This window comes from Mesorhizobium sp. M7A.F.Ca.MR.176.00.0.0 (assembly GCF_004023165.1).
GTDB lineage: Bacteria > Pseudomonadota > Alphaproteobacteria > Rhizobiales > Rhizobiaceae > Mesorhizobium.
On record NZ_RZTC01000025.1, the window covers coordinates 8,675 to 65,450 of the forward strand.

The 56,776-nt window shown below is 63.3% G+C and carries 49 protein-coding genes, 1 tRNA gene and 1 pseudogene; 22 read left to right on the top strand and 29 right to left on the bottom strand.

Annotated features, from left to right (window positions below; genetic code table 11):
* The 4 genes from EOB59_RS36175 to EOB59_RS11025 all read right to left on the bottom strand — a co-directional run.
* Positions 1 to 587 (bottom strand): VWA domain-containing protein (locus EOB59_RS36175; RefSeq protein WP_245486597.1); only part of this gene is annotated, 587 nt, incomplete at its 3' end.
* A gap of 376 nt (positions 588 to 963) precedes the next feature.
* A complete protein-coding gene (locus EOB59_RS11015; protein ID WP_164748958.1) occupies positions 964 to 1,962 on the bottom strand; it encodes a GlxA family transcriptional regulator in 999 nt (332 codons plus the stop codon).
* 20 nt (positions 1,963 to 1,982) lie between these two features.
* Entirely contained in the window at positions 1,983 to 2,882 is a 900-nt protein-coding gene (folD, locus tag EOB59_RS11020; RefSeq protein ID WP_128288359.1) for a bifunctional methylenetetrahydrofolate dehydrogenase/methenyltetrahydrofolate cyclohydrolase FolD, read from the bottom strand.
* Between the two features lie 180 nt (positions 2,883 to 3,062).
* On the bottom strand, positions 3,063 to 5,612 hold the full coding sequence (locus tag EOB59_RS11025; RefSeq protein WP_128288360.1) for a GumC family protein: 2,550 nt from the start codon (positions 5,610 to 5,612) through the stop codon (positions 3,063 to 3,065).
* A gap of 198 nt (positions 5,613 to 5,810) precedes the next feature.
* Between EOB59_RS11025 and EOB59_RS11030 the strand changes: the two genes are divergently transcribed.
* Positions 5,811 to 7,106, top strand: coding sequence for a lipopolysaccharide biosynthesis protein (locus EOB59_RS11030; protein WP_128288361.1), 1,296 nt, complete (start codon positions 5,811 to 5,813; stop codon positions 7,104 to 7,106).
* On the opposite strand, the gene EOB59_RS11035 is transcribed toward EOB59_RS11030, so the two are convergent.
* From EOB59_RS11035 to EOB59_RS11045, 3 genes are read right to left on the bottom strand one after another with little or no spacing between them, the layout of a single operon-like run.
* On the bottom strand, positions 7,103 to 8,026 hold the full coding sequence (locus EOB59_RS11035; protein ID WP_128288362.1) for a DUF6492 family protein: 924 nt from the start codon (positions 8,024 to 8,026) through the stop codon (positions 7,103 to 7,105). The two genes, EOB59_RS11030 and EOB59_RS11035, sit on opposite strands and share 4 nt — an antisense overlap.
* Positions 8,023 to 8,817, bottom strand: a complete 795-nt coding sequence (locus EOB59_RS11040) for a WecB/TagA/CpsF family glycosyltransferase (protein WP_127328764.1) — start codon at positions 8,815 to 8,817, stop codon at positions 8,023 to 8,025. The genes EOB59_RS11035 and EOB59_RS11040 overlap by 4 nt, the downstream gene beginning before the upstream one ends.
* Positions 8,814 to 9,986, bottom strand: coding sequence for a glycosyltransferase family 4 protein (locus EOB59_RS11045; protein ID WP_128288363.1), 1,173 nt, complete (start codon positions 9,984 to 9,986; stop codon positions 8,814 to 8,816). The genes EOB59_RS11040 and EOB59_RS11045 overlap by 4 nt, the downstream gene beginning before the upstream one ends.
* 172 nt (positions 9,987 to 10,158) lie before the next feature.
* On the opposite strand from EOB59_RS11045, the gene EOB59_RS11050 reads away from it, so the two are divergent.
* From EOB59_RS11050 to proC, 3 genes are read left to right on the top strand one after another with little or no spacing between them, the layout of a single operon-like run.
* Positions 10,159 to 11,157, top strand: coding sequence for a glycosyltransferase (locus EOB59_RS11050; protein WP_128288364.1), 999 nt, complete (start codon positions 10,159 to 10,161; stop codon positions 11,155 to 11,157).
* A complete protein-coding gene (locus EOB59_RS11055; RefSeq protein ID WP_128288365.1) occupies positions 11,126 to 12,460 on the top strand; it encodes an O-antigen ligase in 1,335 nt (444 codons plus the stop codon). Before EOB59_RS11050 ends, EOB59_RS11055 begins: the two co-directional genes overlap by 32 nt.
* 60 nt (positions 12,461 to 12,520) lie before the next feature.
* Positions 12,521 to 13,336: a pyrroline-5-carboxylate reductase gene (gene proC, locus EOB59_RS11060; protein ID WP_128288366.1), complete on the top strand. Its 816-nt coding sequence runs from the start codon at positions 12,521 to 12,523 to the stop codon at positions 13,334 to 13,336.
* 454 nt (positions 13,337 to 13,790) lie between these two features.
* Here proC and EOB59_RS11065 read toward each other — a convergent pair whose 3' ends face one another.
* Both EOB59_RS11065 and EOB59_RS11070 read right to left on the bottom strand, forming a co-directional pair.
* Complete coding sequence (locus tag EOB59_RS11065; protein WP_245486595.1) at positions 13,791 to 13,961, bottom strand: type II toxin-antitoxin system VapB family antitoxin; 171 nt, start codon at positions 13,959 to 13,961, stop codon at positions 13,791 to 13,793.
* Positions 13,962 to 14,028: 67 nt separating this feature from the next.
* Entirely contained in the window at positions 14,029 to 15,342 is a 1,314-nt protein-coding gene (locus EOB59_RS11070; RefSeq protein ID WP_127807893.1) for an NAD(P)H-dependent oxidoreductase, read from the bottom strand.
* Positions 15,343 to 15,681: 339 nt separating this feature from the next.
* Between EOB59_RS11070 and EOB59_RS11075 the strand changes: the two genes are divergently transcribed.
* The 3 genes from EOB59_RS11075 (at position 15,682) to EOB59_RS11085 (ending at position 17,928) form a co-directional block, all read left to right on the top strand.
* Positions 15,682 to 17,088, top strand: a complete 1,407-nt coding sequence (locus tag EOB59_RS11075) for a PTS transporter subunit IIC (protein ID WP_128288367.1) — start codon at positions 15,682 to 15,684, stop codon at positions 17,086 to 17,088.
* Positions 17,089 to 17,161: 73 nt separating this feature from the next.
* The gene (locus tag EOB59_RS11080; protein WP_127267974.1) at positions 17,162 to 17,623 is read left to right on the top strand and encodes a PTS sugar transporter subunit IIA; all 462 of its coding nucleotides are present in this window, start codon (positions 17,162 to 17,164) and stop codon (positions 17,621 to 17,623) included.
* A 17-nt stretch (positions 17,624 to 17,640) separates the two neighbouring features.
* Positions 17,641 to 17,928, top strand: a complete 288-nt coding sequence (locus tag EOB59_RS11085; RefSeq protein WP_127807895.1) for a PTS sugar transporter subunit IIB — start codon at positions 17,641 to 17,643, stop codon at positions 17,926 to 17,928.
* 33 nt (positions 17,929 to 17,961) lie between these two features.
* Here the strand turns inward: EOB59_RS11085 and EOB59_RS11090 are convergent, their stop codons facing one another.
* The 6 genes and pseudogenes from EOB59_RS11090 to EOB59_RS11115 all read right to left on the bottom strand — a co-directional run bounded on the left by EOB59_RS11090 (position 17,962) and on the right by EOB59_RS11115 (position 26,436).
* The gene (locus EOB59_RS11090) at positions 17,962 to 19,356 is read right to left on the bottom strand and encodes a multicopper oxidase family protein (RefSeq protein WP_128288368.1); all 1,395 of its coding nucleotides are present in this window, start codon (positions 19,354 to 19,356) and stop codon (positions 17,962 to 17,964) included.
* A 170-nt stretch (positions 19,357 to 19,526) separates the two neighbouring features.
* The gene (locus tag EOB59_RS11095; protein WP_128288369.1) at positions 19,527 to 20,246 is read right to left on the bottom strand and encodes a sulfite exporter TauE/SafE family protein; all 720 of its coding nucleotides are present in this window, start codon (positions 20,244 to 20,246) and stop codon (positions 19,527 to 19,529) included.
* Positions 20,247 to 20,355: 109 nt separating this feature from the next.
* Positions 20,356 to 21,333 (bottom strand): annotated as a pseudogene (locus EOB59_RS11100) (cation diffusion facilitator family transporter); the annotation flags it as partial.
* A complete protein-coding gene (locus EOB59_RS11105) occupies positions 21,330 to 21,593 on the bottom strand; it encodes a metal-sensing transcriptional repressor (RefSeq protein ID WP_127397356.1) in 264 nt (87 codons plus the stop codon). The pseudogene EOB59_RS11100 and the gene EOB59_RS11105, both read right to left, overlap by 4 nt.
* 84 nt (positions 21,594 to 21,677) lie before the next feature.
* Complete coding sequence (metH, locus tag EOB59_RS11110) at positions 21,678 to 25,487, bottom strand: methionine synthase (protein WP_128288370.1); 3,810 nt, start codon at positions 25,485 to 25,487, stop codon at positions 21,678 to 21,680.
* A gap of 130 nt (positions 25,488 to 25,617) precedes the next feature.
* A complete protein-coding gene (locus EOB59_RS11115) occupies positions 25,618 to 26,436 on the bottom strand; it encodes an alpha/beta hydrolase (protein WP_128288371.1) in 819 nt (272 codons plus the stop codon).
* A gap of 192 nt (positions 26,437 to 26,628) precedes the next feature.
* Between EOB59_RS11115 and EOB59_RS11120 the strand changes: the two genes are divergently transcribed.
* The 5 genes from EOB59_RS11120 to EOB59_RS11140 are packed head-to-tail and all read left to right on the top strand — an operon-like array spanning position 26,629 to position 31,252.
* Complete coding sequence (locus EOB59_RS11120) at positions 26,629 to 27,882, top strand: ABC transporter substrate-binding protein (protein WP_128288372.1); 1,254 nt, start codon at positions 26,629 to 26,631, stop codon at positions 27,880 to 27,882.
* Positions 27,883 to 27,885: 3 nt separating this feature from the next.
* Positions 27,886 to 28,623: an ABC transporter ATP-binding protein gene (locus tag EOB59_RS11125; protein ID WP_127396607.1), complete on the top strand. Its 738-nt coding sequence runs from the start codon at positions 27,886 to 27,888 to the stop codon at positions 28,621 to 28,623.
* Positions 28,620 to 29,333, top strand: a complete 714-nt coding sequence (locus EOB59_RS11130) for an ABC transporter ATP-binding protein (protein WP_127396606.1) — start codon at positions 28,620 to 28,622, stop codon at positions 29,331 to 29,333. Before EOB59_RS11125 ends, EOB59_RS11130 begins: the two co-directional genes overlap by 4 nt.
* A 12-nt stretch (positions 29,334 to 29,345) precedes the next feature.
* On the top strand, positions 29,346 to 30,221 hold the full coding sequence (locus EOB59_RS11135) for a branched-chain amino acid ABC transporter permease (protein WP_127321147.1): 876 nt from the start codon (positions 29,346 to 29,348) through the stop codon (positions 30,219 to 30,221).
* The gene (locus EOB59_RS11140; protein ID WP_127396605.1) at positions 30,218 to 31,252 is read left to right on the top strand and encodes a branched-chain amino acid ABC transporter permease; all 1,035 of its coding nucleotides are present in this window, start codon (positions 30,218 to 30,220) and stop codon (positions 31,250 to 31,252) included. Before EOB59_RS11135 ends, EOB59_RS11140 begins: the two co-directional genes overlap by 4 nt.
* Before the next feature lie 24 nt (positions 31,253 to 31,276).
* Here EOB59_RS11140 and EOB59_RS11145 read toward each other — a convergent pair whose 3' ends face one another.
* The 4 genes from EOB59_RS11145 to EOB59_RS11160 all read right to left on the bottom strand — a co-directional run bounded on the left by EOB59_RS11145 (position 31,277) and on the right by EOB59_RS11160 (position 35,751).
* Positions 31,277 to 32,593 (bottom strand): ArgE/DapE family deacylase, encoded by a 1,317-nt coding sequence (locus tag EOB59_RS11145; protein ID WP_127396604.1) that lies wholly within the window; start codon positions 32,591 to 32,593, stop codon positions 31,277 to 31,279.
* Positions 32,594 to 32,650: 57 nt separating this feature from the next.
* A complete protein-coding gene (locus EOB59_RS11150) occupies positions 32,651 to 33,556 on the bottom strand; it encodes a MurR/RpiR family transcriptional regulator (RefSeq protein WP_127396608.1) in 906 nt (301 codons plus the stop codon).
* 170 nt (positions 33,557 to 33,726) lie between these two features.
* Positions 33,727 to 35,355: a DUF882 domain-containing protein gene (locus EOB59_RS11155; protein ID WP_245486596.1), complete on the bottom strand. Its 1,629-nt coding sequence runs from the start codon at positions 35,353 to 35,355 to the stop codon at positions 33,727 to 33,729.
* Positions 35,356 to 35,676: 321 nt separating this feature from the next.
* Positions 35,677 to 35,751, bottom strand: a tRNA-Thr gene (locus EOB59_RS11160).
* A 161-nt stretch (positions 35,752 to 35,912) separates the two neighbouring features.
* Between EOB59_RS11160 and EOB59_RS11165 the strand changes: the two genes are divergently transcribed.
* The 9 genes from EOB59_RS11165 (at position 35,913) to yacG (ending at position 41,587) form a co-directional block, all read left to right on the top strand.
* Positions 35,913 to 36,107: a hypothetical protein gene (locus EOB59_RS11165; protein WP_127268678.1), complete on the top strand. Its 195-nt coding sequence runs from the start codon at positions 35,913 to 35,915 to the stop codon at positions 36,105 to 36,107.
* Between the two features lie 146 nt (positions 36,108 to 36,253).
* On the top strand, positions 36,254 to 37,546 hold the full coding sequence (gene murA, locus EOB59_RS11170; protein WP_127268679.1) for a UDP-N-acetylglucosamine 1-carboxyvinyltransferase: 1,293 nt from the start codon (positions 36,254 to 36,256) through the stop codon (positions 37,544 to 37,546).
* 205 nt (positions 37,547 to 37,751) lie between these two features.
* Positions 37,752 to 38,186 carry a DUF2948 family protein gene (locus EOB59_RS11175; RefSeq protein ID WP_127268680.1) on the top strand — a complete coding sequence of 145 codons (435 nt, stop codon included), beginning with the start codon at positions 37,752 to 37,754 and terminating at the stop codon, positions 38,184 to 38,186.
* Positions 38,187 to 38,193: 7 nt separating this feature from the next.
* Complete coding sequence (hisD, locus tag EOB59_RS11180; RefSeq protein WP_127396016.1) at positions 38,194 to 39,486, top strand: histidinol dehydrogenase; 1,293 nt, start codon at positions 38,194 to 38,196, stop codon at positions 39,484 to 39,486.
* A 6-nt stretch (positions 39,487 to 39,492) separates the two neighbouring features.
* Positions 39,493 to 39,978 (top strand): UPF0262 family protein, encoded by a 486-nt coding sequence (locus tag EOB59_RS11185; RefSeq protein ID WP_013530198.1) that lies wholly within the window; start codon positions 39,493 to 39,495, stop codon positions 39,976 to 39,978.
* Positions 39,966 to 40,436, top strand: coding sequence for a low molecular weight phosphatase family protein (locus EOB59_RS11190; protein ID WP_127272356.1), 471 nt, complete (start codon positions 39,966 to 39,968; stop codon positions 40,434 to 40,436). The genes EOB59_RS11185 and EOB59_RS11190 overlap by 13 nt, the downstream gene beginning before the upstream one ends.
* 87 nt (positions 40,437 to 40,523) lie before the next feature.
* Positions 40,524 to 40,742, top strand: coding sequence for a translation initiation factor IF-1 (infA, locus tag EOB59_RS11195; protein ID WP_006200926.1), 219 nt, complete (start codon positions 40,524 to 40,526; stop codon positions 40,740 to 40,742).
* A 21-nt stretch (positions 40,743 to 40,763) separates the two neighbouring features.
* Positions 40,764 to 41,393, top strand: coding sequence for a Maf-like protein (locus tag EOB59_RS11200; protein WP_127269084.1), 630 nt, complete (start codon positions 40,764 to 40,766; stop codon positions 41,391 to 41,393).
* Positions 41,390 to 41,587, top strand: coding sequence for a DNA gyrase inhibitor YacG (gene yacG / locus EOB59_RS11205; RefSeq protein ID WP_127269085.1), 198 nt, complete (start codon positions 41,390 to 41,392; stop codon positions 41,585 to 41,587). Before EOB59_RS11200 ends, yacG begins: the two co-directional genes overlap by 4 nt.
* 15 nt (positions 41,588 to 41,602) lie before the next feature.
* Here the strand turns inward: yacG and EOB59_RS11210 are convergent, their stop codons facing one another.
* The 6 genes from EOB59_RS11210 to EOB59_RS11235 form a co-directional block, all read right to left on the bottom strand.
* Positions 41,603 to 42,976 carry an alpha-glucosidase/alpha-galactosidase gene (locus tag EOB59_RS11210; RefSeq protein ID WP_127396015.1) on the bottom strand — a complete coding sequence of 458 codons (1,374 nt, stop codon included), beginning with the start codon at positions 42,974 to 42,976 and terminating at the stop codon, positions 41,603 to 41,605.
* Between the two features lie 19 nt (positions 42,977 to 42,995).
* Positions 42,996 to 44,663 (bottom strand): ABC transporter ATP-binding protein, encoded by a 1,668-nt coding sequence (locus tag EOB59_RS11215; RefSeq protein WP_128288374.1) that lies wholly within the window; start codon positions 44,661 to 44,663, stop codon positions 42,996 to 42,998.
* A gap of 9 nt (positions 44,664 to 44,672) precedes the next feature.
* Entirely contained in the window at positions 44,673 to 45,812 is a 1,140-nt protein-coding gene (locus EOB59_RS11220) for an ABC transporter permease (RefSeq protein ID WP_127319546.1), read from the bottom strand.
* Between the two features lies 1 nt (position 45,813).
* On the bottom strand, positions 45,814 to 46,821 hold the full coding sequence (locus tag EOB59_RS11225) for an ABC transporter permease (protein ID WP_127807904.1): 1,008 nt from the start codon (positions 46,819 to 46,821) through the stop codon (positions 45,814 to 45,816).
* A 111-nt stretch (positions 46,822 to 46,932) separates the two neighbouring features.
* On the bottom strand, positions 46,933 to 49,017 hold the full coding sequence (locus EOB59_RS11230) for an ABC transporter substrate-binding protein (protein WP_127807905.1): 2,085 nt from the start codon (positions 49,015 to 49,017) through the stop codon (positions 46,933 to 46,935).
* Between the two features lie 160 nt (positions 49,018 to 49,177).
* Entirely contained in the window at positions 49,178 to 50,644 is a 1,467-nt protein-coding gene (locus EOB59_RS11235) for an alpha-glucosidase/alpha-galactosidase (protein ID WP_128288375.1), read from the bottom strand.
* A gap of 247 nt (positions 50,645 to 50,891) precedes the next feature.
* Between EOB59_RS11235 and EOB59_RS11240 the strand changes: the two genes are divergently transcribed.
* A complete protein-coding gene (locus EOB59_RS11240; protein WP_128288376.1) occupies positions 50,892 to 51,767 on the top strand; it encodes an AraC family transcriptional regulator in 876 nt (291 codons plus the stop codon).
* A 27-nt stretch (positions 51,768 to 51,794) separates the two neighbouring features.
* On the opposite strand, the gene EOB59_RS11245 is transcribed toward EOB59_RS11240, so the two are convergent.
* Genes EOB59_RS11245 through EOB59_RS11260 form a run of 4 tightly spaced genes read right to left on the bottom strand, consistent with a single transcriptional unit; the run spans position 51,795 to position 56,654 of the window.
* Positions 51,795 to 53,822: an aldo/keto reductase gene (locus EOB59_RS11245; RefSeq protein WP_128288377.1), complete on the bottom strand. Its 2,028-nt coding sequence runs from the start codon at positions 53,820 to 53,822 to the stop codon at positions 51,795 to 51,797.
* Positions 53,823 to 53,857: 35 nt separating this feature from the next.
* Positions 53,858 to 54,952, bottom strand: coding sequence for a sn-glycerol-3-phosphate ABC transporter ATP-binding protein UgpC (gene ugpC / locus EOB59_RS11250; RefSeq protein WP_128288378.1), 1,095 nt, complete (start codon positions 54,950 to 54,952; stop codon positions 53,858 to 53,860).
* An 8-nt stretch (positions 54,953 to 54,960) separates the two neighbouring features.
* The gene (locus EOB59_RS11255; RefSeq protein ID WP_127256867.1) at positions 54,961 to 55,797 is read right to left on the bottom strand and encodes a carbohydrate ABC transporter permease; all 837 of its coding nucleotides are present in this window, start codon (positions 55,795 to 55,797) and stop codon (positions 54,961 to 54,963) included.
* A complete protein-coding gene (locus EOB59_RS11260) occupies positions 55,794 to 56,654 on the bottom strand; it encodes a sugar ABC transporter permease (RefSeq protein WP_013530184.1) in 861 nt (286 codons plus the stop codon). Before EOB59_RS11260 ends, EOB59_RS11255 begins: the two co-directional genes overlap by 4 nt.
* Positions 56,655 to 56,776 lie beyond the last annotated feature (122 nt).

A 56,776-nucleotide genomic window follows, 5' to 3' on the forward strand; every position in this document is an offset into this window, starting at 1 on the left:
GCCTTCTCGTCGGAGGCCTGGATGTACTTGCCGCCGGTGTTGTCGGCGAGGCAGGCGATCTGCCGGCCCTCATCGGCGGTCAGGCCGAAACCGACGACATCGGCGGTGAAGTCGACGCCGGATGCCTCGAGCTCCTTGCCAAGCGCGCAAGGGTCGCCCCCGCATGTTTCGAGCCCGTCGGTGATGAGCACGACGGTCGCCTTGTCCTCGGTGTATTTCAACGCCTCGGCCGCCTGCTTGACGGCAGCGGTCAGCGGCGTCTTGCCGAGGAATTTCAGGCTGTCGGCAGCGGCCGAAATGGCGCTGCCCGAACCTGCCTGCGGCGGCACGATCAGCTGGATATCGTCGCAGCTGCCCTTCTCGCGATGGCCATAGGCCATGAAGCCGATCTCATCGTCGCCGGGGACCGATTGAAGCACGGTTCGAAGCGACTCTCGGGCGATTTCGAGCTTGGGCTTGCCGTCGATCTGCGCCCACATCGAGCCGGACGCATCGAGAATGATGATGACCTTGTTTGCGGCGAAGCCGAAGGTCGTCATCGACAAAAGGAGGATCGCCGCAGCGACGCCCCGTGCAAGTCCCGCCATCGAAATCTCCTAAATCCGCCCCTGATCCGGGCGGCAAGCTATTTGACGCGGCGCCGGGACACAAGTCCGGGCAGCCAGGTGCGTCGGGCCCAAACCCAGCTTAACAAAAGTCGTGACGACAGCCAGTTCGGGGTGTCGGCAGTGCCGATGGCTTTCCATGATAGGAATTTTTTCTTGACTGGATGCACTCAGCTATGGTACATTTTTGCCTATGGTGCTGATTTGCGCCGGTGACCCGCCGCTCAGGCGGGTTTTTCGTTTGATGCACCCGTCAGCCAACGCGGCGGCGAAGGCTCCGAAAGAACCCGTTACCCGAATTCGCTACCCTGGCCCGATGCGCCGGGCCGAATGCCGAACTTTTCAGCGGAAGCGGAATTCAGTAGGTCGTGCGGCGCTCTTCCGAGGGCGGCCTGCCGAATTGCAGCCGGTAGCTCTGGGCGAAGTAGGAATGCGAGGTGAAGCCGGTCGCTATCGCCACATCGAGGATCGGCATGTTGGTCTGGCGCAGCAGTTCGCGCGCCCGCTCCAGCCGCAACCGCATATAGTAACGGCCGGGGGTGACGCTGAGGTGGCGCAGGAACAGGCGCTCGACCTGGCGCACCGAAAGGCCGGCGGATTTGGCCAGCTGTACCGCCGACAGCGGCTCGTCGAGGTGGTCGGCCATCAGTTCGACGATGCGCCTGAGCTTCTCCGACTTGCCGGTCAGGTCGCGTTCCGGTCCGACGCGCTGGCGGTCGCCGGCCGAGCGGATGCGTTCGTGCTGGAACTGGTTGGCGACGCCATTGGCGAGGTTCGAGCCGAAATCGCCGCGCACGATCTCCAGCATCAGGTCGATCGAAGTGGTGCCGCCGGCGCAGGTGTAGCGCTTGCGGTCGATCTCGAAGACATTGCCGGTGCAGTTGATGTCGGGGAAGCGTTCGACGAAGCCGGCGCGATTTTCCCAATGGATGGTGCAGCGATAGCCTTCAAGCTGGCCGGCCTCGGCCAGCAGGTAGGAGCCGACCGACAGGGCACCCAGCGCATTGCCGCGCCGACCCCAGCTGCGCAGTGCCGCCAGCACCTTGCTCTTGCCGGGAAATTCCGTCGTCAGCCCGACCGAGACGAAAAGGATATCGACCGGCGGCAGGTCGGCAACGGCGTAGTCGATCTTGAGCGGCAGGCCATTGGAAGCCATCACCGGATCGCCATCGGCCGACACCGTCGTCCAACCGTAGAAGTCGCGGCCAAGCAACCGGTTCGCCGACCGGAACGTATCGATCGCGGCAGCCAGCGAGAACATGGAGAACTTGTCTACCAGCAGGAATGCGAACTGCCGCCCGCCTTGAACGGGGTCCGTGATGACCGGCCGTTCTGAGGGAACACTGGGGTTCGGCAAAGCTGCGGCTTTCTGGCGGGTCAGAAGGACGGCCGTTTCAATCCGGCCGCTAGGTAGGCCGAGGCTAACGTATTGGCCATCAGCATGGCAATGGTCATCGGCCCGACACCGCCGGGAACCGGCGTGATGGCGCCGGCGGCCTTAGCCGCTTCGGCATAGGCGACATCGCCGACGAGGCGGGACTTGCCCTCGCCCTTTTCCGGCGCCGGAATGCGGTTGATGCCGACATCGATGACGGTGGCGCCGGGCTTCACCCAATCACCCCTGATCATCTCCGGCCTGCCGACGGCCGCGACAAGGATATCGGCGGTGCGGGCCAAGGCGGGCAGATCCCTGGTGCGGCTGTGGGCGATGGTGACGGTGCAGTTGGCGGCAAGCAGCAGGTTGGCCATCGGCTTGCCGACGATGTTGGAGCGGCCGACGACGACGGCGTTGAGGCCGGACAGGTCCTTGCCGCGCACCCGCTCGATCAGAAGCATAGAGCCGGCCGGCGTGCAAGGCACGAAGGCTGTCTCGAGTTCACCGGTGCCGAGCTTGCCGACATTGATGAAATGGAAGCCGTCGACATCCTTTTCCGGCGCGATGGTCTGGATGATCTTGCCGGCGTCGATATGGGCCGGCAGCGGAAGCTGCACGAGGATGCCGTTGATGGCCGGATCGGCGTTGAGATCGCCGATGATTTTCAGCAACGCCGGTTCCGAGGTTTCGGCCGGCAGCGTGTGCTGGACGGAATGAAAGCCGCATTCCTTGGCGGTGCGCGACTTGGACGCGACATAGACCTGGCTGGCCGGATCCTCGCCGACGATAACCACGGCAAGACCCGGCTTGGCCTTGCCCTTGGCGACAAGCTCAGCCGTCAGGGTCTTGACCGACCCCACAACGTCGCCGGCAACGCTCTTGCCATCAATCACTTCGGCCATGGACTACCCTCAACACCAGAATGCCCAAGCGCGTCGCTTGCGGAAGCGACGCGCTTTTCGATCTTTCACAGCGTGGCATTTTCACGAAAATTCCAACATGCAATCCCGCCAAAGCGCCGTCCCATGCCGTTTACGCGAAACCGGCATGTTTTTGTACGGCACAGCGCAGATTTTTGTGGCTCAGAAGTAGCGACGCCGCACGCGGCTCTCGGTCAGTTCGCGAACCGCTTCGCGGAATTCGCGCAGGCTGGCGCGGATTTCCTCGATTGGCGCTTGCTGCTCGGCATCCTCCGCGGCCCGCGACGGCTCCGCCGGTCGCTGATGAGGCTGAGGCGCCTGCTGTTGCGGGAGGGGCGGCTGTGGATAGGACTCGGAAGCAGGCTGAGCCGGATCGGGCTGCTGCCCCGCATTGGCGGCCGGCATCGATTGCGGATAGGGATAGGCCGGCGGCTGTGCGTAGCCCAAAGGCTGCGCGTAGGGATAGAGCTGCGGCCCGGAATATGGCCGCTGCTGCACCATGGGAGGCGGCAGTGGCGGCTGCGCCGTCTGCTGCGGATGGCCGCCGGGCTGGAAAAGCGGCGCCGGGTATGCTGTCGCGGCCGCCTGCCGAGGCTCGAAGGCCGGTGCCGACTGGGGATAAGCGCGGTATTGCGGATCCTGCATTGACCCCCCGTTTTCGGCAGAAGCCCATTCAGCGGTATCGAACGGCTCCTCCCTGGACGGCCTGCGGGAGACGGACTTGTGCAGCCTCGACAGCAAGGCGCCGATCCGGCCGGGACCTTCGGCCGGCGAGACCTCGGCTTGCTGGACAGGTGGTGGCGCGGCCGGCGGTGGTGATGCAGGCGGGGGTGTCGATGGCTGCGGCGCAGGTGGTTGTGGCGGCGCCGGCGGCGGCGCTGCCCGATATGCCTTGTCTTCGTAAGGCGTCCGGCGTTCGTCCGTGCCATGGTCGCGACGCGAGCGCGAATTGGCGGTGTCGCGCAGGCTCTCATAGGCGCCACGCATGGCTCCGAGGCCAATGCCGGAGGCGAAACCCAGCAACAGGCTGGCAAGCGCGACCACGACCCGCGACGGCCCGTTCGGCTCGAGCGGCGCGAAGGCCTTCGAGATCACATTGATGTTGGCTGTGTTGATGTCCTTCTGCTCGCCGGTCTCCTTGGCGCGCAGGAGATACTGTTCGTAGACGGAACGCTTGGCGGTGGCCTCGCGCTCCAGTTCGCGCATCGACACGAGGTCGCTGTTGACGTCGCCGCTGCGGACCTTCAGCTGCGCCAGGCGAGAGGCAAGATCCTGTTCGAGCTGGACCGCGCGCTTGAGGTCGACCTGCAGCGACGAGCCGATGCGGCGCAGCTCCGAGGCGATGCGGTCGCGTGCGCCGGCAAGCTGGGCATTGAGCGCCTGGAGTTCGGGATGACGCGGGCCGAACCGAATGGCGGCGCGGTCAGCCTCCTGCTTGAGCGATGCATATTGCGAACGCAGATCGCTCATCGAGTTGGAGTTGATCTCCTCCGGCAAGGTGCCGGTCAGAACCGAATTGACGTCGACCGAACGCGCCGAGGCCGCCCGGGCATTCAGCTCCAGCGTGCGGGCGCGGGCAACCGACAGCTGCTCGTTGAGTTTCAGCATTTCGTCATCGCTGATGAGGTGGCCCTGCGCGTCGACAAGGTCGTGCGTGGCCCTGAAATCCTCGACCTTGCGCTCGGCCGCCTCGACCCCCTTGCGCAACTCGTCAAGCCTGGCCGTCAGTTCGTCGGTGGCGCGGCCTGCGGTGTCCGACTGTATCTGGCCGAAGGTCTGCAGGAAGACATCCGTCATCGTGTTGGCGATGAGGGCCGATTTCTCGCCATTCTGCGTGGTGGCGCTGACGGTGATGACGAAGGTCTTGCCGCCGCGCTCGACCGAAAGGCTCTCGGCCAGATTGCCGACAGCAAGCGCGCGGCGGCGGCTGTCGTCGACACCCCCCGGCCCGTCATTGCGCGACAGGACGGAGCGGATGAGCGACATGATGCTAAGGCCGCCGCCGCCTTGCCCATTGAATTCGGGGTCGTTGACCAGATTGAGCTTGTCGACGACCTTGTTGAGAACGGTGCCTGAGGTCAGCACCCGAACCTGGTTCTCGACGATGGCCAGCGTGGCATCGGAAGCGACGACCGACTGGGTGAGGTCGCGATCGGTTAGCTTCAGATCGCGCGGGTCGACGATCAGTTCGGTGGTGGCTTCATATTTCTTCGGCGTCGACAGCGCGATGGTGACGCCGAGCGCAGCGCCCAGTAGTGTCGTCGTCACGATCAGCAGCTTCGACTTGCCGACACCGCGCACAACCTGCATCGGGTCGATCAGCGGCTTCCACTGCTGGCTGTCCATGCCGTCGTTTCGGGATACCGACGCATCGCCTGCAGCGTAAGGCTCCGATGCATGATCGGCGCGCCGGGCGCCGGCGGTTTCGGCGGCACCAATTTGTGTCCGTGGCGTCGTTTGCGCGCGATATGATGACGAAGCTTGCTCATGATCCCCGTCGGTGGCGACCGGATCCGACAGTTTCGGGTTGCGCGCCCCGCGCTGCGAACGGGCGAGGCGATGACGGGTGGCGGCATCCTCGCGCCATGACGGGTCTGCCCGGTCGCCTATCGAGACCAGGGACGCGTCGGGTTCATCGCCGCGCACAGCCTGGCCAAGCGCCAGCAATGAGCGCTCGCGCTTCCAGTCCTCGCGGTTTTCCCTGTCGACCATCGTCTGGAACTTTACCTTTGGCGACCTGCAAACGGCGCTTGGCCATTCGTTAAGCCACGCTAAACAGGCATGGAAAACAAAAGGTTAATTTTCCCGCACCGAAGCGTCGGTTTCTCGCTTCGGTTGCATCTATTTTCGACACAGGCTCAGCCTCCAGAACGGCACGTTAAGTTTTCCCGCCTAGGCTCTCCTTGAGACATGACGCAGGCCAGTGACATACCGCAAAGGCGGCCCCTCGCCCGGATCGGCAGCTTTTTGGCCGAACGACGGGGGCTGCTTCGCGACTATTTCTCGGCGATCAGCGGCGCCGGCGGGCGACTGGTGTTTTCGCTGGCCTATTTCATCGCGCTGGCCAACACGCTGTCCATTTCCGAATTCGGCATGTTCGCCACCGCTTCGGCGGCCGGTGTCATGCTGTCGCGCATCCTCGCCTTCGGGTTCATCTCGGCGCTCTACCGCACCGCCACCATCCGCCCCAATCTGATCGGCACCTTCTCCGCCGGCTTCCTGCTGCTCGGCGTGCTGTCGCTGCCGCTGCTGGCCGCGGCCTCGTTCGGCGTCTATCTGCTTTTCTTCGCCGACACCGTGCCGCTGTCGGTGTTTGCGGCAATCGTCTTTGCCGAAGCGCTGCTGTGGCGGCCGGTCGAGGTGGCGCTGATCGTCAACAACGGGCTGGGCAAGTTCGGCCGCGCCGCGCTGCTAGCTATCCTGGCGACCGCGTTGCGGGCGCTCGGCGCGGTGCTGTTCATGTTCTCAGCACAACACAGTGTCTGGATATGGTCTTGGTTCTATATCGGCGCCAATGCCGCCTCGCTGCTGATTGCCTTCGGCTTCTTCTACCCCCGCCAGCGGTTGCGGCTGCGCATCGAGCTCTATCTCAGGCGATTGGCCGATTCTGTCTACGTGGCCGGCGCCGAAGTGCTGTTCTACCTGCAGATGGAGTTCGACAAGCTGCTGGTGCTGGCGATCGGCGGCCCGCATCTGGCTGGCATCTACGCCATCATTATGCGGCTGGTAGACCTGACCGCCATTCCGATCCGCACCTTCTCGATGATGCTGGTGCAGCGCATGATGCGCGCACCGGAACTGTTGTCACGGCTGGCGGTCAAGAGCGGCATCGAAGGCGGTGTGTTCGCGGTCTCCACGGCAGCGCTGCTGACGCTTGGCATCGTGCTGCATTTCTTCCCCAATGCGCTCGGCAAGAATGTCGCCGAGGCCGCGCCGCTGGTGGTGCTGGCGATCTGCGTGCCTGGCTTGCGCAATCTGGTCGAATATCAGGCCGAGCTTTTGTTCGCGCGCGGCCAGACGCTGGTGCGGGCGCTCAATCTCGGTCTGCTCGCCGCACTGAAGGCGCTGCTTTTGACCTATGTGCTGACGACCATCCTCGACACGCCGAACCTGGTGCTGTCGCTCAATGTCGTCTTCCTGCTTTTGTATCTCGCCTCGACGCTGCTCACCTATTCGGCGATGCGTAAACCGGCAAAGCCCATCTAATCCAGCCCGATCAAACGGCGGATGCGGCCGATATCGGTGCCGATGAAGGATTGCATGCCGATCGCCACCTGCTCCGGCGCCATGGCGGCAACGAAGCGGCGGAACTCGTCGTCCGACAGCGCCTCGCCGGTCCAGTGCACCCGGCAGAACTCCTCCGAACCGTGGAAGTGGCCGGCACCCTGTAGCAAATCGTCGACATAGCGGCCGTAGATCATGCATTCGGAGAATTTGCGCGCCGAGCCGACGACCTCGACCCAGTTGCGACCATGGACCTTCTCGATCTCGCCGCACATGGCCAGCACGGTGTCGCGCCGCCAGGCGATCAGCGTCGAGATGTAGTCGTGGACCGATGTCCGGGACGGATCGATGCCGAGTGCCGACCCCGCGTTGCGCGACCAGATGCGATGCTCCTCATGACCTTCGTCCGCCAGCACGCCGTCGCGGCGGAACAGCCGCGCCTTGCCGTCGCGCCAGAAGGCGGCGCAGTCGAAAGGTTTGAGGAAGGCAACATCGGAATCGCAGAAGATCAGCACATCTTGAGATGCATGCGCCGAGATGGCGATGCGACGCAATTGCTGCACGTGCCAGCCACGCAGCGGCTGGGTCTTCAGGCTGAGCCAGACGCGCCGGCGAAACAGGCTGAGCGGATCGTCAAATGCGTGCAGCCAGCGCGGCAGCAATTCACGCTCGTCGACGACCGTGCGGCGGCCGGCTTCCAATTGGCGAAACAGCCTGACGTCGCGATGTTCGACCAAGATGTAATGGTGCGCCGCGCCCGAAACGTGGCGATCAAGTGTCTCGCACAGCAGGCGGCAGCGCTCGAAGTCGGGCGCGTAGCTTGCCGTCACGATGGCCGCCGTCGGTGTCTGCCGCAGCGGGCCTGGCTCGACAGCGGTGCCTGGCACGAACCTGCTGTTCACTTGACATCCTCCGCGGCTTCGGGCGCAAGCGAGAATTTCTGCCTGACGACGCGCAGCAGGAACAGTGGGTTGCCGACCACATAACGGCGCCACAGGCGGCTCGGTTCGACAGCCAACCGGAACAGCCATTCGAGCCGCAGCCGGCGCATCCACAAGGGCGCGCGGGGCACCGCGCCGCTCAGGAAATCAAGCAACGCGCCGACGGCGATCGGCAGCGTGCAGTGGCGCGCATCGATGTGGCGTTCGATCCACAATTCCTGGCGCGGCACGCCCATGGCGACGAGCAGCACGTCGGGCCGAAGCGCGGCGATCCGGTCGACGATTTCCTGCTCCTGCGAAGCAGGGAAATAGCCGTCATGGATCACCACGAATTTGTGCTGCACCGCCAAGGCGGCCAGCTTGACCGAAGCCGCTTCGGCATTGACACGCGTCGCGCCGAGCAGCCCAACGGTCAGCGGCGTCGTCGAGGCCTGCAGGAAGGCCGGGACGAAATCGGTGCCGTTGAGATTGTCGGGAAACGGCGCCCCGTAGAGGAGCCTCGCCGCCAGATCGATACCGATGCCGTCGGGCAGGATGAGGAAATCATCGAGTGCCCCGGCGAACACCGGGTCGGTATAGGCGATGTTGGCGTTGTGGGCGTTGAGGAAACTGACCTTAGTGAAGCGCCGCTCGGCAATCAACCGGTTCAGCAGGGCGATGGCATCGTTCCAGCGGACCGCAACCACCGGGATGCCAAGGATCGTCTTCAGCTTGTCGAGCCCGAACGCGGCGCGGGCGGAATGCATGTTCATGCAAACGCCTCCTGCCTGGCAGGCTCAAGCTTTTCGAGGCCGAGCCGGATGGCAGCGTCAAGCGCCTTGACCTGCGAGCCCCGGAACGCGCTGCCGTCGACGTCGCGGATGTCGGCGGCCGCAGCCTCGAGAGCCTTGGCGAAGACGACGGGATCGTCGGTGACGACGCAGTTGGCCGGACGGTGGTCGATGCCGCGCAGCGAACGGCTGGTGGCGACCGAAGGCAGGCCGAGTTCGAAGGTTTCGATGGTCTTCAACTGGACGCCGCTGCCCGCGGTGCTGATCAACGGGATGACGGCTGCACTGCGCACGAAAGCCTGCGCGTCGGGCACGCGGCCGACAAATTCAACACCGGGATGCTTGGACGCGACGCCCGAAGGCATGTGGCCGGCGATGCGGATGCGGAAATCGGGCCGCAGATGCGGCACGACCTTGCCCAGGAACCAGTCGAGGCCGATGCGGTTCGGCTGCCAGGTCCAGGTGCCGATCAGGGCGGCGTCGCAGTCGATGCGGCGCGGGCCTTTCAGGGTTGGCGCCAGGGCACCGGTCACCAGCGGCAGCACCGCCGAGCGGTTGTCGGAGGCGACACCTAGTGCGGCGCGGTCTTCCTCGGCCAGGGTGAAGACGAAGCGCGCCCGGCGGCAGAGACGCTCTTCGACGGCCTTGAGCAGCCTTGCCTCGCGGCGAAACAGCAGGCGCTGGAAGAGGCTGCCGGCGGCAGCGGCGTTCTCCCGCGCCGAAAGATGCTCGACATTGTGGGCAACGAAGATCGAAGGCCGCTCGGTGAACAGCTTTTCGAAGGCGCCGGCGAACTGCACGGAATTCAGCACGTAGCCGTCAACCGGTCCAGCTTGCTCGATGGCAGCGAGAACATCGCTGTCGGACACGGCGCGCAGCTTGACCGAGGCGAAGGTGAGGCCCGAAAGCAGCGCCTTGCCGACCCAGGCCAGCTTCTGCCGCGCGGAGGCATTGTCCGTGCGCACGTCGATGGCACCCAGCACCACGGTGTTTTCGGGGTCGGCCGCGGGTTTCCCCGGCCAGGTGAAGCCGATGACGGTTACGCGCGCGCCAGCGCGCCGCAAGGCGGCGATGATCGCAGCGTTGGCGATCTCATAGCCAGAGGCGAGAGCGCCGTCGGGCACGATCGATGTGGCGAACAGCAGATGCATCTTACATATCCAGTGGTGTAGCCGGTAGCAAGGCGCGGTGAACCCTTGATTAAGCCAGCACATTCGACGGCCGAAAGCCTCTGCTTGCAGGCGTTCTCCGTGCAAGGTGATTAACGAAACCTTATCAACCGTGGTGCTACCAGAGCCCAACTCACCATGTGGCTGGACACGGATGATCCCTTTGCCATCGGACGGTTCGGTATCGGTCGCGGGACGCACGCCGCGGCTTGATGTCGAGGCCGTCGAAGCCGTCGTCACCTTGCCGACCTTCAAGCGTCCCGAGCAGGTGCTGGAAACGCTGGCGTCGCTGCGCGCGCAGCAAACCGGCAGGCGCTTTGCCGTCATCGTGGTGGAGAACGAAGCCGAGGCGCAGGCCGGCGCCAAGGCAGCGCTGCCGCTGTTCGAGCGCGGCGAGATGCCAGGCCTGGTCATCATCGCGCATGAGCGCGGCAATTGCAGCGCCTACAATGCCGGCTGGCAGACGGCCATCCTGCAATTCCCGAACTTCAGGCATCTGCTGGTCATCGACGATGACGAGATCGCCGATCCGCAGTGGCTGGAACGGATGTGCCGGGCTGCCGAAACGCTGGGCGCCGATATTGTCGGCGGCCCGCAGGTGCCCGTGTTTGCCGACCCCGCCCATGCGCGATGGGCCGAGCATCCGGTGTTCGCGCCGCCCTACCGGGAGACAGGGCGGGTGCCGGCGCTCTATTCGTCCGGCAATCTTCTGGTCGGGCGCAACGTGCTGATCGCCATGGGTCCACCCTTTCTCGATCTCAGATTCAACTTCATGGGCGGCGGCGATTCCGACTTTCTCAGCCGGTCGGCGCAAAAGGGCTTTGTGCTGGGCTGGTGCGCCGAGGCCAAGGTGCATGAAACCGTCCCGGCCCGGCGTATCGAAGCCGACTGGATCCGGGCCCGCAGCCTGCGCAACGGTGTCATCTCGACACTGGTCGAAAAGAAGAAGCGCGCCGGCACACCGCTGGCCGGCGCCAAGGTGTTGCTGAAGAGCCTGGCACTGCTTGCCGCCTCGCCGTTTCGCGGCCTGATCCGGCTGGCGTGGACCGGATCGCCTGATATCGCCATCTACCCTGTCCATGTGGCGCTGGGCCGCGTGCTGGCCGAATTCGGATATGCCAATGAGCAATATCGCCAGCCTGAGAAAAACTGAGCGCGCGCCGCTCAGCGCCGCGTTCACGCGCGAAGGCGTGGCCACCGCCATTGCCGCGCTGCTGTTCACCGTCATCATGGTGTCCTTCCGGCCGTTCCAGCCGGGCGGCGCCGAACTCACCGGTCAAGGCGGCGACATCGTCAACCAGCTTGGCTTCGGTTCGCTCGGCGCCTTGTCGATCTTCTCGCTGATGGCCTTTGCCGATCCGCGTGTGGTGCGCTCGCTGCTCAGCCCGTCCTGGATGCTGATGCTGGGCTTCTTTTTCCTCTCGGTGATCCTGTCGACCGATCCGCCTTCGGCCATGCGCGCCGCCTCCTTCACCCTGATCGGCATCCTGACAATGGCGACGATCCTGGTGCTGCCGCGCGACGCCGAAGCCTTCTCGAAGGTGATCATCTTCACCGCCGTCGTGGTCATGGGCCTTTCCTATCTCGGCCTCATCGTTTTTCCGCACGAGGCGATGCACACCGCCGACTCGCAGGAGCCCGAGCATGCCGGCCTGTGGCGCGGCGTGTTCACCCACAAGAACATCGCCGGGCCGATCATGGCCTGCCTCAGCTTCGCAGGCCTCTATCTCTACCGGCGCGGACAGCGCTATTGGGGCGCCGGGATCTTCTTGGCAGCGATGATCTTCATGCTGCACACCGGCTCCAAGACGACAGCCGGCCTGGTGCCGTTCTCGATCCTGATCGTCATGTTCCCGAGCCTGATCGGCATGCGGCTCGGCACGCCGATCCTGTTTGCGCTGGCGATCGTCGCGACAGCGGTCGGCACGCTGGGCATCGTATTCCTGCCGCCGATAAAACATCTCGCGGCGATCTATTTCCCGGACATGACCTATACGGGCCGCACGACGCTGTGGGAGTTCGCCGGCAGCATGCTCGCGAAGAAGCCATGGACCGGTTACGGCTATGAGAGCTTCTGGGGCACGCCCTTGCTGCTCAACCAGGACCAGCCCTTCGACCGGCCGTGGGACATCCGGACCATCGTGCACGGCCATGACGGCTACCTCGACATCGCCGTGCTGATGGGCATTCCGGCACTCTGCGTGGCGGTCTACACTTTCCTCATCGCGCCGCTGCGCGACTACATGCGCATTCCGTTGCGCAGGGAAAACATTTTTCTCGGTGACTTCTTCATGATGGTGGTGCTGTTCACGGCGCTGAACGCTTTTCTCGAAAGCTTCTTCTTCCATCGCGGCGACCCGGTCTGGCTGTTCTTCGTGCTCGGCGTGCTTGGCCTCCGGCAAGTCTCGCTGCGGCCGATGGCAGTGCGCGATCCCGATCGCGGCTCGCGATCCTGACAGGGCTTCCCCAGGGAAGCGCCAGCGTCTATGTGAAGGCCTTCCTTCGGAGGGCTTTTGATGACGATCAGGCTTGTTCTCGCCGGCTGCGGCAATATGGGTTACGCCATGCTCTCAGGCTGGCTGAAATCCGGTAAGCTTGCGCCATCGGCGGTTTTCGTGGTCGAGCCCAATGCCAATCTGCGCAATCGCGCGACCACGCTGGGCTGCGCGACATCAGCCGATGCCGGCAGCATCCCGGCCGATGCCGTGCCCGATCTCGTCGTCATCGCGGTGAAGCCGCAGGTGATCCGCGATGTCACCTCCGCCTACAAGCGTTTCGGCGATGGCCGCACCACCTTCGTCAGCATCGCCGCCGGCACGCCGGCCAGCACCTTCGAGGAAATCCTCGGCAACCGCGCGCCGATCGTGCGCTGCATGCCCAACACACCCGCGGCAATCGGCAAGGGCATGATGGTGGTGTTCTCCAACAAGCTCGTGTCGGATGACACCAAGCGTTTCGTCGCCGATCTTTTGTCGGCGAGCGGCGAAGTGGCCACCATCGACGATGAGGGCCTGATGGATGCGGTGACCGCCGTCTCCGGATCTGGGCCGGCCTACATCTTCCATTTCATCGAAGCGCTGACCGTGGCCGCCGAGAAGGCCGGGCTGCCAACGGCGACCGCCAAGCTGCTCGCCATGCAGACCGTCTATGGCGCCGCCTCGCTCGCCGCCGAAAGCGGCGAGGAACCGGGCGTGCTGCGCCAGCAGGTCACCAGCCCCAACGGCACGACGGCCGCGGCGCTGGCCGTGCTGATGGGCGAGCACCGGCTGACCAATCTGCTGACGCAGGCGGTGGAGGCAGCGCGGCTCAGGTCTGTCGAACTGGGGAAGTAATCGTCAACTCCTCCGCTGCCGAAGTTTTGATGGGTCGGACGTGCTTGCGTTGATGGCTTGGCGGAAATGCACATCGCTTCGTCATCCTGGGGCGAAGCAAGGAGCGCAGCGACGCGGCGCAGACCCCAGGATCCATGCCGCGACTTCAAAGCGCTGCTGCGGTGCAGAATTCTGCTCCGCTGCATTCCTCGACCAAGATCACGGCATGGATCCTCGGGTCTCCGCGACGTCGCTTCGCTCCTGCTCCGCCCGTGGATGACGAAGTTGGGAAGGCTCCGGTCAATCCCGAATGTCTACGATCATCCATCGAAACGAACGACGAAATCCGAGCTGCCAGCAGGCCTTCCAACGTGACAACCCCTGTGCACCTGTCAGGCGTCATTCTGGCCGCCACCCCACATGGCATCGATCTCATTCTTGCTCACGACCCGGCCAGCCTTGCCCGCTTTGGACCTCAAATCATGGCGATTGCAGCCAGCCGTTCCGCCAGAGGCATACGGGCGTTTTCCCGCTTCAGTTCACTTTCAAGCGCTTCGATAACCGCTCTGGTCATGGAAACCTTGCGCTTGGCGGCAAGCTGGCGAGCCAGTTCGCGGGCAAGCGGATTCCTGATTCGAAGGTTCATGTGACCGACCTTGGCGACATTTGCCCCACAATCTATCATTTGTCGCAGCAGCGCCAGCGTGGTCCTTTCAGGCCCCGTACAGCATCTCATCCTGCAGCCGGCGCAAGGCGAACAGCCTCGTTGTCTGGTCGGGCGACGCATTATCCGCCGTCAGCAACTCACCTTTCCTGACCGGTTTCAGCACCTTGCCGCCCTCGAGCAGGCCGACCGGCACGGCGCGCCGGGCGCGGGCTTCGCCGACGGTCATCGTCCAGGAGCGGTAGCAGGTCTCGCCGATCGCATCGAAGGTCTCGCCGGCGGCGAGATCCCGCTTGGCGACCGCACAGACTTCGGCAACAGGTCGCGGCAGCGGCACCATGTCGGGCTTGCCGAAAAGCATGATGCGGGCGGCGGTCAGTGGCACTTCCAGCGAGGTCAGATGGTAGGGCCGGAACAGGCTGTAGTAAGGGCCGTGGCCGATATGCAGATCGTCCATGCGCTCGATGATGCGCGGATGCGTCGCCTCGACGATGACGAAGACGCCGGGCGCGACGCCTTTGCCAATCGTGTAGTCGACGACGCCTTTCTTCAACAGCAGACCGCCATCCTCGCGCGGGATCAGCACCTTGGCGAGGTCATCGCGGTCGGCCTTGGGGCCGTGCATACCGGGCACGTCGGGCACCAGCCCGGTGGCGTTGGCGATGGCGCACATCTCGACCATGGTCTTGGAACCGTCGACGAACTCGACCAGCATGCGCGGGTTCATGTTGCGGCGGATGGCTTCGGCGCGATAGTCGTCCGGTACGGCATCGTGGTTGAGCGGGTTGTTCTTGCCCTTGCCGGCCGAGACGATGGTCAGCCCGAGCGCCGACGCGAACTCGATCAGTTCCATGCAGCTCGACGGCTCGTCGCCCGCACCGACCGAATAGACGACGCCAAGCCGGTCGGCCTGCTGCTTGAGGTAGCAGCCGATGGTGACGTCGGCCTCGACGTTCATCATCACCAGATGCTTGCCGTGCTCCATCGCCATGAGGTCGAAGTCGGCGGCGACACCCGGCTTGCCGGTGGCGTCGATGACGACGTCGATCAGCGGATTGGTGACCAGCATCTCGTTCGAAGTGACGGCGATCTTGCCGCTCTCGATAGCGCCGGTGACTTTCGACGCGGTGTCGGCTTCGACCGCCATGGCTTCGTCGCCATAGGCGATACGGATGGCATCGCGCGCGGTGTGCGGGCGGCGCGTCGAGACGGCGCAGATCGAAATGCCTGGCATCAGCATGCCTTGGGTGACCAGATCGGTGCCCATTTCGCCCGAGCCGATGACGCCAATGCGCACCGGGCGGCCCTCGGCGGCACGCCTGGCGAGATCGCGGGCAAGGCCGGTCAGGGCGACGTTGGTCATGCAGGAATGTCCACAGCTTCGTGATTTGAGGTCGGATAGCAGGGAACGGGTTCTATTTGCCAACGAAACCCGGTCGCGACCGGCAATTTCCCGCGAAATCGTCTCGGAAGGACGTCCGCCGAGGCTCGATTGGCCGAAGCGCAACCAATTGACAATGCAGCGGACAACCCCAATAAAACATTCGTTTGTCAACAAAGGCAAATGTTCACCGACGCGACAGTCGGAAAGCATTCGCCTCTGGGGCAAATTGGGGAGTGTCTTTGCGCCAGAGCGTCAAAGGCTGGATGGAGCATCATTGCGAGGCGTCGAGCGAAGGCTCGCGGCTCCAGGGGAGGAAAAATGGATACTGTTCTCGCGGGCCTAAAAGGGGCCATCGATACGCTTGGCCCGACGGTCCTGCTGCCAATTGTCATTTTCATCATCGCCGTGGTTCTGGGAGCCAAGGTCAGCAAGGCTTTTCGCGCCGCCGTCACCATCGGCGTCGCCTTCATCGGCATCAATCTGGTGCTTGGCCTCATGCTCACGTCGATTGGCGACGTCGCCAAGGCCATCGTCACCAACACCGGCATTCATCGCGACATCATCGATGTCGGCTGGCCCTCCGCGGCCGCGATCGCCTTCGGCTCATCGGTCGGCCTTTGGGTCATTCCAGTCGGCATCCTCGTCAACATCGTGCTGTTGCTGACACGGATGACGCGCACGCTCAATGTCGACGTCTGGAATTTCTGGCACTTCGCCTTTGTCGGCTCGCTGGTGGTCGCCGCAACCGACAATCTGGCCTATGGCATCGCGGTCGCAGCACTTGTCGCAGCACTCTCGCTGCTGTTCGCCGACTGGTCGGCGCGCGCGGTACAGCAGTTCTATGGCGTGCCCGGCATTTCCGTGCCGCATCTCGCCTCGGCACAGATCCTGCCGATCGCCATTGTGCTCAACTGGATCATGGACCGCATTCCCGGGATCAACCGCATCAACATCAACACGGACACCATCGAGCGCAGGTTCGGCGTGTTCGGCGAACCTGTCGTGATGGGCCTCATCATCGGCCTCGTGCTTGGTGCGATCGCCTTCTACAATGCGGGTGATCTCAGCGTGGTGCTGGCCAAGGTCCTGGGCACCGGCATGACGCTGGCCGCGGTGATGCTGCTGCTGCCGCGCATGGTCAAGATCCTGATGGAGGGGCTGATCCCCGTCTCCGACGCCGCACAGGCGTTCGTGCGCAAACGCACCGGTGACCGAGAGCTTCTCGTTGGTCTCGATTCGGCGATCCTGATCGGCCATCCGGCCGCGATCTCGTCGTCGCTGATCCTGGTGCCGATCGCGATCATCCTGTCGGTGATCCTGCCGGGCAACCGCGTGATCCTGTTCGCCGATCTTGCGGTCATCCCCTTCATCGTCGCCATGACCGCGCCGCTGGTCAAAGGCAACGTGTTCCGCATGGTGGTGATCGGCACGGTGACGCTGGCCATCGGCTTCTACGTCGCCAACGCGCTGGCGCCGCTGTTCACCAGCGCAGCAGTCTCGTCGGGCTTCAAGCTGCCGGCGGACGCGCTGCAGATCACCTCGGTGGTCGACGGCTTCCTGTGGGTGCCTTACGTGGTCATCGAGGCGATCCAGGGGATGGGGCTTGTCGGCATCATCGTGATCGCGGTGGTCATCGCGGCATTGTTTGTCCTCTACCGGCGCAATCCGCTCGGCTGGGAGCGGGCCGCGGGCGCCGAGGACGAGCCGGCCGAAGAGACGGCCTGAACCTGATAGCGTCCACCCTTAAACCGATCGTGCGCCCTTCCCGGGGCGCACGATTTCATAGACGGAGCAAAGAATGTCCGACGGACTCATGCAGCTTCTGGACCCTGACGCGATCGTGCTCGGATCCGATGCCTCGACCAATGAGGAGATCATCCGCATCCTGGCGGGCCGGCTGGAGAGACTTGGCTATGTCAAAAGCAGCTATGCCGACGCGGTCGTGCGCCGCGAATTGACCATCCCGACCGGACTGCCGCTGGAACGCTCCGACAATGTCGCGGTGCCGCACACCGATCCGGAGCATGTGCTGAAGCCTGGCATCGCGATGGGCACATTGAAGCAACCAGTGACCTTCGCCAACATGGAGGATCCCGACGAGATGCTGCCGGTCGGCTTCGTCTTCCTGCTTGCCATCAACGACAAGGACAAGCAGATTGAGGCGCTGCAGGCCGTCATGGCCACCATCCAGAACCCGCAAGCCTTGGATGATTTGAGGTCGGCCAGAACCCTCGAAGACGTGCGAGCCGTACTCGGCTGAAACAAGGAGAAGCAGAGATGTCCAGACAGAAAACCATTCTCTTTGCCTGCGGCACGGGCATCGCCACCTCGACCGCGGTCAATGTCGCCGTCACCGAGGAAATGAAGAAACGCGGCCTCACCTTCAACGCCCAGCAGGCGAAGGCCACCGAAGTGCCCGGACTGGCCGACAATATCGACTTCATCGTCTCAACCACCCCGATCTCCGCTTCGGTCACCAAGCCGGTGATCAAGGGCCTCGCCTTCCTCACCGGCATCGGCAAGGACAAGGTGCTCGACGAGATCGAGGCGCAATTGCGCAAATGACGGCACCGACGCTACGCGCAGGCTGACGCGGCTTCACACCACCCTGACGTAGCTCGTCATTCCCGATTTCTGGTGCTCGATGATGTGGCAGTGCAGCAGCCAATCGCCGGGATTGTCGGCGACGAAGCCGAGCTGAACCTTCTCGTTGGGCTGGATGAGATAGGTGTCGGAAATCACAGGCTGAACCCGGCGCGTCGAGGATGACAGCACTTTGAAGCTCATACCGTGCAGATGCATCGGATGGGATTGCGGCGTCAGGTTCTCCATGTCGATGACGTAGCTTTGGCCAAGCTTCAATTCGGCCAGTGGCGCGGTCGGGTCCTTGGTGTCGCCTGGCCACGGCACTTTGTTGATGGCCCAGAAACTGTAGCCAAGCGAACCGCAGATGCCATCGCTCGGGACGTTCTCCGCCGTGGCGCTCAGTGCCAGGGAAATATGCCTGGCACTGGCGAGATCCACTTCCGCCACCGGATTGAGCTCCAGCGGAGCAACATCGCGAATGTCCCGTTTGAGGGATTTTCCTGTCGCGCGCAGGGTTGCCAGGATTTTTGGCTTGGTGCCCCTGACGTCCCTCAAGCTGACCATCGCGCCTTCATTGTCGGGCATGCGTATGGCCAGTTCCATGCGCTGGCCGGGTCCAAGCAGCAAGGCATCGGGCGAAAAACGCTCAGGCACCGGATTGGCGTCGAGCGCCATGACACTCGCCTCCGCACCGTCGACGCGAAAAGCGTAGATACGCGTCACGTCGGTGATGGCGACGCGCAGCCGCGCTAGTCCGCCGGCCGGCGCATCATATTGCGGCTGGTCGAGCCAATTGGCGGTGCGTACCGTGCCGTAAGTGCCGGTTCTCGCGGCATCGCGCGGCCGGAACTGGTCGATGAACTGACCGTCGTCGCCGAGGCGCCAGTCGCGCAAATTGAGGACGATTTCGGCATCGAATTTCGGATCGTTGGGGTTCTCGACCACGATCACGCTGGTCAGGCCATGGCCCATCTGCTCCAGCGTGTTGCAATGCGGGTGGTACCAGAAGGTGCCGGCATCGGGCGGCGTGAAGGCGTAGTCGAAATGATCGCCGGTGTAGACGTAGGGCTGGACCAGGAACGGCACGCCGTCCATCTTGTTTGGAACGCGAATACCGTGCCAGTGGATCGTCGTCGGATCGTCGATCGCGTTGATAAGGCGTGCAGCGAAGGGCTCGCCCTTTTTCATTCTGAGCACGGGCGGCATTCCGGTGTTGCCATAGGTCAGCACATCCCTGGTCTGGCCGATATCCATCAGCTTCGCCTGGATCTTTGCCGTCTGCAAAACGACCGGCTCAGTTGTGGCAGCTGCCAAGCCGCCAAGCCGACCCATGGCCGAGAGCCCGATCCCGCCCACGCCAGCAACCGCAGCCGTTTTCAAAAGTCCGCGGCGTGTGAGTAAGGTCATTCGGCGCTCCAACTGCAAAGGCGACTGCCCTGGGTTTATCGATGTGTTGGATTATCGGCCAGCCACCAGCGCAGATGCCGGTATTGGCACATCGTGTCCCGACGATGTCATGGCGACAAGATGACGTTCGCTTGCGCTGTTTTCGACAGGCTGGTGAGAACTCATCGAGATCAGACAGCCGAAGATGAGATTTGCCAGACGGCTATGCAAGCGAGCGCAAAGCCAGCCACCCCTTCAATCGTACGTGAGATGACATCGAACAGGCGCGGACGGCTGTCGAAAAAGTGCACCAGTCGCTCTTTGAACAGGATTGAAGCGATCGCCACACAAGACAAGGTCAGTGCCACACCAAGCATCATGGTGATCGCGAACAGAATACCGGCGCCCGGTACGCCTCTGGAAATCGCGAACGTCATGACAAAGAGGGTCAGCGGGCAGGGTATCAAACCGGCCATGACACCAACAGCCTCGCCCTCATGCTTGTGATGCCGGCCATGGTTCAATGCGCGCCATATCATCCAGACGCCGATCAGCCCGAGCAGGCCGCGACTGATGTTCTCGAGGAGTGGCGCGCGCCCAACACTACCCAACGCGATCGAGACAAGCGGCAGCGAAAGCACGGCGATCAGAACTGCGATTGCCACGTGAGTGAAGGACAGAGTAACCGACACCAAGAGGCCGCGCGAAACCTTCGCATCGGAGCCGGCAAGGTAGGTCGCCAAAATAGCTTTGCTGTGACCGGGCGTCAAAGCATGTGCGGCTCCAAACAAGACCCCCATTGGCAGGAAGGCCAGGAACGCCAGCCAATCGCCTCCAGCCGAGAGCAGTTTTATCTGGTCGGCGAACGCCAGATATATGGTGCGTTGAAACTCAACAAGCGTTTGGAACATCAGTCGAGGTTAGCCGACGCCGGTGGTTTTTTCGCGACCCTCAATGGTGGTGGCCGTGGTGTTCACCGTGATCATGCCCGTGAGGATGCGGATCGTCGTGTTGTTCATTTGCGGTGGCCAACCGAATGTTGGCAGCTGCAAGAGCCGGCATGTGCTCGAACAGTTCATCTTCCAAAGCGGCCGTTATCTTCCTGGCCTCGGAAACAGGCAAAGCTTCGTCGACCGAGATGGCAATGTCTGCGTGCAGCTTGTGGCCAATCCAACGAGCTTTCGCCTCGACAATCTGCGCGCCCGGCACATGCTCGGCGGCATGCCGGATTTCGCCCATGACGCCGGGTTCGACACCGTCAAGCATGCGAGTAAGCACCGAGCGTGCCGATTGCCAAACGATGCCGAAGATCGCAGCGGTGATGAGCAGGCCAATAATCGGGTCGGCCAAGGGAAAGCCGAGCCAAACGCCCAGCGCACCGATGACAACGGCAAGGCTGGTGAGACCGTCGGTGCGGGCGTGGTAGCCGTCTGCGACGAGCGCCGCGCTGTTGATCTCCCGACCGACCCGGATCCGGAACACGGCAACCACTTCATTGCCAAGAAACCCGACAATGCCGGCCGCCGTCAGCCAACCCAGATGGGTAACCAACTGGGGGTTTATCAGACGGTCGATGGCCTGATAGCCAGCGACGATGGCGCTAAACAAAATGATCAGGACAATGATGATCCCTGCCAGATCTTCGACGCGGCCCAAACCATAGGTAAAGGTCTGCGACGGCTTGCGGCGCGCCAGCATGAATGCGACCCACAATGGAATGGCGGTCGTGGCGTCTCCGATGTTGTGGATCGTGTCGGCCAGCAGCGCCACGCTGCCAGACAGCATCACAACAACAACCTGCAGCGCCGCTGTAACCGCCAGTATGACGAATGACCATTTGATGGCCCAGATGCCACGGTCAGTTGTGGCGATGGTCGCATCGATGACGCCGTGGGTATGACCATGCGGCCCTGTGCCATGACCGTGATCAGCGTGCGCGGCATGGCCGCTTGGTCCGAACCCAAACCAGTCAAGGATGCGTGCCCCCGTATGGTTCATAGATATTTCGCCAACTGCTTGAGTTCCGCCAGAGAGCTGCCGCTCGGTTCAGCGCTGTCGGTCAGGCAATGCTCGATGTGATCGTGGATCAGCTCGCGTTTCGCGCTGCTGATGGCGCTTTCGACCGCGTATAGTTGCTGCGCAAGATCAACGCAGGGGCGTTCCGCTTCGAACATGGCAATGACGGAAGCCAGGTGCCCTTGCGCGCGTTTCAGCCGCTTTAAAATGGCAGGGTGGGATGTGTGAATACCTTCGGACATACCGCCCGACTATCCCCCCTGGGAGGATAGAGTCAAGAGATCAACGACGACCGTCAGAGCGAAATGATGATAGCGTTCGCGCCGCTATTCAGCCGCCTCGGCATAATGTGCCGGCACGTAGTTGAGGATGGGGCCGAGCCAGCGCTCAACCTCTGCCAACGGCATCGCCTTCCGGCGCGCATAATCCTCGACCTGGTCGCGTTCGACCTTGGCGACGCCGAAATAGTAGCTTTCTGGATGCGCCAGATAGATGCCGGAGACCGACGAGCCCGGCCACATCGCATAGCTTTCGGTCAGGCTCACGCCTGCATTGCGCTCACCGTCGAGCAGCCGGAACAAAGTCGCCTTCTCGGTGTGATCCGGCTGCGCCGGATAGCCGGGCGCCGGACGGATGCCGCGATAGGGTTCGCCGATCAGCTCGTCCGGCGCCAGCGCTTCATCTGAAGCATAGCCCCAGAATTCCTTGCGCACCTTCTCATGCATCCGCTCGGCAAAGGCTTCGGCGAAGCGGTCTGCCAGCGCCTTGACCATGATCGACGAATAATCATCATTCGCTCGCTCGAACCGTTCGGCGATAGCCACCTCCTCGATGCCAGCGGTGACGATAAAGCCGCCGATGTAATCCGGCTTGCCGCACTCCGCTGGCGCGACGAAGTCCGCCAGTGCGACATTGGCCTTGCCGTCGCGCTTGGTCAGCTGCTGGCGCAAGGTAAAGAAGGTCGCCAGTTCCTGCGACCGCTTTTCGTCCGTGAACAGCCTGATGTCGTCGCCGACGGCATTGGCCGGCCAGAAACCGATGACGCCGCGCGGCGCGAACCATTTCTCGGCGATGATCCTCTTCAGCATCGCCTGCGCATCCTCGAACAGCTGGCGCGCGGCGGCGCCTTGCGCCTCGTCTTCGAGAATTTTGGGATAACGGCCCTTCAGTTCCCAGGTCTGGAAGAACGGCGTCCAATCGATGTAGCGCGCGAGTTCGGTGAGATCCCAGTTCTCGAATACCTTGACGCCGGTAAAGGACGGCTTCGGCGGCTCGTAGGCAGACCAGTCGATCCGGTGCGCATTAGCCCTCGCCTTGGCCAGCGGCAGCCGCTGCTTGTCGGATTCGGAGCGGGCATGCGCATCGGCGACCTTCTTGTATTCGGTGCGCACCGTGTCGACATAGCCGCCCTTGGTCTCGTTCGACAGCAAGGACGACACGACACCCACCGCCCGGCTGGCGTCGGTGACGTAGACCGTCTGGCCCTTGGTGTAGCGCGGGTGGATCTTCACCGCCGTGTGCACGCGGCTGGTCGTTGCGCCGCCGATCAGCAGCGGAATGTCGAAGCCTTCGCGCTCCATCTCGGCGGCCATATGCACCATTTCATCGAGGGATGGCGTGATCAGGCCGGACAGGCCGATGATGTCGACATTTTGGTCGCGCGCCGTCTGCAGGATTTTCGCTGCCGGCACCATGACGCCGAGATCGATGATCTCGTAATTGTTGCAGGCGAGCACGACGCCGACGATGTTCTTGCCGATGTCATGGACATCGCCCTTGACCGTCGCCATCAGGATCTTGCCCGCTGTCTGGCGTTCGCCATTGTCGATGCCGTTGGCGGCGTTGGCCAGCTTCTCGGCCTCCATATGCGGCAGCAGTCCGGCGACGGCCTGCTTCATCACCCGCGCCGATTTCACCACTTGCGGCAGGAACATCTTGCCCGCGCCGAACAGGTCGCCGACGACGTTCATGCCGGCCATCAGCGGGCCTTCGATGACATGCAGCGGCCGCTCGGCGGCAAGCCGCGCTTCCTCGGTGTCGGCGTCGATGAATTCGGTGATGCCGTTGACCAGTGCATGGCTGATCCGCTGTTCGACCGGCAGGTCGCGCCAGGCGAGATCGCGCTCCTTGGCTTCCTGGCCCGCCGTGCCTTTGAAGCGTTCGGCGATCTCCAGCATGCGTTCGGTGGCGGTGCCGCCGGCCCTGGGCATGCGGTTGAGCACGACATCCTCGCAGGCCTCGCGCAGTGCCGGCTCGATCGTATCGTAGACTGCGAGCTGGCCGGCATTGACGATGCCCATGTCCATGCCGCGCTGGATGGCATGGTAGAGGAACACGGCATGCATGGCCTCGCGCACCGGCTCGTTGCCGCGGAACGAGAAGGACAGGTTCGACACGCCGCCGGAAATGTGAACATGCGGCAGCGTCGCGGTGATCTCGCCGGCCGCCTCAATGAAGTCGACACCGTAATTGTCGTGCTCCTCGATGCCGGTGGCGATGGCGAAGACATTGGGATCGAAGACGATGTCCTCGGGCGGGAAGCCGGCCTGCTCGGTCAGGAGCTTGTAGGCGCGCGTGCAGATCTCGACCTTGCGCGCCTTGGTGTCGGCCTGGCCGTCCTCGTCGAAGGCCATGACGACCACCGCCGCGCCATAGGCGCGGACCAGCCTGGCATGATGCAGGAAGGCCTCTTCGCCCTCCTTCATCGAGATGGAGTTGACCAGCGGCTTGCCCTGCACGCATTTCAAGCCGGCTTCGATGATCTCCCATTTCGAACTGTCGACCATGACAGGAACGCGGGCGATGTCCGGCTCGGCTGCGATCAGATTGAGATATTCGACCATGGCCTTCTTCGAATCGATCAGACCCTCGTCCATGTTGATGTCGATGATCTGCGCGCCATTGGCGACCTGGTCGCGGGCGACGTCGAGTGCGGCGACATAGTCGCCCGCCGTGATCAGTTTTCGGAATTTGGCCGAGCCGGTGACATTGGTGCGCTCGCCGACATTGACGAAGGGGATCTCCTCGGTGAGCGTGAACGGCTCCAGCCCGGACAGGCGCATCTTCGGCGTGATGTCAGGAATGGCGCGCGGCGGATACTTCCGCACCGCCTCTGCGATGGCGCGGATGTGCTCCGGGGTCGAGCCGCAGCAGCCGCCGACGACATTGACCAGCCCTTCCCTGGCGAAATCCTCGATCTGCGCGGCCATGAATTCCGGGCTCTCGTCATACCTACCGAATTCGTTGGGCAGGCCGGCATTCGGATAGGCGCAGGTGAAGGTGTTGGCGACGCCTGATAGTTCGGCCAGATGCGCCCGCATCGCATTGGCGCCGAGCGCGCAATTGAGGCCGATGGTGAAAGGGTTGGCATGGCGCACCGAATGCCAGAAGGCGGTCGGCGTCTGGCCCGACAGCGTGCGGCCGGAGAGGTCCGTGATGGTGCCCGAAATCATCACCGGCAGGCGCACGCCCTTCTCGATGAAGATCTCTTCCGCTGCAAAGATCGCGGCCTTGGCGTTCAGCGTGTCGAAGATCGTCTCGATCAGGATGATGTCGGCGCCGCCGTCGATCAGGCCGCGCAACTGCTCACCATAGGCGAGGCGCAGATCGTCGAAGGTCGCGGCGCGGTAGCCGGGATTGTTGACGTCGGGCGACATCGACGCGGTGCGGTTGGTCGGCCCCAGCGCGCCGGCGACGAAACGGCGCTTGCCATCTTCCTGCTCGGCCCTCACCGCCGCGCGCCGCACCAGCCGCGCGCCATCGCGGTTCAGCGCGTAGACGGCATCCTCCATGCCGTAATCGGCCTGGGCGATCGAGGTCGAGGAGAAGGTGTTGGTTTCGAGGATGTCGGCGCCTGCGATGGCGTATTGATAATGGATCTCCTCGATCGCCTTCGGCTGCGTCAGGATCAAAAGATCGTTGTTGCCTTGCTGGTGGCAGGCGCAGCCGGCGAAGGCCTCGCCGCGAAACTGGTCCTCGTCAAAGCCGAGGCCCTGGATCTGCGTGCCCATAGCGCCGTCGAGGATGAGAATGCGCTCGCGTGCCGCCGCTGTCAGCGCGGCAAGCACTTCCGAGCCGTCCGGTTTTGCCGCGACGGGGCCGAACAATGCGTCCAGCGATGCAGAATTCTGCGGCATTTTTTATCCCTTTGGCGACAGGCCTTTCATGTCACATAAGGATATCTTTATGTCAATATACGGTAGATGCGCGCGATTGTCACCCACCTGTCTCGAAGGCAGGGTCTGTCGCGCCGGTTTTCCGACGGACCTACGCTCTGTCGAAGCTTGCCAGGAAGCGGGCGAAGACCGGGTTGAAACGATCCGGCGAATCCCAGAACGGCGCGTGGCCGGATTTGTCGAGCAGATGGGCCTTGCCTTCCCATAAATTGGAGAATTTCACAGCGGAGACGAAATCGGTGTTGACGAATGGCTCGTCGATGCCGTTCAGAACGGCGATCGGCGGCGTCTTGCCGGCCACGATCTCGCGCTGGTTCCGCCCGGTGCCGGCCGCGAACTTTTCGAACATCAGGCGCCGCGCCCTTCCATCGGTGCGCGCCACCGTGTCGATGAGAAACGGCTCGAACGGCTCGCCGCAGGTGCTGCGCGCATAGGCCTCGACATCCGCTTCAGTGAAGGTTTCCTGCCCGGCAAGGTGCATATGCGGGCTCGGCTTGAAGCCGTTGCCGACCTCCTCGGGCGAGACGGGCGGCGTGCCGGTGATCATCAGGCCAAGCAGGCCGGGAAAGCGGTCGATCATCTCAAGCCCGATATGGCCGCCGAGCGACCAGCCGAAGACGATGGCCTTGTCGATGCCGAGCAGCCCGAGCACTTCGGTCATGGCATCGGCATAGCCTTCCATGCTGTAGGAACGCTCCGGATCGATCGCATCGGCGGACGCTCCATGGCCGGGCAAGTCGGGAGCGATGAGGTGGTAGCGCTCGCCCAACGGGCTGTCCAACTGGTTGCGGAAAACGGCGCTGGAAGATGAATTGCCGTGGATCAGCATGACAGCGGCGCCTTCGCCACTGGTCTGGCGAACCGCGATCTTGCCGTGGCTGGTTTCAAGGGTCTTCTGCGAGATCGCCATTGTCCGCTCCGTCGGGGGAATTGCCCTGTTTTAATACAGTTGCGCGGCAAAGCGCCACGGCTTCCATACCTTTGCGGGAACCATCTTCCCGGCGAGGTTGCGTTGAAAAATCCTTTTCAAATAAGAACAATTATGCGTAGATTGTCAATTATCCAACTCCCGATGAACGGGAGGAAAACAGGGAACAGCACGATGAAGCCCAAATCCGCCGCAAGTCGAATCCGCCATATGCTGATGAGCACGACGCTGATCGGCATGTTTGCCGTATCAGCCGCCCCCGCCTTTGCCGACGTCGTCAAGATCGGCCTGCTTGCGCCGCTGACCGGCCCTGCCGCGGCGGACGGCCAGGAATTCCAGCGCGGCGTGCAGATGGCCATCGACGAGGCCAACGCAGCCGGCGGCGTTGCCGGGGAGACGTTCGAACTGGTGGTCGGCGACGTCAAGGATCAGTCCGCCGGCAACGTCACCAGCGCGGTCGAGCGCCTGCTTGGCGATCCGGGCGTGCACTTCATGCTGACCGGCTACGCCAGCCTGACCAATTTCGAGATCGACAACATGGCCGAGGCTGAGATGCCCTATATGCTCGCGGCCACCTCGCAGCAGACCCGGGACATCATCGCGCCGAGCCCCGATAAATACATGTGCTGCTGGTCGCTGACGCCTTCCTTCGACGCCTACAACACCGACGTCACCCTGTTCGTCGAGAAGCTCGCGGCCGACGGCAAGATCACCTTGCCGACCAAGAAGGTCGCCATCATCTCGTCCGACAACGCCTATTCGAAGACCATCTCCGAAGGCATGAAGAAGACCTTCAAGGAGAAGGGCTGGACCATCACCGTCGACGAGATCGTGCCGTTCGGCGAAGTGACCGACTGGCGTTCGATCCTCGCCAAGGTGCGCGAGAACGTTCCCGATGTCGTCATCAACACCGACTATCTGCCGGGCAATTCGGCTTCGTTCCTGAACCAGTTCCTCGAGCAGCCGACCAAGAGCCTCGTCTTCCTGCAATATGCGCCGAGCGTTCCGGAATTCGTCGAGCTGACCGGCAAGAAATCGGATGGCGTCATCTACAATCTGCTCGGCGGCGCGTTGACGACGCCGAAGAACCCGCGCGCCGACGAGGTGGCGGCCAAGTTCAAGGCAAAATACGGCGTCGAGAGCGGCACCTACGGCGTCGGCCTCTACGAAATGACCAATGTCTATTTCGATGCGGTCAAGAAGGTCGGCGGCGCATCCGACCATGCGGCGATCATGAAGGCGCTGTCGGAGACCGACAAGCAGGTCGCGGAAGGGCGGCTGAAATTCGATCCCGCCACCCACCTTGCCACGCAGGGCGACGACTATATTCCGATCACCTTCTTCCAGATCTGGGATGGCCAGCGCACGCTGATCTCGCCGGAGAAATACGCCACCGGCGCCTTCAAGCTCCAGCCCTGGATGAAGTAGGGAATGGCCCTGCTTGAACTGGACGACGTGTCGAAGGCCTTCGGTTCGCTGAAGGCCGTCGACGGCGTGTCGTTCAAGGTCGAGGCCGGCGAGATCTTCGGCATCGCCGGCCCGAACGGCAGCGGCAAGAGCACGCTGTTCAACATCATCACCGGCATACCGTTCGGCCCCGACCGGGGCCGGATCCGCTTTGACGGCATTGCCATAAACGGCAAATCGGGACACGCCATCGCGCGCCTCGGCCTCGCCCGCACGTTTCAGCGCGAGACCAGCTTCGACGGGCTGACCGTGTTCGAGAACGCGCTGATCGGCGCCAGTTACGGCAAGCAGGAAAAGACAGCGGCCACGGCCCGCAATGCCGCCGCCGAGGCGCTCGAGTTCGTCGGCCTGGGATCTCGGTCGTTCGGCCGGCTTGCCGGCGAATTGTCCGTGTTCGAGCGCAAATGCCTGATGCTTGCCACCGCGATCGCCATGCAGCCGCGCATGCTCTTGCTCGACGAGCCGGCATCGAGCCTGACCAAGCCCGAGATCGAGACGTCGATCGGCCTGATCCGCCGCACCGCCGAACGCGGCATCACCATCCTTCTGATCGAACACGTGCTGACCTTCCTGATGAGCCTTTCGCAACATCTGCTGGTGCTCAACAATGGCCGCGTCCTGGCCGCTGGCGACCCGGCCGGCGTGATCGCCGACCCGCGCGTCATCGAAGCCTATCTCGGCACGAGGAGATCGGCGGCGTGAACCCCATTCTCAGCGTCGAAGGCGTCACCGCCGGCTATGGCCGCGTCACCGTGCTGCACGATATCTCGCTGGAGGCCGGCCGTTTCGGCAATGTCGGCCTGTTCGGCCCCAACGGCCATGGCAAGACGACGCTGCTGCGCGCAGTCTCCGGGCTGCTGCAACCGAAGAGCGGCCGCATCGTGTTCGACGGGCAAGACATTGCCGGCCGCAGCGCACGCGCCATCGTCGGCGCCGGCCTGATCCATGTGCCGCAAGGCAACCGGCTGTTTCCCGATCTCTCGATCGCCGACTGCATGGCGCTCGGCGCCTATTCGCCAAGGGCCCGGCCGCATGAGGCGGAGAACCGCGAAAAGGTGATCAAGCTGTTTCCGAAACTGGCGGATCGCTGGCGCCAGCGCGTGCGCACGCTGTCGGGCGGCGAGCGCCAGATGGTGTCGATCGGCACGGCGCTGATGAGCCATCCGCGCCTGCTGATCCTGGACGAGCCGACGCTGGGGCTGGCGCCCAAGATCAAGGACGAACTCTGCGCCTCCGTCATGGACATTTCGCGCGGCGGCGTGCCGCTGATCGTCGTCGAGCAGGATATCGAATTCCTGCTGGAGCTGACGCAGCAACTCTACCTCGTCAACCATGGCGCGGTGGCGACCGAGATCAAGCCGGGCGAAAGCCTCGACCACGGCGAGATCATGTCGATGTATTTTGGCCATTAGGAAAATCCGAAGATGAGCGCATTGGCGGAAATCCTGTTCGGCGGCCTGTTCCAGGGCTCGCTCTACGCCATGATGGCGGTCGGGCTGGCTCTGGTGTGGACGACGATCGGCGTGTTCAATTTCAGCCATGGCGTGTTCATGATGCTGGGCGCCTACATCGCCTGGCAGCTGGTCGAACTCGGCCTGCCGGCGGCGGTCGCCTTTCCGATCGCCGTCGTCGTCATGGCCGGCGTCGGCTGGATCCTGCAGGCGAGCGTCGTGCGGCCGCTGATCGGCCGACCCAACATCGTGCTGGTCGTCGTCATCACCACGCTGGCGGCCGGGTCGCTGATCGAGAACGGCGCGCTGACCATCTGGGGACCGCGCTCGAAACAGATCCCGGCGCTGATCGCCGGCAACGCCACCATCGGGGGCGTCGGCGTCTCCCTGCACCAGATCGCCATCATCGTCATCACGCCGCTGATCCTGGCCGCACTTTGGATGTTCCTCAACCGCACGCGGCTGGGACTGGCGCTGCGCGCCGTGGCACAGAACGAAGATGCCAGCCACCTTGTCGGGCTGAACGTCACCGCGCTCTATGGGCTGGCCTTCGCCATTGCCGCTTCGCTGGCCGGGCTCGCCGGCATCTTCATGGGCGGCTACCGTTTCATGTCGCCGGTGATGGGCAGCGACCCGCTGCTCAAGGCGCTGATCGTCGTCGTTTTCGGCGGCATATCGAGCATATCGGGTCCGATCTTCGCCGCCTATCTGATCGGCTTCTTCGAGGCAGCCTGCAGCTATTATTTCGGCTTGTACTGGACGCCGGCACTGCTGTTCGGCGTGCTCATCCTGACCCTTATGGTGCGCCCCGAGGGCATCTTTGCCAGCCGCTCCCGAGGCCTAGCATGACCGACACGACATCGCTGATCGCGCCTGGCCACGCCGAGGCGGCAACCCCGATCGCTCCAGGCCGCACGCCGTGGAAGCAGGAGGCCATCGGCTTCGTGCTCGGCTTCGCCCTGCTGGCGCTGCTGCCGCTGATCTTCGGTGACACCTATGCCCGCCACATCCTGATCATGGCCTTCATCTATGCGATCGTCGCCTCGAACTGGGACCTCAGCCTCGGTTATGGCGGCGTCTTCAATTTCGGCCATCTGGCGCTGTTCGGCATCGGCGTCTATGCCTACAGCCTGCTGACCAAGCTGGCCGAATTCGACCCGTGGATCGCGCTGTTTGCCAGCGGTGTCATCGCAACCCTGGCGGCGATCCTGGTGACCATCCCGATCCTGCGGCTGAAGGGCATCTACATCATCCTGGTCACTTTCGGCTTCGCGCAACTGGTGATGCAGGTGATCATCAGCCAGTCGGCCATCACCGGCGGCACGCAAGGGCTGGTGCGCATTCCCGGACTTTATATCTTCGACCACAACATGGTCCGCGACGGCAAGTTCGCCTATTTCTACATCGCGCTGGCACTGCTGGTGGCAAGTACGCTGTTCCTGCGCGTGTTCGTGCGCTCACGCGCCGGGGCCAGTATCGTCGCCTTGCGCGACAATGAGGAATACGCCATCAGCCGCGGCGTCTCGATCGTGCGCCAGCGCATGCTGACGCTTGCCGCGAGCGCCTTCTTCACCGGCATCGCCGGCGCCTTTTACGCCGCCTACCAGCGCAATGCCTCGATCGACGTCTTCGGCATGAGCCTCGCGACCATCATCCTGTCGACGGTGCTGCTTGGCGGCACCAGCACCATCTACGGCGCCATCGTCGCCTCCTTCGTGCTGACGATCTTCGCCGAATGGATGGCCGATTTCGGCGCGTGGCGGCCGATGATCACGGCGGTGCTGATCATCGGCGTCATGCTGGCCTACCCGAGCGGCCTGGTCGGCATGATCAAGGCTTCATGGGGCGCCGTCGCCGGACGCCTGAAGCGCCCGGGCTGATCGGCTCGGAATAGCGGCTCCGCCTCAGCGGATGCCGCACCAGTCGATGACCGAAGCGGCGATCACCTTGGCGGTCTCGACCACCGATTCGACCTCGACATATTCGTCGGAACCGTGAAACCCGTCGCCTGACGGCCCGAAGATGACACCGTCGACGCCGGCGCCGGCATAGTGCGCGGCATCGCACACGGCGACGAAGCCGCGCGCCTGCGGCGCCTTGCCGACCATGGCCTTGCGCTTCATCAGCGATGTCACCAGCGGATGATCGACCGGCGTGTTCATCGGCGGGAAATACAGCCCGCCGAGCTCCCATTGGATCGCAGGCGGGTTGTCGCGCAGCCACGCATCGGTCTGGGCGAAATGGTGGACGAACGTCTCGAAATCGCGGCGGTAGTCGGCCGAGTTCTCATCGGGCAGGAATTTCATGTCGAGATCGAGCACCGCGACGTCGGGAATGATGGCCGGGTTGGTCATGACGATCGGCAGGCCGTGCTGGCCAAGGCCGGTTCCGCCATGCATGACGCCGATGTTGATCGTGTTCATGCCGAGCGGCAGCAGCGGATGCGATTTCGCCCGCGTCCGATCCAGCTCATACTGGCGCACGGCGGCGATGAAGCGGGCGGCGATCTCAATGGCGTTGACGCCCGGCTCGAGCCGGTCCTTGTCGTGGCGCTGCGGATAGATCTCGTTGTAGCGCAGCGCCGAATGGGCGTTGCGCCCGCGGATCGTCACCCGCGCCCATTCGAGCCCGCCTTCGACCGGCAGGACATCGCCCCAGGTTGGTTCGGCGACCAGCACCGCCTTGGCGAGCTTGCCCTTCTTCACCGCGTCCATGGCGCCGAAGCCGCCGGCTTCCTCGTCGACGACCGAGTGGATGGCGAGCCGGCCCTGCAACGTGATGCCCGCCTTGCGGATCGCGCGCGCGGCGGCGATGCAAGCGGCGACGCCGCCCTTCATGTCGACCGCGCCACGGCCATAGAGGCGGCCATTGGTGATCTCGCCGCCGAACGGATCGACCGACCAGTCCTTCATCGCCCCGACCGGCACCACGTCGATATGGCCGCACAGGATCAGGCTGCGGTCCTCGTCTCCCGCCCATTCGCCGACCAGATTGGGTCGGCCGGGCAAGGCATCCCATTGCTCGGTCTTGAAACCGTCCTGCTTGAGGATCGGTTCAAGCAGCGCCTGGACATCCGCCTCGCGGTTGATCGCCGGGTTGGGCTCGAATTTGGGATTGACCGAAGGGATGCGAACCATGTCGCGGGTCAGCCCGATCAACCAGTCGCGATCGGTCTCGATCTCAGCCTGCACGGCATCGATAGTGGTCTGGTTGTCGGGCATCGTCGCTTCCTTCTCTGCGTCGCGGCGCTTTGCATCGCTGCACTGGGCGCAACGACACTATTTCCTTGTGGTTTTGGTTTTGGCGGCGTCGTCGGCCGATGACGACAGGACGGTATCGAGCGTGACCGCATTGGCACTGCGGATCTTCTCGATGTCCTCGATGCGCTTGCGCACCCCGGCGCCGTGGCCTTCCAGCGCGTGGGCGAACACGGTTTCCATCTGGGCAACGGCCGTCGCCAGCGTGTCGAACGGCGAGTTGGCGTCGATCGCGGCAACCATGGTCAGGTCCGCTATGTCAGATATCGGCGACAGCCAGACATCGGTGAACAGCAGGATGGAGACGCCGCGCTCCTTGGCCTGCTGGGCAAAGCTCACCACGTCCGACTGATAGCGCCGGTAGTCGAACACGACGAGGAGGTCGCGCTTGCCAAGGTCGATCAACAGGTCGAAATCGGCGGGGCTCAACGAACCGATGTCGCGCACGCCGGAGCGGAACTGCAGGAGGTAGCCGGCCAGCATGGAGGCGATATGCCGGCTGAACCGGCCGCCCAGCAGCACGACCTGGCCCTTGCTCTCGAGCAGCATGTTGACGGCGCGCGTGTAGGCCTGCACCGGCACTGCCGTGCGCGTGCGCTCCAGGCTGTCGGAAACCGAATGGAAATAGGCAAGTGCGGTGCCTTCGCTGGAGCCGCCCGGACGCTTGGCCTCCATCATCAAAAGCGGCGAATGCAGCCTGGATTCGACTTCGGTGAGCAGGCGTGCCTGGAAATCGGCAAAGCCGACATAGCCAAGCTTGCTCATCAGCCGCGTCACGCTCGGGTCGCTGACGCCGGCGCGCCGTGCCAGCCGGGTCGCGGTGCCCAGCCCCGACATCGGATAATCAGCGAGCAGGACCTGGACGATCTTCTCTTCCGCGGAGGTGAACGCCACGGTCGTATTGGCCAGTTCTTCGCGGATCGACATTGTCATCGCCCATCGCCGACGGAAAGACGATTATCTTACAATTTCATACATGTTTGTCAAATTTGGAACTTCTCTTACAGAGCAATCGAGAGTTCGGCATGACTTGCTATCCCATGGCAGCCAAGCCAATCGTGCAACACATCCACGTAGGCTCGAACGAGGGCTGGCGTCTATTTGAAGCTGGCGATGGGCAGGAACTTGACCGCGGAACCGGTGAAGCGCCGGTGATCGGAGGTCTGTCCTCGCGGCTGGAATCCATCGAGGTAGATGTGCTCCGGCGCTGTGCGGATGAGATTGGCGGCAATGACGGGCGCCGCCGCAGTGCTAGCTTCGCCGGCGATGCCACGATCTGTCTCAATCGGCCGGGACAACGCTGCCGGCACGATGACCGCGGTGGCTTCGGGATCGAGATTTGGCTGGACACGGTCGGCCTTCGGGCTGGTCCTGACGCGATCTTCGGGCTTCGATTGGGCAACCGAGACCCGCTGGCCGGCCAACCCATTGTGGCCGTCATCGGCGCGGTTCAAGGCCAGCAATGCAGCGACCGCATCGCCTGATTTGTCTGCTTCAAGCTGGCGCGTCGGGCTTTCCGGTCGCCATGTCGGCAACGGGATGTTGAACGCCACCATGTCCGGCGCGCCGCCCGCGGGACCGGCCGACTTGCCCGAGGGAATTTCAGCATCGGTTGCTGTTGGATTGGCCAGTTCGGCCCGCGCGGTGGAAGCGTTGGCTGCTGCAAGCGGCGCGAGTTGCGGGGTCGGAATGCTGGTCGTGGACCCGCTGCGCGGGGCGAAGGCTGGCAGCGGCACCGAGCCCGGCGCCATGGCCATGACGATCGCTTCAGGCGTCTTCCCTTCCGGTCCAATCGGCGATTCTTCGGCCCTATCGACGGAAGCCATCTGGATGTCGGCGCGCTGGGCATCCTGCGGCGGCACGATTGCGATGCCGGCGGGCCTGGGTTCAACGGACTTGGCCGGCTTGCGTGGCGCCGGCACCGCTTCGGCGACATCATCGGTCTCGTCCGCACCGCGGCCACCCAAAAGCGTCGCCAGCAGGCGGCGCGCCGGCCTGCGTTGGCCGCCGTCGGCACTTGCCAGGTCGATGTTGGGCGTGCCGGCGCCCTTGCGCGATTTGTAGGCGGCAAACGCCTGCCCATAACCGGGCAGCGGTTTGCCGTCGCTCGGCACATGCAAGGTGTTGCCGTTCGGGAATACCCTTGCGAGTTCCTGGCGGCTGATGCCCGGCCAATGCCGCACATTGCCGACATCCATATGTATGAAAGGCGAGCCCGAGGTAGGGTAATAGCCTACGCCGCCGCCCTGCATCTTCAGGCCGATGTCGCGCAGCTTCTTCAGCGGCACATCCGGCAGGAAGAAGTCCATCGCACGGCCAACCATGTGTTGGCTTTCCCGAGCCACGCCCTTCGAGCGGCTGCGCAGCATGGCGTTCGTCGCTGGCGACCGATAGGCGCTGACCACGTGGATATAGGCTCTCGAGCCGCTGGCGCGATAGGCCTGCCAGACAAGATCGAGCAGGCGCGGATCCATCTTCGTCGGTTCGTTGCGACGCCAGTCGCGCAGCATGAGATTGATCTTCTTCAATCCCGCCGGATCATAGCGCCCATTGCGCTTGAAGACGATTTCAGCCTTCTCGCCCGTATGGAGATGTTGAATCTTCAAAGCACGCGTCTCCGCGAACGCGCCGGTGACACACAGGCAAAGGAACGCTGCGATGATGGCAGGCAGTGTCCAAAGACGGGAAGCACGGGGGGCGTTTTGCACGTTTTCGCTCACGTTCATGCCTTGCACGTTCTTGTTTCGGGCGATTTCAGGTTCCGCCCAGATGAAGAGCCTTTCAGCCCTCTTCCTGACAAGCATGGACTTGACCGACGCAGACAGGCGTCCATGCCACAACACGTCATGTTGATGAACAGCATCTTGGTTAACGAATCGTGTCGCTTCCGAGAACGCGTTTCGGCTGGAGTTGCCTGTGGCAGCCATTTTCTGGAGCAATGCACGGCTGATGAGGTCCGCCAGCACGACGGCCGCGCCGTTCCCATGTAGCCGCCTCGCCCTCGCAAATGCAGAGAACGAATGTGCGGCAACAAGGATGTTGGAAACTGGTGCTGCGAGAGAGGATTGAACTCTCGACCTCTCCCTTACCAAGGGAGTGCTCTACCACTGAGCTACCGCAGCCGCTGATGGCGGGGCTTCTGCCATATCGAACCGGCAAGCGCAAGGCCAAGCGCAACGCTTCTGTGAAAGCCTTTGCCGGATAGCTTTTTAAGACATGGCAGTGCCACAATGTTGGCTATCCCTGAACAGCAAGCTGGTGGGTCGCCGGCGGCGACGGGGCGATGGACGACAAGGCAATTCCAGTGAAAAAGGATGGTCCACCGAAAAACAGCGCAACAATCCGCAAGGATCGGCTGGCCGAGCAATTGCGCGCCAATCTGCAGAAGCGCAAGGCGCAGTCACGCTCGCGGCGCACCGGCGATGCCGACGAGCGGCCGGACGGGCTCGCTGCATCGAAGGAAATACAAAAAGATTAACTCAAATCGGCCACTCTTGGCCCGGGGTGGGCGAAATCCCATTTCTTGAACCAGCGTAATTCTTGAACCAGATTGGCCAATGGTCTAGACGGGCCGCTACTCAAACGATTGAACCGGCCCTTTTTGGCCGAGAGGGACGTTCTTCCATGGATCGCATCAGAATTGTCGGGGGCAACAAGCTCTCCGGAAGCATTCCGATCTCGGGCGCGAAAAACGCGGCGCTGCCTTTGATGATCGCCTCGCTTTTGACCGACGACACGCTGACGCTGGAAAACGTGCCGCATCTGGCCGATGTCGAGCAACTGATCCGCATCCTGGGCAACCACGGCGTCGATTATTCGGTCAATGGCCGCCGCGAGAAGCAGAATGAGGGCTATTCGCGCACCATCAACTTCTCCGCGCGCAACATCGTCGACACCACAGCGCCCTACGAACTGGTGTCGAAGATGCGCGCCTCGTTCTGGGTGATCGGCCCGCTGCTGGCCCGCATGGGCGAAGCCAAAGTGTCGCTGCCGGGCGGTTGCGCCATCGGCACGCGGCCGGTCGATCTGTTCCTCGAGGGCCTGCAGGCGCTGGGCGCCGATATCGACGTCGACACCGGCTATGTCATCGCCAAGACAAGGAATGGCCGGCTTGTCGGCAACCGCTACATCTTCCCGAAAGTCTCGGTCGGCGCCACCCATGTGCTGATGATGGCCGCGGCGCTCGCCAAGGGCGAGACGGTGCTGGAAAATGCGGCTTGCGAGCCCGAGATCGTCAACCTCGCCGAGTGCCTCAACGCCATGGGCGCGAAGATTTCCGGCGCCGGCACGCCAACCATCACCATCGACGGCGTCGAATCGCTGTCGGGTGCGCGCGTGCGCGTCATCCCCGACCGCATCGAGACCGGCACCTATGCCATGGCCGTCGCCATGACCGGCGGCGACGTCGTGCTCGAAGGCGCGCGGCCGGACCTGCTGCAGACGGCACTGGACGTGATCGCCCAGACGGGTGCGGAGATCACCCCGACCAATTCCGGCATTCGTGTGAGGCGCAACGGCGCCGGCATTTCGCCGGTCGACGTGACGACAGCGCCGTTTCCGGCCTTCCCGACCGATTTGCAGGCGCAGTTCATGGGCCTGATGACGATGGCCAAGGGCAAGTCGCGGATCACCGAGACGATCTTCGAGAACCGCTTCATGCATGTGCAGGAACTGGCGCGGCTCGGCGCTCATATCACGCTTTCGGGCCAGACGGCGATCGTCGACGGCGTGCCGAAACTGAAGGGCGCGCCGGTCATGGCGACCGATCTTCGCGCCTCGGTGTCGCTGGTCATCGCCGGCCTGGCGGCGGAAGGCGAGACCACGGTCAACCGCGTCTACCATCTCGACCGCGGCTTCGAGCGGCTGGAAGAAAAGCTGTCCAACTGCGGCGCGGTGATCGAACGGATTTCGGCGTAGCCCGCGACCTCGGCTCCTCTCCAGCAACGCAGGAGATTGGCGAGATCCTTCGCGGCAGCGTCCTTCTCCCCGTCACTATACGGGGAGAAGTGCCCGGCAGGGCGATGAGGGGCAGCGCAGACCTGCAGCTGTTGGTGCGGTTGCACCGATCGCCAAGACCGCCTAACAGAAGGCTGAACAATCAACCTTCAGGTGCGAAATCCGCATGACCGGCCTTAAGCTTATCGCGCTAGACGACCAGGACCTGAGCATCGTTTCGGCCCACGTCCAGGATGCCGTGCTGAAAGTCAGCGACCTCGAATTCCTGCCTGCGGCCAAGCGTTTCCTGCTGACCATGAACCGTTTCGTCTGGGAGGCAAAATCCGGCCTGTTTCGCCAGCACAATGAGCGACGGCAGGCCGTGCTGCATTTCGACCGCGTGCTCGGCGCCAAGACCAGCGGTATCGACCGCGACAAGCCTGCGGAAGTCCTGTCGCTGCTGGCGATCAGCTTCATCGAGATCAGCAAGCCGGCCGGCATCGTCGAGCTGATCTTCTCGGGCGGCGGTGCGATCATGCTCGACGTCGAATGCATCGAGGCCCGCCTTGCCGACATTGGCGGGGCGTGGGAAGCCACCTCGCGCCCCATCCACAAGGCCTGAGCGTCCGATGGCCATCACGCTTCGTCAGTCCGACGCCGATTTCGAGCAGCGTTTCGCCGCCTTCCTGTTGACCAAGCGGGAAGTGTCCGCCGACGTCGATGCAGCGGTGGGCGCCATCATCGCGCGCGTGCGCGCCGAGGGCGACGCGGCGCTGATCGACTATTCACGGAAATTCGATCGCGCCGATCTGGCTGGACTGGGCATCGCCGTTTCGAAGGACGACATCGCCCAGGCCTACAAGGCCGCCGACCCAAAGACGATCGAGGCGCTGGAATTCGCGCGCGACCGCATCCGCTCGCATCATGAGCGGCAGCGACCAAAGGATGACCGCTATACGGATGCCGCCGGCGTCGAGCTCGGCTGGCGCTGGACGGCGGTCGAGGCGGTTGGGCTCTATGTGCCGGGCGGCACGGCGAGCTATCCAAGCTCGGTGCTGATGAACGCCGTGCCGGCCAAGGTGGCCGGCGTCGAGCGCATCGTCATGGTCGTACCGGCGCCGGGCGGCATCATCAATCCGCTGGTGCTGGTGGCGGCCGACATATCAGGCGTGTCGGAAATCTACCGTGTCGGCGGCGCGCAGGCGATCGCCGCCCTTGCCTACGGCACCGAAACGATCAGGCCGGTCGCCAAGATTGTCGGCCCGGGCAATGCCTATGTCGCGGCGGCCAAGCGCCAGGTGTTCGGCGCCGTCGGCATCGACATGATCGCCGGGCCGTCGGAAGTGCTCGTCGTGGCCGACGGCAGCAACGATCCGGACTGGATCGCGGCCGACCTGCTGGCCCAGGCCGAGCACGATGCATCGGCGCAATCGGTCCTGGTCACCGACGATTCAGCCTTCGGCATCGCTGTCGAACAAGCCGTCGAGCGCCAGTTGCAGAGCCTGCCACGCGCCGAGACGGCGGCGGCGAGCTGGCGTGATTTTGGTGCGGTGATCCAGGTGTCGACCATCGACGCCGCGCTGCCGCTGGTCGACCGCATCGCCGCCGAACATGTCGAACTGGCCATCGACGACGCCGAGGGCTTCCTGTCGCGGATGCGCAACGCGGGTGCGGTCTTTCTCGGCCGCCACACGCCGGAAGCCATCGGCGACTATGTCGGCGGCTCCAACCATGTGCTGCCTACGGCGCGCTCGGCGCGCTTCTCGTCCGGTCTGTCGGTGCTCGATTTCGTCAAGCGCACGTCGATCCTCAAGCTTGGACCGGAACAGTTGCGGATCTTGGCGCCGGCGGCGATTGCGCTGGCCAAGGCGGAAGGCCTTGACGCGCATGGGCGCTCCGTCGCCATACGGTTGAACATGTAGGCGGCGATGTCTGGCCCCGATCAAACCCGCGCCAGGCTGATCGATGTCGAACTCGATGAATCGATCGGCCGGTCGACACCCGATGTCGAGCATGAACGCGCGGTGGCGATCTTCGACCTGATCGAGGAGAACAGTTTTCAGCCCGTCAATGACAGCGGCGACGGCCCTTACCGGCTGAAACTGTCGCTGGCCGAGCAGCGCCTGGTGTTTGCCGTGGCGCGCGAGGATGGCACCGCCGTCGTCACCCATATCCTGTCGCTGACGCCGCTCAGGCGCATCGTCAAGGATTATTATATGATCTGCGAAAGCTACTACGACGCCATCCGTTCCTCGACGCCGAGCCACATCGAGGCGATCGACATGGGCCGCCGCGGCCTGCACAATGAAGGTTCGCAGACGCTGATGGACCGGCTATCCGGCAAGATCGACATCGACTTCGATACGGCGCGCCGGCTGTTCACGCTTGTCTGCGTACTGCACTGGCGGGGCTAGCCCTGGCACCCGGCGCCCTGCCCCGTTCGATCCTGTTCCTGTGCGGCATGAATGCCGTGCGCTCGCCAATGGCGGAGCAACTGGCGCGCCGCATGCTGCCGGCCACCGTCTTTGTCGCTTCGGCAGGCGTTCGCGCCGGCGAGCGCGATCCATTCGTCGATGCGGTGCTTGCCGAAGACGGTCTCACGCTGGGCGGGCGTCACCCAAGGACGATGGACGATCTCGAGGACGACTATTTCGACCTCATCGTCACGCTGGCGCCGGAAGCGCACCACGCCGCACTTGAACTCACCCGCTCGCTCGCTGTCGAGGTCGAATACTGGCCGACGCCGGACCCGACCGACGCCAGCGGCACCCGCGAACAGATCATGGCTAGTTATCGCGACGTGCGCGAGCGGCTGAAGGTGCGCATAGGCCGACGTTTTCTGCTTCCAGGAGCAAAAAACGCGACGGATTAAGCGTGTTCACAAGCGGACGATTATCATATAGGTTCCGCCGAAATTCCGGCCAGGGTGCTGGAACTACCATCCAAGCAAAGGTATCGAATGCCGAAGGAAGAAGTCCTCGAGTTTCCGGGTGTCGTGACGGAATTGTTGCCGAACGCGATGTTCCGGGTAAAGCTCGAAAACGAACACGAAATCATCGCCCATACGGCCGGCCGCATGCGCAAGAACCGCATCCGCGTGCTGACCGGCGACAAGGTTCTGGTCGAGATGACGCCATACGACCTGACCAAGGGCCGCATCACCTATCGTTTCAAGTAAGCAAAGCCCGACTGGTCCGCGATGAGCATTTTGCAGAAGCTGGTGCTTGCCTCGGGTTCGCCGCGCCGGATCGAGCTTTTGCAGCAGGCCGGCATCGAGCCGGACCGCGTGCTGCCGGCCGATGTCGACGAAACGCCGCTGCGTGCCGAGCATCCGCGCTCGCTGGCCAAACGGCTGTCGAGGGAAAAGGCCGAGAAGGCGTTCGCCTCGCTGCAGACCGAAGCCGACTACGCGCCGGGTTTCGTGCTGGCCGCCGACACGGTGGTTGCCGTCGGGCGGCGCATCCTGCCCAAGGCGGAAACCCTCGACGACGCTGCCAACTGCCTCGGGCTGTTGTCGGGCCGTTCGCACCGGGTCTATTCCGGCATCTGCCTGATCACCCCGGGTGGCAAGCTGCGCCAACGGCTGGTCGAGACGCGGGTGCGTTTCAAGCGGCTGCCGCGCGAAGAGATTGACGCCTATGTCGCCTCGGGCGAATGGCGCGGCAAAGCGGGTGGTTACGCGGTCCAGGGCCTCGCCGGCGCCTTCGTCGTCAAGCTGGTCGGCTCCTACACCAACGTCGTTGGCCTGCCGCTCTATGAGACCGTCGCGCTGTTGAGCGGCGAAGGCTTCAAGGTGCATGGCGGCTGGCTGGCGGGACCCCGGCTGTGAATTCCGATCCCAAAGTCACGCCCTTGCGCCCGAAGCGCCCCTGCCCCGAATGCGGCAAGCCCTCGGCGCGCGACACCTTTCCGTTCTGCTCGACACGCTGCAAGGACATCGACCTCAACCGCTGGCTGAAGGGCGCTTACGTCATCAAGGCTCGCGACGACGAGGAAGAAACGGACCCCGACGATTCGAAATGAGCCGGGCGCCGCCGATCAGGCGGCGGCCTCGCTCTTGCGGTTCGTCCGCGCCCAGGCCGGCAGCCAGTCACCGTGGGCGGCCAGGAGATCATCGACCAGGGACCAGATCTGGTCGAGATCGAGTTCGGCCGCGGTATGCGGGTCCATCATCGCCGCGTGGTAGATGTGCTCGCGGTTTTCCGTCATCAGCGCCCGCACCGTCAGTTCCTGCACGTTGATGTTGGTGCGCATCAGCGCGGTCAATTGCGGCGGCAGCTCGCCGATATAGGTCGGCTGGATGCCTGAGGCATCTACCAGGCACGGCACTTCGGCGGCGCAATCGCGGGGCAGCGAGGTGATGCAGCCATTGTTGCGGACATTGCCGTAGATCACTGACGGCTCGCCGGTCCAGACCGAATTCATGATCGACGAGGCATATTCCTTGGACTGCTCGACTTCGATGCGATCGGCCGAGCGATAGGCCTCAGCCTGTCCCTTCCAGCGCTCGATCTGTTCGATGCAGCGCTTGGGATACTCATCCAGCGGGATGCCGTACTTCTCGATCAGGTCGGGGCGCCCTTCCTTGATGAAATAGGGCGTGTATTCGGCGAAATGTTCCGAGCTCTCGGTGACGAAATAGCCGAGCCGGGTCAGCATCTCGTAGCGCACCTTGTTGGGGCAGCGCGGGTTCCAGCCGGGCTTGGGCGCGCGGCCTTCGCGATAGGCGCGCACGAGATCTGGGTAGAGGTTGCGGTAGGAACCGTCCGGCTGGCGATGCTCGAACTTCAGGTAGAACGCCATGTGGTTGATGCCGGCCGAGCGATAGCGGATGTCTTCGTAGGGAATGTCGAGGTCTTCAGCCAGTTCCATGGCCGTGCCTTGCACCGAATGGCAGAGGCCGACCTGCCTGATGTCGGGATATTTCTCCGATATCGCCCAGGTGTTGATCGCCATCGGGTTGACATATTGCAGCATGATCGCCTGCGGGCAGACGGCGAGCATATCTTCACACACCTTCCACAGATGCGGCACGGTCCGGAGGCCCCGCATGATGCCGCCCACCCCCAGCGTGTCGGCGATCGTCTGGCGCAGGCGGTATTTCTTCGGCACCTCGAAGTCGGTGACCGTGCAGGGCTCATAGCCGCCGATCTGGAAGGCGACGACGACGAAATCGGCGTCGGCCAGCGCCTTGCGCTGGTCCGAATGGGTCTCGGTCTTCGCCTTGACGCCGAGCGTCGCGATCAGCTTGTTGACGACGATGGCGCTCTCTTCCAGCCGCTGCGGATTGATGTCCATCAGCGCGATCGTCGCGCCCGAAAGCGACGGGCGCTGCAGCACGTCGCCGACAATGTTCTTCATGAACACCGTCGAGCCGGCGCCGATGAACGTGATCTTGGGATTCCTTGCCATGCTAACCTCCGGCATATGTTCAGGCCACGTCGAAAGCGGCCCTGACGAGCCGTTCGGTGTAGGCGGTCTTGGGATTGGACAGGACGTCGTCGACGGGGCCCTGCTCGACGATCTTGCCGTTCTGCATGACGATCACGCGATGGCACAGGGCGCGCACCACCTTGAGGTCGTGCGAGATGAAGAGGTAGCTGAGGCCGCGCTCGTCCTGCAGCTTGCGCAGGAGGTCGATGATCTGCGCCTGGACGGAGAGGTCGAGCGCCGATGTCGGCTCGTCGAGCAGGATGAATTCGGGTTCGAGCGCGATGGCGCGGGCGATGGCGATGCGCTGCCGCTGGCCGCCGGAGAATTCATGCGGAAACCGCGACAGTATATCGCCCGGCATGCCGGCGCTGACCAGCGCGTCGCGCACCCGTTCGACCCGCTCGCGCCGCGTCGCCCCTATGCTGTTGACAATCAGCCCTTCCTCGATGATCTGGCCGATCGTCATGCGCGGGTTGAGCGAGGAAAACGGATCCTGGAAGACGATCTGCATGCGCGAGCGCAGCGGCCGCATCTCGGCACGCGACAGGCCATGGATCGGCTTGCCGTCGAAATGGATCTCGCCGCGCTTGGCGTCGATCAAGCGGAGCAAGGCCTGGCCGAAGGTGGTCTTGCCGGAGCCGGATTCGCCGACCAGCCCCAGCGTCTCATGGCGACAGAGTTTCAGGCCGAGATCGTCGACGGCGACCAGTTCTCGCCAGTCCGGCTTCAGGAAGGTGCCGTGGCGCAGCATGAATGAGACGTGCACGCCGCTCGCCTCGAGGATGGTGCCGCAGCCCTCCGGAAGGGGTTTCGGCTGCCCATGCGGCTCTGAAGCCAGCAGCCGTCTCGTATAGGGGTGCTGTGGGTTGGCGAACAGCCGTTCGGTGACGTTGTGCTCGCACATTTCGCCATGCTGCATGACATAGACGTAGTCGGAGAACTGGCGCACCACGGTCAGGTCGTGGGTGATCAGGATCACCGCCATACGCAGCTCTTTCTGCAGGCTGCGGATCAGGTTCAGGATCTGCGCCTGGACGGTGACATCGAGCGCTGTGGTCGGCTCATCGGCGATCAGCACATCGGGATTGTTGGCCAGCGCCATGGCGATCATCACCCGCTGACGTTGCCCGCCCGATAGCTGGTGCGGGTATTGCTTGAGCCGCGCGGCGGGATCGGGAATCTGCACATGCTGCAGAAGTTCCAGTGCGCGCGCCCAGGCCTGCTTGCGGCTGACTTTGCGATGCACCCGGATCGCCTCGACGATCTGGCTGCCGACCGCATAGATCGGGTTGAGCGAGCTCATCGGCTCCTGGAAGATCATCGAGATGCGGTTGCCGCGCAGCTTGCGCCGGGCGCTCTCGGGAAATTTCAGGATGTTTTGCCCGTCATAGCAGACGCTCGATCCGGGGGACACGGTGGCGCGCCGCGACAGAAGGCCCATGACGGTGCGCGCCGTCACCGACTTGCCCGAACCGGATTCGCCGACGATGGCGATCGTCTCGCCGCGATAGAGCTGAAACGAGATGTCCTTGACCGCGTCGACGACGCCATGCTCGACCTTGAAGGCCACGGCGACGTTGCGAGCATCGATGATCGGCTGGCCCTGGCGTCCGTCATGGTCGTGACGGACGGTTGGTGCGAAGGATTCGGCGAGCGCGACGGTCATCTCAGCACCTCAATAAGGGTCGACGGCGTCACGCAGGCCGTCGCCCAGCGCGTTGAAGGCAAAGACGGTGACGAGCACGAAACCGACCGGCGACAGGATCCACGGATAGGTGCCGATGACGGAATAGGTCGCGGTGTCCTGCAGCATCAGGCCCCACGAGATCAGCGGCGGCTTGACGGCGAAGCCGAGGAAACCGAGGAAGGATTCGAGCAGCACCACGGTCGGGATCGCCAGCGTCACGGCGACGATCACGTGGCTCATCACATTGGGGAAGATGTGCTGCATGATGATGCGCCGGTCGGTGGCGCCGACCGCCATAGCGGCGCGCACATACTCGATCCGCGCCAGCGCCAGCGTCTTGCCGCGCACCTCGCGCGACATCTGCGCCCAGCCCAAGGCCGACATGACGATGATGACGAAAGCCAGGAAGACGTTGGTGGGAGCGGTGACCGGGATCAGCGTCGTCAGCGCCAGATAGAGCGGCAGCTGCGGGAAGGCGAGCACCAGTTCGACGAAGCGCTGCATCCAGACATCGAACCTGCCGCCAAAATAGCCGGAGACCATGCCGACGGTGGTGCCGATGACGGTGATGATGAAGACGACCGTCAGCGCGATCATCAGCGAGACGCGCGAGCCGTGGATGGCGCGCGACAGCACGTCACGGCCGAACTTGTCGGTGCCCAGGAAATGCACCGGCTGGCCGTCCAGCGAGCCGAACAGATGCCGGTCCGCCGGCAGCAGCCCGAACAGCTTGTAGGGCGCGCCATGCACGAAGAAACCAAGCAGCCTTGGATGGTCGTAGTCGGGACCGACGACGGGCTGGAAAGTGACCGGATCGAGGTCCGCCGAATCGGCCAGCGCATAGACCCTCGGCCGTGCGGTGAAACCGCCGTCTCTGTCATGGAAAACAGGCACCTGCGGCGGAGCGAAGCCGACATCCGTGACCTTCGGGTCCATTGGCGCGATGAACTCGGCGAACACGGCCATCAACAGCAGCAGCACGACGAGCCAGAGCCCGGCCATGCCGGTCCAGGAGCGCTTCAGCCGGCGCCAGACAAGCGCGATATAGCTTTCGTTGCCGCGCGCCGGTTTGGCGACGATGGGACCTTCGGCCGGCAGCGGTGGAGGGGATGGATCGCGCGCCAGCATCTCAGCGCTCCCCGAACTGGCGCACGCGCGGATCGAGCAGGACGAGCAGCATGTCGGCGATGATGTTGCCGACGATCAGCGTCGCCGACAGCACCATCATGAAGGTGGCGGTGACATAGACGTCGCCGACAGCCATGGAGCCGACGATCGCCGGGCCGACCGTCGGCAGCGCGAAGATGATCGCGGTCTCGATCTCGCCGGTCAGCATATAGGGCAGCACCACACCCTGATACATGATGAGCGGATGCAGCGCGTTGGGCACGGCGTGGCGCATGACGACGGCGGCACCCGTCAGCCCCTTGGCCCTGGCCGTCTCGACATATTGCGCGTTCAGCGTATCGAGCAGATTGCCGCGCATGACGCGCATATTGTAGGCGAGGCCGCCGAAAGTCGCGATCGCCACCACCGGCCAGACATGCTTGACCAGGTCGACGAATTTGGCCCACGACCACGGCGCGCCACCATATTGCGGCGAGAAGAATGAGCCGATCTCCGACACGTTGAACTGGAACACCAGGAGATAGACGATGATCAGCGCCATCAGGAAGCGCGGCACCGTCATGCCGAGAAAAGAGATGGCCGACAGTGTCGAGTCGATCCAGGTGTATTGCCTTGTCGCCGCCCATATGCCGAATGTGATGCCCAGCACCGAGGCCAGCAGATGGCAGACCAGCGCCAGGAGGAGCGTGCGCGGCAGGCGCTCTCCGACCACGTCGGCGACCGGTTTGTTGTAGTACAGGCTGTAGCCGAAATCGCCGCGGGTGACGATGCCACCGATCCAGTTGAGATACTGGAGAGGCAGCGGCTTATCGAGACCATGCTCGATGCGATAGGCCTTTGCCTGCGCGTCGGCCTCGGCGAAGGAGGCTCCACCCTGGTTGATCGCCTGCGAGCGGATGTAGTCGGCATAATCGCCCGGCGGCGCCTGGATGATGGCAAAGGTGGCCAGGCTCAAAATGGCGAGGACCGGGATTGCCGACGCTATGCGCGTGAGCAGGAATCGCAGCATGGACGGTTCGTTTCCTTGTCTCGCCGATCGCGCCCTTGGTTGCGTCCGGAGGTTGGTTTGTCCGGACGCGCCAGCGGCGCGGCCGGAGGTCTCTCGGTCAGGGAGGTAAACCTAATTCATCGGCCCCTTCTCTCCGGGTTTGCCGGGCAACTCCTCGGGGAACAATTCGTATTTCGCCTGCTTGTCGGCCGCGACAAAGACCCGTTCGCGGATGATCGAATCCTCGGCCCAGTTGAACATGAAGATCGGCGTGCCCTGCGGAATGTTCGAGAAGCGCTTGTTGACGATCAGCGCGCCGGGATATTCCGTCAGGCCGACATTGTAGACGTGCTCCGTCGAGATCTTCTGGAATTGTTTCATCAGGCTGGCACGCTGGTCGTTGTCCTGCGTCGAGACGAACTTGTTGACGATATCGACGAGATCCTTTTCGAACGGCATCACATCGACCTCGCCGTTCTCCGGCGCCCGATGGTCCCAGCTGGTGCGCGGGCCGACCGGGGCAAGCTGCACGGTGTTCTGCACCACCGACGTCAGTTCCTGTTCGTTGCGCCGGACCAGCCAATCGAAGCGGCCCGAATATTGGGAAGCGTCGCGCTGGGTGCCGTTGAGGCCATTGAGCACGACCCGAAGCCCGAGCTTTTCCATCTGGGCGACGACGCCTTCGGCAAGGCTCTTGTCGGTCGTGTAGTCGTTGTTGACCAGCATCACGATCTCGACATTCTTGCCGCCGGCGGTACCGGAAGGGAAATTCACGAAGCCGTCGCCATCCGTATCCTTGAGGCCGGCCTTGGCGAGTTCCGCCTTGGCGCCCTCGAGGTCGAAGGGGTAGTAGACCGTCGAAGCGCGGTCGTAGAAGCTGGTTCCTGACGACAGGCCGCCGGGATAGATGGCGGTGAACGGCCCCTTGACCAGCGAGTCACCGAGCGCCTTGCGGTCGAGCGCCATGGTGACGGCCTTGCGGAAATCCTCGTTGCGGTTCAGCTCGCGGATCGCCTGGCCGCGTTCGTCCGGATTGCCCCAGCCATTCGCGGAAAAATTAAATCGCAGATTGTAGCCGATGAGCCGCGGGCCGAAAGCAAGACGGGCCGGTGCGTTCGCCTCTGCCGCACGCTTCAGCGAGGCGACGAAGTTTTCCGGCTGCTCCAGATTGGAAAAATCGGCCGCGCCGGCCACCGCCTGGACGTCGCGATCGGCCCAGGTCGACAGCTTGTAGTGCAGTTCGTTGAGATAGGGCAGCTGGTTACCCTTCTCGTCGACCTTCCAGTAATAGGGATTGCGGCGCATGACGATGATGTCGTCCGGCCGGTATTCGACCGGGACCCAGCCACCCATCACCGGCATGTTCATGAATTCCGGCGGGAAGGCATTCTTGAACTGATCGTAGGTGTTCTTCGAGTATTTCGGATGCTGCGGCTTCAGGATGTGCGCGGGGCCAGGACAGAAAGTGCCGTAGGCCATGGCGTACAGGTACTGCTTCGGGAAGGCATCCTTGAAGGTCCATTCGACGGTGTAGTCGTCGATCTTCTTCAGCGTCGTGCCGACGCCGAAGCTTTCCGGCGTGGCGCCGTTCAGCGGCGAGACGTTGGGATCGACCACCTCGTCGTCCCAGTAGAACATGACGTCGTCGGCATTGAACGGCACGCCGTCCGACCACTTCGCTCCTTCGATGAGGTGCATGGTCAGCTTGTGGCCATCGCTCGACCAATCCCAGCTCCTGGCCAGGTTCGGCAGCGGCTCGGTGTCCTTGGCCTCGACCTGGAACAGCGGGGCGGTGCGCGTCAGGCATTCGGAGAGGCCGATGTCGATGCCGCCCCAGCCTTGCGTCTGACCGGCGCCGTAGTTCCAGCCTTCCGGCCGCCCGCCGATGACGTGGCGCATCGTATCGCCATAGACGCCGATGCCGTCCTGCATGTTGCCCTTCTTGAAGACCAGCGGCTCCTTCGGCAGCCTGTCCTTCACCGGCGGCAGCTTGCCGGTCTTGACGTATTTCTCGGTGACCCAGTCGGGCTCGTGATATTCGGGGAGCGCCTTGAACTCCAGGATCGAGTCTCGCGCGACATAGTTGATCTTGCCTTCGGCGGGAAACGGTGTCGGCGCCGGCGGAACCGTCGGTTCGGAAGCGTAAGCACCGAGTGCCGAGACCGAGACGCTCAGCGTCAGTCCGGCAGCAAGGCCGATATTGCGGAAATTCCTCACGGTCTCTCTCCCTCTTGTTTGTCCGGAGCGTTTGCACCCGCTCCGCCTCTCCTCGAATTCAAACGGCTTCGTGGCAGTGGATCCGCCTCCCATGGATCCACCATCACCGCATGAATTTCCAGCCGGCCCGTCTCAGCCGGCCCGTCTCAGCCGGCTCGTCTCAGCCGGCTTGCTTCAGCGCGGCTTTTTCGGCGCGTAATTCCTCGATCGAGCGAACGCTGCGCCGTGCGGCGCCCGCCCACTCGCGGGTCTTCACCTGGGATGTCGACAGCCGCTCCCTGGCCGCCGGAACCGCATGGGCATATTGCGGCAGCCAGGCCGCCTGGGCGACGACCATTTCGTCGACCATCTGCCAGACTTCCTCCGGCGTCGAAACCGCGCCGACCAGCGGGTCATGCAGCACGGCGAGCTTCAGAAGATCGATGTCGCCTGATATCGCGGCATGCACCGACATGCGCTGGACGTTGATCGAAGCGATGCAGGTGGCGGCGCAGGCCTCCGGCAACGTGATGCCGGCGGCCATGTTGATGCCAAAACGGTCGACGAAGCCGGGCGACTCGATGATGGCATCCTGTGGCAGGTTGGTGATCACGCCATTGTTCTTGACGTTGAAGTGGCCGCGATAGACCCGGTTGGTCTCCAGCGCCTCCAATATGTGGCTGGCATGCTCGTTGGAGCGCTTCGCCTGGTCGATCGGCTTTGATGCCGCTTCGAGGAACTGCGGATATTCCGTTTCGAACCAGTTGCGGGTTTCGGTGGAGTAGCGGAGATAGCCGCCTGTCTCGCCGTGAATCCAGTCGGACATATCGATCCAGCGCGTGATCTCGTCGGGACGTTTGCGGTACCAGGGCAGATATTCGGAAAGATGGCCGTTGCTCTCGGTCGAGTAGACGCCGAAGCGCTTCAGAACGTCGATGCGCAGTTTCTCCTGCCTGGAATAGACGGGATGCGCCTCGAAGGCAGCCACCAGTTCGTCCTTGCCGATGGGGCGGCCGTTCAGGCGCAGGTCGATGAACCAGGTCTGGTGGTTGATGCCGGAACAGACATAATCGAGCTCCTGCGTGGACTTGGCGCCCAGCACCTCGGCGATCTGCTCGGCGCCGTGCTGGACGCCGTGGCAGAGCCCGACAGTGTCGACCTTGCCGTATTCGATCGCCGCCCAGGTGTTCATCGCCATCGGGTTGGCGTAGTTCAGGAATTTGACGTTCGTCTCGGCGACCTCGCGGATGTCCTTGCAGAAATCCAGGATCACCGGGATGTTGCGTTGGCCATAGAGAATGCCGCCGGCGCAGATCGTATCGCCGACGCATTGGTCGATGCCGTATTTCAGGGGAATGCGGATATCGTCGGCATAGGCTTCGAGACCGCCGACCCGCACGCAACTGATGACGTAGCGTGCGCCTTCGAGCGCCTTGCGGCGGTCGGCCGTCGCCGTCACCCTGGTCGGCAACCTGTTTGCCTCGACGATCCTGTCGAGGATCGCCTTGATCATCTGAAGGTTGTGCTCGCTTACATCGGTGAGCGCGAATTCGATGTCCTTGAATTCGGGCACGCAGAGGATGTCGGTGAACAATTTCTTGGTGAAGCCGACGCTGCCGGCACCGATGATAGCGATTTTGAAACTCACCAGCCGCACCTCATTCCATTTCGAATTGCAGGCAAGGAATGACAATGGGAAGCTGTTGCCACATGCCGTGGCATGTGTGCAGGACAAGCCGGAAACCGGCTCGCCAACCTCCCTGTCCGCTCCTCGACTGCGGATCTCTCTCGCTTTTCGACGGCGATTATGCGCTTATTCGCGAGCGCGACCAGAGAAGGATTATGCTTTCAAGGGTAATTTTGTGCTGCAGGATTTGATAAACAACGGACAGTCCATGCGCACGATCTCGCTGCCGCGCGGCCGCCAGCGCCTGCACGCCATGCCGACGAGCACGGGCTATGAAGTGCGCGAGGACGAGATCTACGACTGGGATGGGCGCAGGCGCGGCCAGACGCCGTTCACCGTGCTCCAACACACGATCAGCGGAACCGGCCGGCTGCGCTACGAGAACCGCAATTACCGCCTGCAGAAGAACGACACATTGCTGGTGCTGGTGCCGCACAACCACCGCTACTGGCTGGCCGAGGATGAGCGCTGGGAATATTTCTGGATTTCGATGAACGGCGAGGAGGCGCTGCGCATCCACAAGTCGATCCTCAGCGTCTCGGGTCCGGTATTTCGGCTGCAGCCGGCGACGATCGATCATCTTGCCGATTGCAGCCTGCGCCTGATCAAAGGGGCCGCTTCGCCGGGTGCTGCTTCGGCGGTCGCCTATGAGGCTGCGATGGCGCTCTATGACGATGTCTTCGGCTCCCATGCCTTTGCCGAAAAACAGAGCGCCATGCAGCCGGTCATCGATCACATCAACGCCAATCTCGACGGGCCGCTGCCGGTGGCGGACCTGGTCCAGATCAGCGGCCTCAGCCGGGCCCATTTCTCACGCTGTTTTGCTGAAAGCGAAGGCTTGCCGCCTGCCGAGTTCGTGCTGCAGCAGCGTCTGCAACGCGCGGCGAAGCTGCTGACCAAGGCGGATTTTCTGCCGGTGAAGGAGGTCGCCATCCTGTGCGGCTTCGAGGACGCGAACTATTTTTCAAAAGTCTTCCGCCGCTGCTACGGCATCACGCCGAGCCAATTCCGCACCACCGGCATGTATGCCAATTTGCGGACACCGGCCAGGCGTGGCGTCAGGGCGCCTGATGACGAGACCTGACGCCGCGACGGTTAAAAAGGCAGCCAGCTAGGCAGCGCGCCGACTGCCGCCATCCAGCCATTCGAGATCGGCTTGCGACAGCGTGATGTCGAGAGCGCGCAGGCTGTCGTCCAGCTCATCCAGCGTGCGTGGCCCGATCAGCGGGATGGATGGGAAGGGCTGAGCGAGCACATAGGCCAGCGCAATATGAATCGGGCTCTTGCCCAGTCTCGCGGCAAGTTCGACCGCCCGGTCGCGGCGGCCGAAATTCCGCTCGGAGTACCAGACCCGCACCAGTTCCTCATTGTCTTGCTTGTCCCGACCTGCGCGATCGGTGAAGAAGCCGCGCCCCTGACTCGACCAGGCGAAATTCGGCATCTGCCTGGATGTCAGCCAGGCCTTCCATGGATCCGTGGAGGACGTGACGCAGCCTGCCCAGATCGGCTCCAGCATTTCAGCCAGCGAGAAATTGTTGGACAGCGCGCCGGGCTTTTGCTTGCCGGTACGCTCGGCATAGGCAATTGCCTCATCCATGCGTTCCATCGTCCAATTCGAGCCGCCGAACGGGCCGCGGATGCGGCCGGCCTTGACCTCACGATCCATCGCATCGACGAATTCGCCGACCGGCACATCGGGATTGTCGCGGTGCATGAAGTAGACATCGACGTGGTCGGTCTGCAGGCGTTCGAGCGACTGGTCGAGCTGCTTGCCGATCACATCGGGATAGCACAGCGGCGAGTGCGCGCCCTTGGCGATGACCACCGATTGCGCGCGCACGCCACGGTTTTTCAACCACTCGCCAAGCAGCTTCTCGGTATAGCCCCCGCCATAGACATAGCCGGTGTCGAAGAGATTGCCGCCGGCCTCGAAAAAGGCATCGAGCAGGATCGAGCCTGAGGAAAAGGTACGGAAATCCTCGAAGCCGAGCGCCACCACCGATGCCGACTTCGACAGGCCGGGAATGGTGCGCTTGGCGATCGCCGTGCCGCCGGACCGCAAAGGCCGGCCGGAGATGGTGTTGGTGCGCTGCGCGGCTTTCTCGATCCCGTATTCCAGGCCGGCTGCCGCCCGCCATTTGTCCAGCACGCGCAAGGTGCCGAGGCTTTCCGCCCATGCCATGCCCGGCCAGGCGAATTCTTGGCCGCCGGCTCGGATCGCCTCACCGGCTGCGTCGACCTCGAAGGAATAGACATGGCGCTTCTCGTCGACGCTGATGGTCTGGCGCGCGCCGGTGGATGCGATGATGTCGATCCGGCCGAGGCCGACGTCGCGGTTGCCGCCGGCGAACCAGAAGTCCGGCACTTCGATACGGCCCTTTGTGCCCAGGACGCGCAGCACATTGTCCTGGTTGAGCGAAATGCTGCAGGAGACTTCGGCGACAATGCCGCCTGGGAAATGCAGCAGCGCGGACGCCCATTCGTCGACGCCGGACTGGCCCAGATGGGCGGTGCCGACCACCTTGTCCGGCTCGCTGAATGGCTTTCCGACGGCCGCACCGGCAATCAGCCGAACCATCGAGACGGGATAGCCGCCAACGTCGAGAATGCCGCCGCCGGCGAGATCGTTGGCATAGAGCCGGTGCTGCGGCATGAAGCCCGGCATGGCGAAGCCGAAGCTCGATTTGATCATCCTGATGTCGCCGATGATACCTGACCTGATCAGTTCGACCAGCTTCTTGGTCTGCGGGTGCAGCCGGTACATGAAGGCTTCGCCGAGGAATGTGCCGGCCTTGCGTGCGGCGTGCATCATGGCATCGGCTTCGAAGGCGGTCAGCGCAAGCGGCTTTTCGCACAGCACATGCTTTCCGGCCTCGGCCGCCTTGATCGCCCATTGCGCATGACCGGGATGCGGTATCGAAATGTAGATGGCATCGATGTCGGGATCGGCGAGCAGCGCGTCGTAGCCGTCGAGAATGCGGGCGCCGGGAAAACTCTCGGCGAGGCCGGGCTTGGCGGGATTTCGCGCGCCGATGGCGACCAGCTTTCCGGTGCGCGAAGCGGCCACGCCACCGGCAAAGGACTGGGCGATGCTGCCCGGGCCGAGGATGCCCCAGCGAATGGGCGTGGTTGCAGTCATTGTCATTCTCCTTGAAGGCTGGAAAGGGCCGGCGGTCAGCGCAGCCGCAGTCCTTTTTCGTCGAACAGGTAGGATTTGCGGATGGAAACGGTGATCTCTGATGTGTCGGGAACCTTCGTCGCGTCGCGCTGGATCACCACGTCGTCACCGTTGGCCGTTCTGGCGTAGAGGAAACTTGCGCCGCCCAGGTGCTCGACCACGTCGATGGCAACCACGAGGTCGGCGTCGCCCTCTCCGGCATTGCCGAAATGTTCGGGCCGCACGCCGACAATGACCTTGCTGCCGATTTTTGGGCTGCCCATTTCAGGTGCAGCGCCGGTCAGCGGTTGCGTGATGCAGGTCTTCTCCTGACCCGCCAGCTCGACCACGACACCACGCGCATCGTGCCCGACGACCCGGCCTTTGATGAAGTTCATCTTCGGCGAGCCGACAAAGCCCGCGACGAACTGATTGTCGGGGTTGTCGTAGAGATCGAGCGGGCGGCCGATCTGCTCGATATGGCCGGCGCGCATCACGACGATCCTGTCGGCGAGCGTCATCGCCTCGGTCTGGTCGTGCGTGACATAGACCATTGTCGTGCCGAGCTCCTTGTGCAGCCGGGCGATCTCGACGCGCATCTGGACGCGCAATTCGGCGTCGAGGTTGGAGAGCGGCTCGTCGAACAGGAACACCTGCGGTTCGCGCACGATGGCGCGGCCGATGGCGACGCGCTGGCGCTGTCCGCCGGAGAGTTTTTTCGGGCGCCTGTCCATCAATTCGCTGATGCGCAGGATCTCGGCCGCCCGCTTCACCCGCCGTTCGGTGTCGGCCTTTGGATTGCCGGTCATGCGCAAGCCGAAAGAGAGGTTCTGTTCGACGCTCATATGCGGATAGAGTGCGTAGGACTGGAACACCATGGCGATGCCACGGTCGGCCGGCTCGACATCGTTGACCACCTTGCCGCCGATGGCGATCTCGCCGCCGCTGATGTCCTCGAGCCCGGCGATCATCCTGAGCAGCGTCGATTTTCCGCAGCCGGAGGGCCCGACGAAGACGACGAACTCGCCGTCCTTGATGTCGATGCTGGCGCCATGGACGACCTCGAAGACACCGAAGCGCTTGACGACATTGTTGAGCGTGACCGTTGCCATGCTGCCCCTTACTTGACCGCGCCGGCGGCGATGCCGGCGATGAAATGGCGCTGCAGCAGCACGAAGACGACGAGCATCGGCACCGTCAGCATCACCGCGCCCGCCATGATGCCGCCCCATGACACCTTGGTGAGGCCGATCAGCGTGCCGAGCGCCACCGGCGCCGTCATCGAACCGGGTTGGCTGTTGATCAAAAGCGGCCACAGATAATTGTTCCAGGAGGCGAGGAACAGGATGATGGCGAGTGCGGCCAGCATCGGCCGCGCCAAAGGCAGCGCGACGAAGAGGAAGATGCGCCATTCCTTGACGCCTTCGACGCGCGCAGCATCGAAGAGGTCGTCCGGCATCATTGAAAAACTCTGCCGCATGAACAGCACGCCGAGCGAATTGAACAGCGGCGGCACGATCAGCGCCACCCAGGTGTTGGCGAGCTTGAAGTCGCGCGCCACCATGATGAATTGCGGGATCAGCACGACCGCATAAGGCAGCGTTATGGTGCCGAGGATGATGGCGACAACCACGCCCTTACCGAAGAACTGGTAGCGGGCCAGCGCCCAGCCGGCCATCGACGTCAGCAGCACCGACAGGATTGTGTAGGTCACCGCCACCGAGACCGAAATGCCGATGGCGCCGACGAAGTTCGTGTCACGCTGCAGATTGTTGAAATTGTCGATGAAATTGCCGTGCGGCAAAAGCTCGATGCCGGGGCTGAAGATGCCGTTGTCCGGCATGGTCGAGAACACCACCATCATCCACAGCGGAAACAGCCAGATCAGCGCCAGCGGCGTCAGGAACAGATGCAGAGCGATGCTGCGTCCCAGTCTGGCGGAGGAGCGCGAACTCATTTCGGTTCCCTCGTCAGCCACAGCTGCGCCAGCGTGATGGCGATCGCCAGCCCGGCCATGGTGTAGGCGACGGCCGACGCATAGCCGAAATTGAGCGACCGAAAACCCTGGCGATAGAGCAGCAGGCCAAGCGTCTCCGTACCGCCGCCAGGTCCGCCGCGTTCGGTGATCAGGAACGGCTCGGTGAACAGCTGCATGGTGCCGATGATCGACAGCACGAGGCAGAATACGATGACCGGCTTCAAGAGCGGCAGGGTGATGTAGAAGAACTGCTTGAGCTTGCTGACGCGGTCGAGCGTCGCCGCCTCGTAGACATCTTCGGGAATGGACTGCATGCCGGCGAGCAGAATGATGGCGTTGTAGCCGGCCCAGCGCCAGGTCACCGCGATCATGATCAGCGCCATCGCCGGCGTGACGTTGGAAAACCAGTCGATCTTGGGCAGGCCGACGCTGTTCAAAAGCTTGTTGATGATGCCGAAATCGAGGTTGAACATCAGCCGGAACACCGCCGAATAGGCGACCTCGCCGACCACCACCGGGGCGAAGAAGGCAAAGCGGTAGAGGCCGCGCGCCTTCAAGAGCGGCGAGTTCAACAGCACCGCCATGACAAGCGCCAGCGAGATCATCACCGGCACCTGGATGACAAGGATGAGCAGCGTGTTCTTCAGGGCGTTGAAGAAGGCCGGATCGCCGATCAACCGGCCCCAGTTGAAGCTCGGCGCGAACCGCCACGGCACGGTACGCGTCGCCTGGAAGGAGATCATGAAGGAGCTGATGATCGGCCACACCCAGAAGATCGCGAAGATCAGCAGATAGGGCGTGAGGAAGCGATAGGCCGTGGCGTTGCGATTGCGCATTTTTGCCTCCTTCCCTTTTGCTTTCCGCCCGTTCGGGTGGCGTGTCGGTATTCAATCTTCGAGGTCTGCGCCGCCCCTCACCTGCCTGCCGGCATCCTCTCCCCGTATAGTGACGGGGAGAG

Coding starts and splice junctions, on each gene's coding strand:
- folD (WP_128288359.1), bottom strand. CDS start 2,882: ATGGCCGAAGTGATTGATGGCAAGAGCGTTGCCGGCGACGTTGTGGGG.
- EOB59_RS11025 (WP_128288360.1), bottom strand. CDS start 5,612: ATGGTCGACAGGGAAAACCGCGAGGACTGGAAGCGCGAGCGCTCATTG.
- EOB59_RS11030 (WP_128288361.1), top strand. CDS start 5,811: ATGACGCAGGCCAGTGACATACCGCAAAGGCGGCCCCTCGCCCGGATC.
- EOB59_RS11040 (WP_127328764.1), bottom strand. CDS start 8,817: ATGAACATGCATTCCGCCCGCGCCGCGTTCGGGCTCGACAAGCTGAAG.
- EOB59_RS11045 (WP_128288363.1), bottom strand. CDS start 9,986: ATGCATCTGCTGTTCGCCACATCGATCGTGCCCGACGGCGCTCTCGCC.
- EOB59_RS11050 (WP_128288364.1), top strand. CDS start 10,159: ATGATCCCTTTGCCATCGGACGGTTCGGTATCGGTCGCGGGACGCACG.
- EOB59_RS11055 (WP_128288365.1), top strand. CDS start 11,126: ATGAGCAATATCGCCAGCCTGAGAAAAACTGAGCGCGCGCCGCTCAGC.
- proC (WP_128288366.1), top strand. CDS start 12,521: ATGACGATCAGGCTTGTTCTCGCCGGCTGCGGCAATATGGGTTACGCC.
- EOB59_RS11065 (WP_245486595.1), bottom strand. CDS start 13,961: ATGAACCTTCGAATCAGGAATCCGCTTGCCCGCGAACTGGCTCGCCAG.
- EOB59_RS11070 (WP_127807893.1), bottom strand. CDS start 15,342: ATGACCAACGTCGCCCTGACCGGCCTTGCCCGCGATCTCGCCAGGCGT.
- EOB59_RS11075 (WP_128288367.1), top strand. CDS start 15,682: ATGGATACTGTTCTCGCGGGCCTAAAAGGGGCCATCGATACGCTTGGC.
- EOB59_RS11080 (WP_127267974.1), top strand. CDS start 17,162: ATGTCCGACGGACTCATGCAGCTTCTGGACCCTGACGCGATCGTGCTC.
- EOB59_RS11085 (WP_127807895.1), top strand. CDS start 17,641: ATGTCCAGACAGAAAACCATTCTCTTTGCCTGCGGCACGGGCATCGCC.
- EOB59_RS11090 (WP_128288368.1), bottom strand. CDS start 19,356: ATGACCTTACTCACACGCCGCGGACTTTTGAAAACGGCTGCGGTTGCT.
- EOB59_RS11095 (WP_128288369.1), bottom strand. CDS start 20,246: ATGTTCCAAACGCTTGTTGAGTTTCAACGCACCATATATCTGGCGTTC.
- EOB59_RS11105 (WP_127397356.1), bottom strand. CDS start 21,593: ATGTCCGAAGGTATTCACACATCCCACCCTGCCATTTTAAAGCGGCTG.
- metH (WP_128288370.1), bottom strand. CDS start 25,487: ATGCCGCAGAATTCTGCATCGCTGGACGCATTGTTCGGCCCCGTCGCG.
- EOB59_RS11115 (WP_128288371.1), bottom strand. CDS start 26,436: ATGGCGATCTCGCAGAAGACCCTTGAAACCAGCCACGGCAAGATCGCG.
- EOB59_RS11120 (WP_128288372.1), top strand. CDS start 26,629: ATGAAGCCCAAATCCGCCGCAAGTCGAATCCGCCATATGCTGATGAGC.
- EOB59_RS11125 (WP_127396607.1), top strand. CDS start 27,886: ATGGCCCTGCTTGAACTGGACGACGTGTCGAAGGCCTTCGGTTCGCTG.
- EOB59_RS11135 (WP_127321147.1), top strand. CDS start 29,346: ATGAGCGCATTGGCGGAAATCCTGTTCGGCGGCCTGTTCCAGGGCTCG.
- EOB59_RS11140 (WP_127396605.1), top strand. CDS start 30,218: ATGACCGACACGACATCGCTGATCGCGCCTGGCCACGCCGAGGCGGCA.
- EOB59_RS11145 (WP_127396604.1), bottom strand. CDS start 32,593: ATGCCCGACAACCAGACCACTATCGATGCCGTGCAGGCTGAGATCGAG.
- EOB59_RS11150 (WP_127396608.1), bottom strand. CDS start 33,556: ATGTCGATCCGCGAAGAACTGGCCAATACGACCGTGGCGTTCACCTCC.
- EOB59_RS11155 (WP_245486596.1), bottom strand. CDS start 35,355: ATGAACGTGAGCGAAAACGTGCAAAACGCCCCCCGTGCTTCCCGTCTT.
- EOB59_RS11165 (WP_127268678.1), top strand. CDS start 35,913: ATGGACGACAAGGCAATTCCAGTGAAAAAGGATGGTCCACCGAAAAAC.
- murA (WP_127268679.1), top strand. CDS start 36,254: ATGGATCGCATCAGAATTGTCGGGGGCAACAAGCTCTCCGGAAGCATT.
- EOB59_RS11175 (WP_127268680.1), top strand. CDS start 37,752: ATGACCGGCCTTAAGCTTATCGCGCTAGACGACCAGGACCTGAGCATC.
- hisD (WP_127396016.1), top strand. CDS start 38,194: ATGGCCATCACGCTTCGTCAGTCCGACGCCGATTTCGAGCAGCGTTTC.
- EOB59_RS11185 (WP_013530198.1), top strand. CDS start 39,493: ATGTCTGGCCCCGATCAAACCCGCGCCAGGCTGATCGATGTCGAACTC.
- infA (WP_006200926.1), top strand. CDS start 40,524: ATGCCGAAGGAAGAAGTCCTCGAGTTTCCGGGTGTCGTGACGGAATTG.
- EOB59_RS11200 (WP_127269084.1), top strand. CDS start 40,764: ATGAGCATTTTGCAGAAGCTGGTGCTTGCCTCGGGTTCGCCGCGCCGG.
- EOB59_RS11210 (WP_127396015.1), bottom strand. CDS start 42,976: ATGGCAAGGAATCCCAAGATCACGTTCATCGGCGCCGGCTCGACGGTG.
- EOB59_RS11215 (WP_128288374.1), bottom strand. CDS start 44,663: ATGACCGTCGCGCTCGCCGAATCCTTCGCACCAACCGTCCGTCACGAC.
- EOB59_RS11220 (WP_127319546.1), bottom strand. CDS start 45,812: ATGCTGGCGCGCGATCCATCCCCTCCACCGCTGCCGGCCGAAGGTCCC.
- EOB59_RS11225 (WP_127807904.1), bottom strand. CDS start 46,821: ATGCTGCGATTCCTGCTCACGCGCATAGCGTCGGCAATCCCGGTCCTC.
- EOB59_RS11240 (WP_128288376.1), top strand. CDS start 50,892: ATGCGCACGATCTCGCTGCCGCGCGGCCGCCAGCGCCTGCACGCCATG.
- EOB59_RS11245 (WP_128288377.1), bottom strand. CDS start 53,822: ATGACTGCAACCACGCCCATTCGCTGGGGCATCCTCGGCCCGGGCAGC.
- ugpC (WP_128288378.1), bottom strand. CDS start 54,952: ATGGCAACGGTCACGCTCAACAATGTCGTCAAGCGCTTCGGTGTCTTC.
- EOB59_RS11255 (WP_127256867.1), bottom strand. CDS start 55,797: ATGAGTTCGCGCTCCTCCGCCAGACTGGGACGCAGCATCGCTCTGCAT.
- EOB59_RS11260 (WP_013530184.1), bottom strand. CDS start 56,654: ATGCGCAATCGCAACGCCACGGCCTATCGCTTCCTCACGCCCTATCTG.